The organism is Komarekiella delphini-convector SJRDD-AB1 (genome assembly GCF_014831675.1).
Taxonomy (GTDB): domain Bacteria; phylum Cyanobacteriota; class Cyanobacteriia; order Cyanobacteriales; family Nostocaceae; genus Komarekiella.
On sequence record NZ_VJXY01000005.1, the window covers coordinates 185,346 to 243,016 of the forward strand.

54 protein-coding genes and 2 pseudogenes (1 of these 56 only partly in view) are annotated in these 57,671 nt (G+C 40.5%); 42 read left to right on the forward strand and 14 right to left on the reverse strand.

Annotated elements, in window-relative coordinates; all coding sequences use genetic code 11:
• Window positions 1-208: 208 nt before the first annotated feature.
• On the reverse strand, window positions 209-826 hold the full coding sequence (locus FNW02_RS07185; RefSeq protein ID WP_191756868.1) for an exopolysaccharide biosynthesis protein: 618 nt from the start codon (window positions 824-826) through the stop codon (window positions 209-211).
• Window positions 827-1,063: 237 nt separating this feature from the next.
• Window positions 1,064-1,753, reverse strand: coding sequence for an HAD-IA family hydrolase (locus FNW02_RS07190; RefSeq protein WP_191756869.1), 690 nt, complete (start codon window positions 1,751-1,753; stop codon window positions 1,064-1,066).
• Between the two features lie 285 nt (window positions 1,754-2,038).
• Here FNW02_RS07190 and FNW02_RS07195 point away from each other — a divergent pair, with 285 nt between their 5' ends.
• The 3 genes from FNW02_RS07195 (at window position 2,039) to FNW02_RS07205 (ending at window position 3,666) form a co-directional block, all read left to right on the forward strand.
• Entirely contained in the window at window positions 2,039-2,911 is an 873-nt protein-coding gene (locus FNW02_RS07195) for a uroporphyrinogen-III synthase (RefSeq protein WP_191756870.1), read from the forward strand.
• Between the two features lie 88 nt (window positions 2,912-2,999).
• Window positions 3,000-3,260: a SemiSWEET family sugar transporter gene (locus FNW02_RS07200; protein ID WP_191756871.1), complete on the forward strand. Its 261-nt coding sequence runs from the start codon at window positions 3,000-3,002 to the stop codon at window positions 3,258-3,260.
• Window positions 3,261-3,366: 106 nt separating this feature from the next.
• Window positions 3,367-3,666, forward strand: a complete 300-nt coding sequence (locus tag FNW02_RS07205; protein WP_191756872.1) for a 2Fe-2S iron-sulfur cluster-binding protein — start codon at window positions 3,367-3,369, stop codon at window positions 3,664-3,666.
• A gap of 101 nt (window positions 3,667-3,767) precedes the next feature.
• Here the strand turns inward: FNW02_RS07205 and FNW02_RS07210 are convergent, their stop codons facing one another.
• Window positions 3,768-4,217 carry an Hsp20/alpha crystallin family protein gene (locus FNW02_RS07210; protein WP_191756873.1) on the reverse strand — a complete coding sequence of 150 codons (450 nt, stop codon included), beginning with the start codon at window positions 4,215-4,217 and terminating at the stop codon, window positions 3,768-3,770.
• A 470-nt stretch (window positions 4,218-4,687) separates the two neighbouring features.
• Here FNW02_RS07210 and FNW02_RS07215 point away from each other — a divergent pair, with 470 nt between their 5' ends.
• On the forward strand, window positions 4,688-5,008 hold the full coding sequence (locus tag FNW02_RS07215; protein WP_191756874.1) for a DMT family transporter: 321 nt from the start codon (window positions 4,688-4,690) through the stop codon (window positions 5,006-5,008).
• A 383-nt stretch (window positions 5,009-5,391) separates the two neighbouring features.
• Here FNW02_RS07215 and FNW02_RS07220 read toward each other — a convergent pair whose 3' ends face one another.
• On the reverse strand, window positions 5,392-7,329 hold the full coding sequence (locus FNW02_RS07220; protein WP_191756875.1) for an FAD-dependent oxidoreductase: 1,938 nt from the start codon (window positions 7,327-7,329) through the stop codon (window positions 5,392-5,394).
• A gap of 213 nt (window positions 7,330-7,542) precedes the next feature.
• Between FNW02_RS07220 and FNW02_RS07225 the strand changes: the two genes are divergently transcribed.
• The 24 genes and pseudogenes from FNW02_RS07225 (at window position 7,543) to FNW02_RS07345 (ending at window position 28,806) form a co-directional block, all read left to right on the forward strand.
• Window positions 7,543-8,145, forward strand: coding sequence for a TetR/AcrR family transcriptional regulator (locus FNW02_RS07225; protein WP_191756876.1), 603 nt, complete (start codon window positions 7,543-7,545; stop codon window positions 8,143-8,145).
• A 301-nt stretch (window positions 8,146-8,446) separates the two neighbouring features.
• Window positions 8,447-9,961, forward strand: coding sequence for a BamA/TamA family outer membrane protein (locus FNW02_RS07230; protein ID WP_191756877.1), 1,515 nt, complete (start codon window positions 8,447-8,449; stop codon window positions 9,959-9,961).
• Window positions 9,962-10,329: 368 nt separating this feature from the next.
• Window positions 10,330-11,103: an ABC transporter permease gene (locus FNW02_RS07235; protein ID WP_191756878.1), complete on the forward strand. Its 774-nt coding sequence runs from the start codon at window positions 10,330-10,332 to the stop codon at window positions 11,101-11,103.
• A 119-nt stretch (window positions 11,104-11,222) separates the two neighbouring features.
• Complete coding sequence (locus FNW02_RS07240; RefSeq protein ID WP_191756879.1) at window positions 11,223-11,528, forward strand: CRISPR-associated protein Csx3; 306 nt, start codon at window positions 11,223-11,225, stop codon at window positions 11,526-11,528.
• A 149-nt stretch (window positions 11,529-11,677) separates the two neighbouring features.
• The gene (locus tag FNW02_RS07245; RefSeq protein ID WP_191756880.1) at window positions 11,678-11,872 is read left to right on the forward strand and encodes a hypothetical protein; all 195 of its coding nucleotides are present in this window, start codon (window positions 11,678-11,680) and stop codon (window positions 11,870-11,872) included.
• A gap of 38 nt (window positions 11,873-11,910) precedes the next feature.
• Window positions 11,911-14,184 carry a type III-B CRISPR-associated protein Cas10/Cmr2 gene (gene cas10, locus FNW02_RS07250; RefSeq protein ID WP_191756881.1) on the forward strand — a complete coding sequence of 758 codons (2,274 nt, stop codon included), beginning with the start codon at window positions 11,911-11,913 and terminating at the stop codon, window positions 14,182-14,184.
• A complete protein-coding gene (locus FNW02_RS07255) occupies window positions 14,181-14,906 on the forward strand; it encodes an RAMP superfamily CRISPR-associated protein (RefSeq protein WP_191756882.1) in 726 nt (241 codons plus the stop codon). The genes cas10 and FNW02_RS07255 overlap by 4 nt, the downstream gene beginning before the upstream one ends.
• On the forward strand, window positions 14,903-16,297 hold the full coding sequence (gene csx10 / locus FNW02_RS07260) for a type III-D CRISPR-associated RAMP protein Csx10 (protein ID WP_191756883.1): 1,395 nt from the start codon (window positions 14,903-14,905) through the stop codon (window positions 16,295-16,297). The genes FNW02_RS07255 and csx10 overlap by 4 nt, the downstream gene beginning before the upstream one ends.
• Window positions 16,298-16,300: 3 nt before the next feature.
• The gene (locus FNW02_RS07265) at window positions 16,301-16,876 is read left to right on the forward strand and encodes a hypothetical protein (protein ID WP_191756884.1); all 576 of its coding nucleotides are present in this window, start codon (window positions 16,301-16,303) and stop codon (window positions 16,874-16,876) included.
• A 35-nt stretch (window positions 16,877-16,911) separates the two neighbouring features.
• Window positions 16,912-18,227, forward strand: a pseudogene (locus FNW02_RS07270) (TIGR02710 family CRISPR-associated CARF protein).
• 5 nt (window positions 18,228-18,232) lie between these two features.
• Complete coding sequence (gene csx7 / locus FNW02_RS07280) at window positions 18,233-19,150, forward strand: type III CRISPR-associated RAMP protein Csx7 (RefSeq protein ID WP_191756886.1); 918 nt, start codon at window positions 18,233-18,235, stop codon at window positions 19,148-19,150.
• A gap of 10 nt (window positions 19,151-19,160) precedes the next feature.
• Window positions 19,161-19,781 (forward strand): hypothetical protein, encoded by a 621-nt coding sequence (locus tag FNW02_RS07285; protein ID WP_191756887.1) that lies wholly within the window; start codon window positions 19,161-19,163, stop codon window positions 19,779-19,781.
• 31 nt (window positions 19,782-19,812) lie between these two features.
• The gene (locus FNW02_RS07290) at window positions 19,813-20,778 is read left to right on the forward strand and encodes an RAMP superfamily CRISPR-associated protein (protein ID WP_191756888.1); all 966 of its coding nucleotides are present in this window, start codon (window positions 19,813-19,815) and stop codon (window positions 20,776-20,778) included.
• Window positions 20,775-21,218 carry a hypothetical protein gene (locus tag FNW02_RS07295; protein ID WP_191756889.1) on the forward strand — a complete coding sequence of 148 codons (444 nt, stop codon included), beginning with the start codon at window positions 20,775-20,777 and terminating at the stop codon, window positions 21,216-21,218. The genes FNW02_RS07290 and FNW02_RS07295 overlap by 4 nt, the downstream gene beginning before the upstream one ends.
• Before the next feature lie 2 nt (window positions 21,219-21,220).
• A complete protein-coding gene (locus FNW02_RS07300; RefSeq protein WP_191756890.1) occupies window positions 21,221-22,300 on the forward strand; it encodes an RAMP superfamily CRISPR-associated protein in 1,080 nt (359 codons plus the stop codon).
• A 2-nt stretch (window positions 22,301-22,302) separates the two neighbouring features.
• Window positions 22,303-22,944, forward strand: a complete 642-nt coding sequence (locus FNW02_RS07305) for a hypothetical protein (RefSeq protein WP_191756891.1) — start codon at window positions 22,303-22,305, stop codon at window positions 22,942-22,944.
• 131 nt (window positions 22,945-23,075) lie between these two features.
• Window positions 23,076-23,969, forward strand: a complete 894-nt coding sequence (locus FNW02_RS07310; RefSeq protein ID WP_191756892.1) for an ABC transporter ATP-binding protein — start codon at window positions 23,076-23,078, stop codon at window positions 23,967-23,969.
• A 240-nt stretch (window positions 23,970-24,209) separates the two neighbouring features.
• Window positions 24,210-25,004 (forward strand): molybdate ABC transporter substrate-binding protein, encoded by a 795-nt coding sequence (modA, locus tag FNW02_RS07315; RefSeq protein WP_191756893.1) that lies wholly within the window; start codon window positions 24,210-24,212, stop codon window positions 25,002-25,004.
• Window positions 25,005-25,475: 471 nt separating this feature from the next.
• A complete protein-coding gene (locus FNW02_RS07320; RefSeq protein WP_191756894.1) occupies window positions 25,476-26,078 on the forward strand; it encodes a tRNA isopentenyl-2-thiomethyl-A-37 hydroxylase MiaE in 603 nt (200 codons plus the stop codon).
• A gap of 18 nt (window positions 26,079-26,096) precedes the next feature.
• Complete coding sequence (locus FNW02_RS07325) at window positions 26,097-26,501, forward strand: VOC family protein (RefSeq protein WP_191756895.1); 405 nt, start codon at window positions 26,097-26,099, stop codon at window positions 26,499-26,501.
• A 197-nt stretch (window positions 26,502-26,698) separates the two neighbouring features.
• On the forward strand, window positions 26,699-26,968 hold the full coding sequence (locus FNW02_RS07330; RefSeq protein WP_191756896.1) for a VOC family protein: 270 nt from the start codon (window positions 26,699-26,701) through the stop codon (window positions 26,966-26,968).
• Between the two features lie 25 nt (window positions 26,969-26,993).
• On the forward strand, window positions 26,994-27,485 hold the full coding sequence (locus FNW02_RS07335) for a GNAT family N-acetyltransferase (RefSeq protein ID WP_191756897.1): 492 nt from the start codon (window positions 26,994-26,996) through the stop codon (window positions 27,483-27,485).
• 106 nt (window positions 27,486-27,591) lie between these two features.
• A complete protein-coding gene (locus FNW02_RS07340; protein ID WP_191756898.1) occupies window positions 27,592-28,266 on the forward strand; it encodes a ComF family protein in 675 nt (224 codons plus the stop codon).
• An 84-nt stretch (window positions 28,267-28,350) separates the two neighbouring features.
• Complete coding sequence (locus tag FNW02_RS07345; RefSeq protein ID WP_191756899.1) at window positions 28,351-28,806, forward strand: PPC domain-containing protein; 456 nt, start codon at window positions 28,351-28,353, stop codon at window positions 28,804-28,806.
• A 40-nt stretch (window positions 28,807-28,846) separates the two neighbouring features.
• Here the strand turns inward: FNW02_RS07345 and cobS are convergent, their stop codons facing one another.
• Both cobS and FNW02_RS07355 read right to left on the reverse strand, forming a co-directional pair.
• On the reverse strand, window positions 28,847-29,617 hold the full coding sequence (gene cobS, locus FNW02_RS07350; RefSeq protein ID WP_191756900.1) for an adenosylcobinamide-GDP ribazoletransferase: 771 nt from the start codon (window positions 29,615-29,617) through the stop codon (window positions 28,847-28,849).
• A 74-nt stretch (window positions 29,618-29,691) separates the two neighbouring features.
• A complete protein-coding gene (locus FNW02_RS07355; protein WP_191756901.1) occupies window positions 29,692-29,877 on the reverse strand; it encodes a hypothetical protein in 186 nt (61 codons plus the stop codon).
• Between the two features lie 347 nt (window positions 29,878-30,224).
• Between FNW02_RS07355 and FNW02_RS07360 the strand changes: the two genes are divergently transcribed.
• The 6 genes from FNW02_RS07360 to dusB all read left to right on the forward strand — a co-directional run bounded on the left by FNW02_RS07360 (window position 30,225) and on the right by dusB (window position 34,171).
• Complete coding sequence (locus FNW02_RS07360; protein ID WP_191756902.1) at window positions 30,225-30,677, forward strand: hypothetical protein; 453 nt, start codon at window positions 30,225-30,227, stop codon at window positions 30,675-30,677.
• A gap of 131 nt (window positions 30,678-30,808) precedes the next feature.
• Window positions 30,809-31,966, forward strand: a complete 1,158-nt coding sequence (tgt, locus tag FNW02_RS07365) for a tRNA guanosine(34) transglycosylase Tgt (protein ID WP_191756903.1) — start codon at window positions 30,809-30,811, stop codon at window positions 31,964-31,966.
• Between the two features lie 130 nt (window positions 31,967-32,096).
• Window positions 32,097-32,234 carry a photosystem II reaction center protein K gene (locus FNW02_RS07370; RefSeq protein ID WP_006195022.1) on the forward strand — a complete coding sequence of 46 codons (138 nt, stop codon included), beginning with the start codon at window positions 32,097-32,099 and terminating at the stop codon, window positions 32,232-32,234.
• A gap of 188 nt (window positions 32,235-32,422) precedes the next feature.
• Entirely contained in the window at window positions 32,423-32,719 is a 297-nt protein-coding gene (locus tag FNW02_RS07375; RefSeq protein ID WP_191756904.1) for a 2Fe-2S iron-sulfur cluster-binding protein, read from the forward strand.
• A 117-nt stretch (window positions 32,720-32,836) separates the two neighbouring features.
• Entirely contained in the window at window positions 32,837-32,953 is a 117-nt protein-coding gene (psbM, locus tag FNW02_RS07380; RefSeq protein WP_191756905.1) for a photosystem II reaction center protein PsbM, read from the forward strand.
• Window positions 32,954-33,115: 162 nt separating this feature from the next.
• Window positions 33,116-34,171: a tRNA dihydrouridine synthase DusB gene (dusB, locus tag FNW02_RS07385; RefSeq protein ID WP_191756906.1), complete on the forward strand. Its 1,056-nt coding sequence runs from the start codon at window positions 33,116-33,118 to the stop codon at window positions 34,169-34,171.
• Window positions 34,172-34,343: 172 nt separating this feature from the next.
• On the opposite strand, the gene FNW02_RS07390 is transcribed toward dusB, so the two are convergent.
• A complete protein-coding gene (locus tag FNW02_RS07390) occupies window positions 34,344-34,538 on the reverse strand; it encodes a hypothetical protein (protein ID WP_191756907.1) in 195 nt (64 codons plus the stop codon).
• 539 nt (window positions 34,539-35,077) lie between these two features.
• Between FNW02_RS07390 and FNW02_RS07395 the strand changes: the two genes are divergently transcribed.
• Entirely contained in the window at window positions 35,078-37,006 is a 1,929-nt protein-coding gene (locus FNW02_RS07395; protein ID WP_225225486.1) for a caspase, EACC1-associated type, read from the forward strand.
• Between the two features lie 203 nt (window positions 37,007-37,209).
• Here FNW02_RS07395 and FNW02_RS07400 read toward each other — a convergent pair whose 3' ends face one another.
• The 3 genes from FNW02_RS07400 to FNW02_RS07410 all read right to left on the reverse strand — a co-directional run bounded on the left by FNW02_RS07400 (window position 37,210) and on the right by FNW02_RS07410 (window position 41,465).
• Window positions 37,210-37,710, reverse strand: a complete 501-nt coding sequence (locus FNW02_RS07400; RefSeq protein ID WP_191756909.1) for a DUF2059 domain-containing protein — start codon at window positions 37,708-37,710, stop codon at window positions 37,210-37,212.
• 24 nt (window positions 37,711-37,734) lie between these two features.
• Window positions 37,735-39,207, reverse strand: coding sequence for an aminotransferase class I/II-fold pyridoxal phosphate-dependent enzyme (locus FNW02_RS07405; RefSeq protein WP_191756910.1), 1,473 nt, complete (start codon window positions 39,205-39,207; stop codon window positions 37,735-37,737).
• A gap of 233 nt (window positions 39,208-39,440) precedes the next feature.
• Window positions 39,441-41,465 (reverse strand): ABC transporter ATP-binding protein/permease, encoded by a 2,025-nt coding sequence (locus tag FNW02_RS07410; RefSeq protein WP_191756911.1) that lies wholly within the window; start codon window positions 41,463-41,465, stop codon window positions 39,441-39,443.
• Between the two features lie 1,144 nt (window positions 41,466-42,609).
• Between FNW02_RS07410 and FNW02_RS07415 the strand changes: the two genes are divergently transcribed.
• From FNW02_RS07415 to FNW02_RS07435, 5 genes and pseudogenes are all read left to right on the forward strand, one after another.
• On the forward strand, window positions 42,610-44,178 hold the full coding sequence (locus FNW02_RS07415; RefSeq protein WP_191756912.1) for an alkaline phosphatase D family protein: 1,569 nt from the start codon (window positions 42,610-42,612) through the stop codon (window positions 44,176-44,178).
• Window positions 44,179-45,545: 1,367 nt separating this feature from the next.
• Complete coding sequence (locus tag FNW02_RS07420) at window positions 45,546-47,468, forward strand: choice-of-anchor Q domain-containing protein (RefSeq protein ID WP_191756913.1); 1,923 nt, start codon at window positions 45,546-45,548, stop codon at window positions 47,466-47,468.
• A gap of 269 nt (window positions 47,469-47,737) precedes the next feature.
• Window positions 47,738-47,836 (forward strand): annotated as a pseudogene (locus FNW02_RS39490) (hypothetical protein); the annotation flags it as partial.
• 47 nt (window positions 47,837-47,883) lie between these two features.
• Window positions 47,884-48,507: a Uma2 family endonuclease gene (locus FNW02_RS07430; RefSeq protein ID WP_191756914.1), complete on the forward strand. Its 624-nt coding sequence runs from the start codon at window positions 47,884-47,886 to the stop codon at window positions 48,505-48,507.
• 262 nt (window positions 48,508-48,769) lie between these two features.
• Window positions 48,770-50,812: a glycoside hydrolase family 10 protein gene (locus FNW02_RS07435; protein ID WP_191756915.1), complete on the forward strand. Its 2,043-nt coding sequence runs from the start codon at window positions 48,770-48,772 to the stop codon at window positions 50,810-50,812.
• A 505-nt stretch (window positions 50,813-51,317) separates the two neighbouring features.
• Here FNW02_RS07435 and FNW02_RS07440 read toward each other — a convergent pair.
• The 3 genes from FNW02_RS07440 to FNW02_RS07450 form a co-directional block, all read right to left on the reverse strand.
• A complete protein-coding gene (locus FNW02_RS07440; RefSeq protein ID WP_191756916.1) occupies window positions 51,318-52,160 on the reverse strand; it encodes an MBL fold metallo-hydrolase in 843 nt (280 codons plus the stop codon).
• A gap of 320 nt (window positions 52,161-52,480) precedes the next feature.
• Window positions 52,481-53,956: a phosphotransferase family protein gene (locus tag FNW02_RS39885; protein ID WP_348535371.1), complete on the reverse strand. Its 1,476-nt coding sequence runs from the start codon at window positions 53,954-53,956 to the stop codon at window positions 52,481-52,483.
• Between the two features lie 183 nt (window positions 53,957-54,139).
• Complete coding sequence (locus FNW02_RS07450; RefSeq protein WP_191756927.1) at window positions 54,140-54,982, reverse strand: phosphate/phosphite/phosphonate ABC transporter substrate-binding protein; 843 nt, start codon at window positions 54,980-54,982, stop codon at window positions 54,140-54,142.
• Between the two features lie 500 nt (window positions 54,983-55,482).
• Here FNW02_RS07450 and FNW02_RS07455 point away from each other — a divergent pair, with 500 nt between their 5' ends.
• Entirely contained in the window at window positions 55,483-55,737 is a 255-nt protein-coding gene (locus tag FNW02_RS07455; RefSeq protein WP_191756918.1) for a hypothetical protein, read from the forward strand.
• A gap of 3 nt (window positions 55,738-55,740) precedes the next feature.
• Window positions 55,741-56,988: a murein transglycosylase A gene (gene mltA, locus FNW02_RS07460; RefSeq protein ID WP_191756928.1), complete on the forward strand. Its 1,248-nt coding sequence runs from the start codon at window positions 55,741-55,743 to the stop codon at window positions 56,986-56,988.
• 83 nt (window positions 56,989-57,071) lie between these two features.
• Here the strand turns inward: mltA and FNW02_RS07465 are convergent, their stop codons facing one another.
• Window positions 57,072-57,671: the 3' portion of a DUF5895 domain-containing protein gene (locus tag FNW02_RS07465; RefSeq protein WP_191756919.1), read on the reverse strand. Its footprint extends 270 nt past the window's final position; only the last 600 of its 870 coding nucleotides appear in the window; its start codon lies off the right edge, out of view; it ends in the stop codon at window positions 57,072-57,074.

The following is a 57,671-nucleotide window of genomic DNA, read 5'->3' on the forward strand; positions in this document are numbered from 1 at the left end:
AGATTTCTTGGCAAACGTTCTTAGATGCTCATATCTTGCCGTTTTCTCCTTACAGTTGACATCAGAAAAATGGGCAGAATTCACCCTGGAAAAATAGCTAGGAAAGGCAGCAGGGGGAGCAGGGGGAGCAGGGGGAGTAGGGGGAGTAGGGGGAGCAAAAGAATAATTCTCTTTCCCATTCCCCATTCCCCAATCCCCATTCCCCAGCCTATTTGAATTGCCGTTGAATAGCTGTAAATCCTGCGGAGAATAACGCTGCAATTACACTTGCCATAATTACAAGAACTACACAAGCGCCTAAAGCTCCCAAAACTATCACTACCCCATCTTGCTCAATCATGCCTAGACTAATTACAACTATGGCAACAGCAGGCGGTAGATTACCAAAAGGTATCGGTAGTGCAATGACAATAGCAAGGATGAGAAACAATAATCCTAGGATGCGTTGCGCTAGAGGTGAAGCGACAAATTTCCAGCGGGGACGAACTATACTCTCGAATTTTTCTAGGATTAACAGAATTTTATTTATCAGTTTCTCAAAATCTTTGCGTTTCAACGAGCGATTAGCTATCCAACTTGGTAGCCGAGGTTTGGTAAAACCTAAGAGCAACTGTATTGAAACTATCATTAAAGGTAGACCGATAATTGCAGAAACTCCAGCGATAGGTAGTGGTAAAGCTTCTGGTAATGCACAAAAAAGCAAGACAGGAGCAAAAGCGCGATCGGCCATATCATCTAATAAATCTCTGAAGTATAGACGCTCTCCTGAATGGCGTTCTAAGAAGTCTCGCAGTAATTTGGAGGTCTGCAATTCTTGTTTTGACATGCTTTAATGGTCTGTATTGAAAAAGGTGCGATCGCTATTAAGGATTAAGAACAGAGTCAACTACTGAATTCTATATCCTGCGTTAAGGCTTCAATCCCAGCCCATAGTAAGACTTTTGATTCTCTTCCACTCCATTCCAGGGAGTAAAAAGTCACTGTAAGCAAAAAATAGCCAGTACACGACGGCATAAATAAACCACCCATTCCCCATTCCCCATGCCCTTGTAAGCGAAGTTTTCTATATCAGCTTCTCTTCAATTATTTCCTTAAATAGCTCGTCTAATAATTCGCCTGCTAGCTCTAAAGAAGTCAACACTCGATAAGCCAAACGTGCTATTTCAGGAGATGGAAATTCTATATCAGGAACCATAATTACACACATCCCAGCCGTAAAAGCAGCTTTTACTCCTACAGATGAATCTTCAAAAACCATACACTGCAAAGGAACAACATTAATTCTGCGACTAACTTCTAGAAAAATATCTGGAGCTGGCTTGCCCTCGGCAACATCTTCACTCGTTACAATAGTCGTGAAATATTGCTGAATACCTGCGTTGGTTAAACGTCGGATTGTTCTAATTCGAGATGTCCCAGTTGCCAATGCAATAGTTACTCCTAGGTTATTTAGTTTGTTGAGTACATCTAATACACCGGCTTTTACTGGCAGACCTTCTTGCATTTCTCGTTCATCGCCAATTTTAATCCGTTGTGCTGTCACTGACGCAAAAGGAAAGCTTTCACCATATCTTTTTTTTAGTATTTTTTCCCGCCATGATAAGTCTCGACCAACAAACTCATCATAAAAGTTGTCACTCATGACATAGCCATGATTTTCTAGGGCCTGCTTCCAAGCCCATCGAGCAATACTTTCCGTATCAAAAAGCAGACCATCCATGTCAAAAATTACGGCTCGGAAACTTGGTGACACATTAAGTCCTTTGATTACAGCTTGACAATATCGAACTATGTAATTATGCCCTTCTTGGTAGTCTGAAACTTAATTAGCTTAATAATTGTCAGTGAAACCCAACAAAGGTTTAAAAACGTTAAATTGATAAATAAAACCCGAAACCCTGTAGAGACGTTACATGTAACGTCTCTATATGTGATTCTTTAATTTGCGTACCTAGTGACATCAATCATCAAACTTCCTCTAACTGAAATGAGGAAAATAGAGCATAGCTTTTAAAATAAGAACAGGCTAACTAAAAATATGGTAAATATCCAAAAATCTGCCCTTAACTCCAAATCTGGAGAAATCAATCTGTTAACTCCATCTAGTAAATTACCTTTGTATGGCAAAAGGATTTTAGTTACAGCCCCAAGAAACTATGCTGCTAGATTCTCTGAACAAATCATTAAAAAAGGTGGACTTCCGGTGATCATGCCAACTATCGAAACCTGCCATCTATTAAACTACATTGAGTTAGATACTGCTCTCAAAAAAATAGATGCATTCGACTGGATTCTCTTTACTAGTAGAAACGGCATTACTGCATTTTTTGACCGGATGAATGATTTACAGATTTCCACGTCTGTGCTACAAAATTGTCAATTGTGTGCTTTAGGAAAAGACTCAGAAAGCTTATTATCTTTTTGTGGCCAGGTGGATTTGATACCGACAGAATCTAGTCCAGCCGGAATTGTGACAGAACTAGCAAAAATTCCTCAAATTAATCAGAAACAAGTGCTAATACCTGCTCCTGAAGTTGTTGGTTTGCCTGAGCCTAATGTCATACCGAACTTAATTTCAGAATTGCAGAAATTGGGTATACAAGCAACTCGCGTACCCACATATATTACGCAGAGTTTAGACAAAAATATATATAGTGTTGAATTAAACCTAATTCGTCAAGGAATGATAGATGTAATTGCTTTTAGTAGCACGGCAGAAGTGGAAAGTTTTTTGACAATGATCAACTCACAAAATGATTATGAACATTGTGTTGTTGCTTGTTTTGGCCCTTATACAACTGCCAATGCCCAAAAGTTAGGTGTAAATGTTTCTATCGTTTCAAAAGATTATAGTTCATTTGAGGGATTTGCTGAAGCGATCGCGGAATTTTTCACTCTGGCTTCCAGATAAAAAAGCCAGATTATGGTAGTTTTCAATCAGATATCTCTGTGCCCGTATAATCTGATCTTATCTGAAAAACATGAAGTAAGGAACAAAAATGGAATTTGATTTTACAACCACTCTTGGGCTAGTAGCAGGAGTACTGACTACTATCGCCTATGTGCCTCAACTCATTAAAACTTGGCAGTCAAAGTCAGCCCATGACCTTTCTTGGAGTATGTTAATTATTCTGTGTACAGGTATTATTTTATGGTTAGTTTATGGTACTTCTGTTCATGATGTACCCATTATTGCGGCTAATGTCGTCACTTTAGTTCTGGCTACTGTGATTTTGGTGCTGAAGATCAAGTACAGGTAAACTATCTCTACTAACCGTTTCTGAATGTGGAGCAGTAAAGTCTAGACTAGTAGCACGTAAACCCGTAGTATCGAAAATGGAGTTTATGTAAGAGCGGGATTGTTGCATGGCAACTTATAAGGTCAGATTATTTAACAAAGCTGAAGGGATAGATGAAACAATTGAAGTTGCTGACGATGAGTACATTCTAGACGCTGCCGAAGAACAAGGTTTAGACTTACCCTACTCGTGTCGTTCTGGTTCTTGTTCTAGCTGCAACGGTAAGCTAATTTCAGGTTCAGTTGATCAGTCAGATCAAAACTTCTTAGATGACGATCAAATTGCCGACGGAAATGTCCTAACCTGTTATGCCTATCCCACTTCAGACTGCACCATCGAAACCCATCGAGAGGATGCGCTAAACTAACAAGTCTGTACAAGCGTAATAATTCTCACTAAAAAGCGCTCTCCTTTTGGAGAGCGCTGTTAATTTAGTTCAACGGCATTGATTACATATCAAAGTGCAAATTAGCCAGCTGATGCCAAATTAACTTTGACAACCTTGTTCTTTTCTTCTTCAGCTTTAGGTAGCGTTAGATTCAAGATGCCATCTTTATATTCTGCGGTGACATTGGTATTTTGAATCCGCACAGATAAAGGAATTACACGTTGGAATTTACCATAGTGAAATTCGCTCTTGATTACACCTTTATCTTCAGTTTTAGCTTCAGACTTCCGCTCACCACTCAGGTATACGGCATTTTGTGTAACTTGTAAATCCAGGTCTTTGGCTTCAATTCCTGGAAGTTCTAGTTTCAGATGAATTGCGTCTTCAGTCTCTTTTAACTCAGCAGCGGGAACTCTGGAGAAGCCTCTTTCAACAAATGCGGATGGTAAGGTATCTTCATCAAATAAGCGATTGATTTGACGTTGCATTGTGTTAAATTCTTGCCAAGGGTTCCAACGTACTAGTGTCATATTTTTACCTCGTATAATTTGATGAGTATTTTTGTGACCAACCAATTCAGGATTTAATTCCTTGCTTTGTTCTCATAGTATTAATAAATAATAGTGGTGTAAATTCGGTTTTTATCACTTCGTTGATGATGATTTCCGAACATCAATGAAGGTACGGTAATCTGAAATCTTTTTGGTTCGGTAAACTCGACAAAAGTAGACTTGAAATATTAATGTTGTTTTTAGATATGGTGAATAAACCCAGATAACCTATGCCTCAAGCTGTGGCTCAGAAAGGCTTTCCGACAATGCCCACTCTAACGAGCGTAATTTAGTACCATTTTCTGTGAAACAATATAAAGTATCCCAATTTGGTATTATGAGCAAAATATTAAGAGATATACGCAGGTAATAGTAATAGCTGGACTTATTGCTTTTTTTTATTTTGATAGAGATAATAAAAGACTCATAAGCAACCGTTCATAATATATATGTCAATAAGTTGGGTTTACTTAATTGCAGCGATCCTCTTTGAAGTTTCAGGCACAACTTGCATGAAATTATCGCAAGGATTTACTAGAATAGTCCCTTCAGTATTAATATTTGTCTTCTATGGACTTTGTTTTACTTTTTTGACGTTTTCCCTCAAAAGACTAGAAGTAAGCGTAGCTTATTCTGTCTGGGCTGGATTGGGAACTATTCTAATTGCTACCATTGGTATTATTTGGTTTCGTGAATCTGCTACACTCATAAAACTTGTATCAATCGCCTTGATAATCATGGGTGTAATCGGCATAAATTCAGGCAAATAAAAAATACCTCGCCTTTGTCAACATAGGCGAGGTAAATAAACCAAAACTGATCATTTTACTTGTTGCTGCTGTAATAAATACACCAGCAATTTACGTTGTTCCGCTAGCCTAGCAAAATGAGCAGACTTTGCTAAATGCTTTTGAAAATATAGTAAACCTCGGTATATATAGCCCACAAGTAATTGACTTTTAATACTTTAACAGAGACAGTCAAAGACATGTAGCCAATTTGGCTGGTTTCTTTATACACTGAACGAGGAAAAATATTGGTAGGGATCATTCGTAGAGACGTTGCATTGCAACGTCTCTACAGTCGTTTTACCGAAAATAAATCGGGTTTTTGCGATTACCGAATCAATGCTCTAGTCCCCAGCCCCCCTACTTTAAATTTGTAACAACCCCTCTGGATTCACTGATAAAAGCGATCGCCTCTGCAAACCTTCACGGGATAAAATTTCATTGGCTGCTAATAAGCCACTACTAACCGCTCGTTCCATCAAGCCGCAAGGGAAAGGCATTTTTACCCAATCTCCTGCAAACAATAAGTTAGAAACACTAGTACTAGTTTCTGGACGTTCTGCATAACTATTTGGTGGATAACCCGAAAAGTTATTTTGATTCACTAATTCCTGATGCAGTACATTTGCTTGCTGTAACTCTGGAACAATTTCGTAGAGTTCCTGCTCAAATTTCGTTAACAAAGCTTCCTGGGTAGGGAATTCTTTTGCTTTGTAGCAGTAAGCGTGTAACTCAACCACGCTACCACCAGTACGTTTCGCCCAATCGATGAATTGTTCTTGAATGCGGTGATAAAGGGTAATACTGTCTGTGAGTTGATAACCAGATAAAGATGTAAAATTACTCTGTTCCCACTCAAAATCGCGGTCAAACCAGAAACGACAAACAGCAAACGGATCAGCGATACTCAAGTTTTCTACTTGCGATCGCACTTTTTGATCTACATCTCCACTCACTCGCTTCCATAATTGTTGCACTCCAGGGACATCGGTAGCTAAAACATAATAATCTGCTTGAATTGTCTCTGGTGACGGCGATTTAGAATTTGTCGCTACCAGTTGCAAGTTCTCATCCTGCTGTTGCACTACTTGAAACTTAGCTAAATCTCGTTGTGCAGGGCCTTTTACAACTTTACCATCAGCAGTAAAAACTGCTCCATGACAAGGACAATGAAACTTGCCATCTGCTGCTGTTTGCACAGTACAACCTTGATGAGTACAGGTAAGAGAAATCGCCTCTTTACCCCCAGATTTTACAGCAAATACTTCATCAGCTGCACCAAAATATTCTATTTCTTTGTCAGCAACAACTGAATTCCGTTTTACCCAAAAAGGCACATTATTTTGATTACTACCAAGGTAATATTTGAGTGCATCAATCTTACCTTGTACAGCAGGAATTTCGCTTACAGTTGCACCTGTGATAATTTTGCCACCATGACGTTGAATTTCTCTAGCGATAGGTTGTACTAAACTTGTTCCCATGTCATCTTTAGTACCATTAAAAGCTAGTCCTTCAGGGTTGCCAAAAAAATAAAAGTGGAAGAACTGCATGAGTTCTCCGACACTCATCACATCTGGTGCATTCAAGCTAGATTTAGCAAAAGGTAGAAAATACAAATCGTATAAACCTTGAGGAAATTCTGTTTTTACCCAGTCAGCAACAGATATATTATCGAACCGTTGATAGTTCTTTTCTCTTTGAAAACCAGTAATTGCTTGAAAGACTTGTAAATGTTTGAATTTAGTCAGATTAATCCCCCATCGGAAGCGGTTGGGAGAAGCGATCGCTAAATCTATAATATTCCAAGGAAAGGCAGAACTACTGGGGCGAAATACCTCTGGTTTATATTTTGAATCGCGGTAGACAACAGAATAAAAGTTTAATGATTGAAAATTATCAACAATTCCCAATTCGCTTACGATACTATTCAGGTTATAATACTGCGGAAAAAAGCCATGAAAGCCATGTTCCATCTTAAAAGTTTCACCAGCGGCTTCTATTTGCCAACTAGCAATTTTGCCACCGAGTTGCGGGGATTTTTCTAGAAGTGTTACTAAAAATCCTCTTTGACTCAACTCATAAGCACAAGCTAAACCTGCTAATCCACCCCCAATCACTACAACACTTTTACCTTGATTTAACATCCGTGGTAAGCTAAGGATATCTTTTTGAAAAACTGTTGGCTTTGGCTTAGTAAACCGGGAGTATCCTGTTAATCCGGCAATTGCACTAATGCCGAATAATTTGAGTAATGTCCGACGAGAGATAGATGATTCCAGTGAATTAAATAGTTGGCTCATTGGTGACAAAATTAACTCTTCACAATGAATTACTGGCGTGAAATAATAGCTGTGAGTTAGCAGGTTTTTTGCAGGATTTTCCCCATTTATGTCTTAATCCTAAACGGATTTATTTTGGCAGCATGGGAGAAAGTGTCAAAAATTTAGGTTAACAATTTGACAGTGTAATATAATATCTAATAATTGACTACTAAGCGTTAGGTAGGTTTAGGAATGTCAAGCGATCGCTCCTCTCCTAAACAAGAGTCTTCTAGTGGACACAATCGCGTTCTTGATGAGGCTGAACGACTTTTTCGTATGCGAGGCTACAATGCAGTGACGATGAGGGATATAGCTTGTGAAGTGGGAATTCGTCAGGCATCATTGTACTATCACTTTGCCAGCAAAGAGCAACTTTTTGTAGCTGTCACCGAGCGGATGTTTGAGCGTCACCGCATTGGATTACAACAGGCAATAGGCGAAAATAGTCATGATTTGCGATCGCAACTTCACGCAGCATCGGTATGGTTTCTCTCTCAACCTCCCGTCCATTTTTTGAGCATGGTACACACAGATATGCCCTTGTTGGCTGAGGAGAATGTCAAAAAGCTTTCGGCTTGTTCCTACCAATCTATCTTTGAGCCGCTTCGACAGACATTTATCCAAGCGCAAGAACGAGGCGAGATTCGAGATATTCGTCCCAATTGGCTAGCTGGATTCTTTTTATCTGTGATGGAAAGTATACCTTATGCCACAACCTTTCCGGGTGCTGCACCCAAAGAAGTAATGGTGAACGAAATGATTGGCGTTTTGTTGGATGGGTTGAAACCGGAATAATTAACAGTAAACAGTAAACAGTAAACAGTAAACGGTAAACATAATTGGGTTTAAGGGGAACCACTAAGGGGGCGCTCACTTCCAACTGAAAACTAATAACCCAAAGCCGATAAGTGGCAGGCGCTATCTGGCGGGTTTAAATCCCCCATCATCCGCCGTTAGGACTGATAACAGTTTACTGTTTACTGTTCACTAAGATGTTGTCCTTGGACGACTTTCTTAATTACGAATACGAATTGGTATAAGTTGGTGCTTACATATATCTATAGCGTAAACTTGGTAACACTAACGGATTACCAATATGCGTGTTCAAGTAGTTGTAGTTTTGATAGTGGCGATGTTAGTGGGTGGGGAAAATCCAGAGGCGCTTGCAGACTCTCAATCTTCTACTCAGAATGGGCTTGGTGGCATTCTGACGGAACCTCAACGGGGATATGCTAAATACGGTGATTATGTAGGCTCGACTTCAGTAGAAAACCCAAAAGCGGAAACTGCTCAAAATATTGAGTTTTCTCAGAGAGTTGTTAAAGATATCCAGATACGTTTTGTTAATGATAAAGGTCAGTTGGTCGATGACAAGGGTCAGCCCATTCAGGGGCGTACCCAGAGAGATTTTATCATTGGTCTTTTGAGACTCAAACCCGGTCAGGTTTTCCGCAAGGATGTACTTCAAGCAGACTTACAACGACTTAGAAGATTGGAATCATTTGCTCAAGTCAATGTTTTTCAACAAGAAGATGCTTCTGGCGTTAACATCATCTATAACATTAAAGAGCGTCGCTATCCTGCTCTAAAATTCGGTGGCGGCGAAAGCGATGATATTGGCCTTTTCGGTCAGGTAGGTTATGAAGATGCAAACATCAGTGGTCTTAACGATGAACTAGATACAACTCTTCAGATAAGTAGTAAAGATGTGCAGTTTTATGGTCAGTTCACAAGCCCTTATCGTCCTGGAGAACCAAACCGTTTAGGCTATAGCATCAGAGGTTTTCGTACGCGAGATTTATCTTCAAGCTTCAACGAAGATATCAGACTCTCCAACGGTGACAAAGTGCGCGAGGGACGATTTGGCGGTTCTGTAGCACTTTTAAAATCTTTCGATGATTGGGATACATCTGTAGCTCTTAACTATACCAGAATCAGCCTGCGCGATCGCGATTACAATGTGACACAAGTCGATAGATTAGGGAGTCCCCTTTCCTTAAGCGGTACTGGCATTGATGACCTGTTTACAGTATCATTTGCAGTATCCAGAGATCAACGCGATCGCCGTGAAGATCCAACTCAAGGATCAATCCTCACCCTCAGCACTGAACAGGCGATTCCCATTGGACTCGGCAATATTTCCAGCAACCGACTCCGGGGAGACTATATCCAATACTTACCAGTCAGCTGGATAGGTAATAATCAGTCAACTGACAATCCAGAAATGTTGGCGATTAATCTACAAATTGGGACAATCATTGGAGATTTTCCACCAGCCAACGCCTTTGATATCGGCGGACTAGATTCTGTAAGGGGTTACGGTTATGGTAAAGTTGCCAGTGGTCGAACTTATGGCTTAGCTTCTGTGGAATATCGTTTCCCAATTTTCCAGTCAATAGGAGGCGTTATCTTTACTGACTTCGGCTCAGATTTCGGCTCTGGTAAAACAGTCCTAGGAGAACCAGGCGTACTACGAGGTAAACCTGGGAGCGGCTTTGGTTACGGCTTAGGATTGCGAGTCAAGTCACCCTTTGGACTAATTCGGGGCGACTTAGGAATTAGCGACCAAGGAGAAGTTAGATTTGAAGTCACCACAGGTCAGCGATTTTAATAATTACAGCAATTTTTATGTTTTTAGACCACACTCTTGATTTCTCTGTGTGGCTCTGTCTTTAAAAGTTTCCTAGGTTGGGAAACCCCGAAGTTCTGATCGCTATGCGGGTCTTACTGCCCAACCGTTCTTTCAGAACGGTTGCCTTGTGTCCAAAGGACACAAGGGAGAGGCGCAAGGCTTTGCGCCTCTCGGCAGTGATACAGACCATCGCCGGACGTCGGCGCTCAGACTTCTCTCCGCCTATAGAACTTTTCGCTGCGCCTCTGCGTGAGATCAAAAAAACGTGGTACATTTACCTAAAAATAGCTGTAATTTTTACTCCGCGCTCCTCTGCGTTTAAATCTTCTCTTCCAACCCCTTACAAAATGAAGTATTGGCGTGAAACCATAGCTATAACTCAGCGCATCTTAATTGAACTCTTGCGCCGTAGACGCAGCCTAATCTTTTGGAGTATTTTCCCCGTTTCATTGTTAATCCTTAGCGGATTTATTTTATCAGAACGGGCAAACCTATCATTAGCTGTTGCTTTTGAATATGCTGCACCCTCAACTTTGGTAGGTGCGGCATTATTTTTTAGCTGCTTGGGTGGAAGCGTAGCAACCGTAGTTGCAGAAAGAGAACAGCAAACCCTCAAACGCCTGTTTATTTCTCCCTTGAGTGGTACATCCTATTTTTTAGGAATTTTTCTCGCTCATACCTGCATTGGAATTGGACAGACAATCTTGGTTTACACTGTCGCCGCCTTTTGGGGTGCTACCTTCAAAGGTTCGATATTCTTGGGACTCGTAATTATTTTATTAAGTATCGTTTCTTACGTTGGCTTAGGCTTTATTTTAGGTACACAATTGGCACGCCGTACCGAAGATGTTAACGCGCTGGTAGCAGCTTTTGGAGTGCCTTTATTAATATTAGGTGGAGCATTTTTACCGAGTTCATTGTTTCCAAAAACACTCATTAATATTGCCAAATATGACCCAATTTATCACATGAATGAAGCTCTAGTAGGAGTTTCAGCTAAGGGTGAAGAAATTAGTAGTATTACATCACACTTTGTGTTTCTCTTAGTTTTTGCTGCGGTGATGGTTTTAGGTGGATGGTTATCTTATCGGCGGATGTTGATAGTTGAAAGGAAACTGTGATTTAGTCGTTGCAGTCCTTTTGGAAGGAGCAGTTAGGTATAACACCAGCATAAAGCAACCTGGAATTAGCCTCTTCCAGTAGCATGTATGATGTAGCCATTAGTTGAAAGACTGAAGCAATGACTACCTACAAAATCGATTTAAAAGACGAGATTTTGCGGATTAATTTTGGCGAACCTGCTCAAAATGATCAAATTGTTCGTGATGCAGCAGCGCGGCTGGAAGAGATGGTTGAATCTGGAGAACTTACAGGAGGGCAACTACTGAAGATTAATGGGCCAGTATCAGTGCCAGTGGCGTTTGTATTAGCGCATAAACTTGCTCATATTTACGGTGCAATTGCTTGCTTTGATCCTAAGTTAGGTAAATATGTAATTTCTATCACACATGATCCAGCATATAAACTGGGAGACTTAATCGATTAAAGTACTTCACTAGAAACTCAGATGAAAAATTACTCTGAACCTCTAGCTTTGGTGGAGGTTAGTAGTACAATCACGCGCAAAACTAAGTTAGTAATGCAACATATAGATTATGCAGTTATACTGACTGAGGATATATCGAAATTTCTCATATGGCAGGGCTGAAAATTATTGCGATTATTCATAGTGATTATTATGGCGTGAGCGATATCCAAGGACAAGCCGCTGCACGTTTACGCATTGAGTCATCATCCATGCTCACAGGTAGCGTTCATCGCTTACAACGAAGCGAGGATGTATCTCAGCGTCCGATGGTGCAGGCGTTGGTGGGGTTGAGTAATGGGTAGGGGTAATTGCAGAATTATCTACAAAGAAAACAAGTAATATGGAAAATACAAATTTTATTACGACTGCGATCGCTTGGTGTTTAGCTTGGGGTGAGCAACGATCGCCTAAGTATAATTTAGAAATATTACAGCAAATGCGCCAAGCTTTGAAGGAGGGAACAGAAGTACCTCAAGAAGTACAGGCGTTAGCTAAACAAGTTCAAGAATTACAGAATTTGCCATTCCCAAATACAGTAGAAGAACTAAAACAGTATACAGAGAAATATGCTCATTTGTGGGATTCTCAAATTGGCTTAGTTTATGGTGGTGCGACTAAGATTAAACAGTATGTGTTTGAAGTAGCTAAACTTTCAGATATTCGTGGTGCTTCGGCACTACTTGATAAAATTAATCTAATTGATTTACCTGCTTTTTTTGGTGAATATGGAAATGTACCTAAATCAATCTCAATATCTCAATGGCTAAAAAAGCACTTCTCGGATTTAGAAGCAGCTTTGATTCCTGAATTAATTATCTATTCTACTGGCGGTAATATTTTAGCTTTTTGTCCAGCATATTTTGCAGATGATTTAGCGAATGCAATTGAAAGGCGCTACACTGAAGAAACTTTAACTGCTAATCCTTGTGCAGTATGTGCTAAATTTAAAGCCCTAGAAATTCGTTTTGGCTTATTACAAAATCAGATTGATAAAACATTCTGGTTGCAAGAATATAATAATAATCTTAAACATGAATTGATAGAAGCCTATTTTTCTCAATCTGATGCAAATGATTCAGAGCAAGCATTTAAGGAACGCAAAAGTTTTAATGAATTGACTGGAAAATTAGTTTCCCTATTCAACCAGCGACGTAACGGTAATGATTTTCTAAATCGTCCCAGTCGCCGTTATCCACCAATGTTTGAAACACACCCTTATTTAAAGAGAGATGAGGGCGATCGCAGATCATCTGTGATGAAAGCTGAAGGTCTTCCTAATGAACCTTACTTCTCAGAGGCTTTAGCTCGTAAGCGCATTGTTGGACAAATATCTAAACAAGATGATAGCCCTACAGATTGGTACTATCAAGCAGGTTTTGATTGGAAACCTAATCAAATTTCTATCCCCAGTTGGGTTAAAAAATTTGAGGATTTTTTAGTTAAAAATAAATTAGCTGATCAATATTATAACGGAATTAAGTCTTCTGAAGAAGCACGTTCTTTAATAGAAATTGGTAATACCAGTACACCGAATGCTTTTGTTGCCTATATCTATGCTGACGGCAATAATATGGGTGGCTATATTCAGAAGATTCAAACTCCACAAGAATATCAACAGTTCAGTAATGATATCTTCAAAGCCACTGAACAGTCAGTTTATAAGGCACTAGCTAAACATCTACATCCTCATCTACTTAATAACATCAAGGATCAAGATAAAGTACACCGCAATGGTCACTGGATTCATCCATTTGAAGTTTTGACTATTGGCGGGGATGATGTGATGCTGATTGTACCAGCAGATAAAGCATTAGATATTGCCAAAACCATCGGTGAAGAATTTGAAAATTATCTTGTAACTCAAGCAGACGGCTATAAATCAGATAAAAATTATCAATCTCTATTAGTACATCGATATAAAGGAGAACAGCAAATTTCTGGAAAAAACCAATGTCGATTAAGTATGTCAACTGGAGTGTTAATCACGGCTGAAGATACACCAATATACTATGCAGAAAAACTTACTAATCAGCTACTAAAATCTGCAAAAAAACTGGCGAAAGACTTGAAAAAGCATGGTTACAATGGTGGGACAGTAGACTTTTTGGTGATGAAATCTGTAACAATGATTTCTTCCAATATTAATGAGTTTCGCACTCAAGGATTAATCAAATCTGGAACCAGACAGCAAAAACTCAAGTTGTATGCTGCACCCTATACCCTGCACGAACTTGGTGGACTTTTAGAAACGGCGAAAGCTTTGAAAGATGCAGAATTTCCGCGATCGCAACTTTATCAAATTCGCAGTTTACTAGAACGGAGTAAACAGACAGCCATACTCAATTATCGTTATTTCCGAGTGCGATTGAGTGACAAAAAAGCTCAAGATTTATTGAAACAACAGTTTGAAGACGCATGGTGTAAACCTAAAAATCCAGCTAATAATGGCAACCTTGCACCTTGGATGTCTTTGAAAGAGGAGAAAGAAGGAACTGATGAAAAAGTTACTTACGAAACTATCTGGCGAGATCTAGTAGATTTATACCCTTTTATCGCCAAATCACAGGAAAATTATTCTCTCACAAAATCAAAGCAACAAACATTGCAACCATGATTTATTTACATAACTTACCCACAAATCAAGTAACAAAGATTAAACTTACAGCAATAATTGATACTGCTTTGTGTGTTGGTGCTGGTGGTTCTGATGGTTCCCTTTCCGATAAACCCATCGTTCGCAACGCACAAGGACAATTGATTATCCCCGCTTCCCAACTCAAAGGTAGACTCCGCCATGAATGCGAAAAAATAGCTAGGGGGCTAGGATGGGAAATCTTTGAATCGCCAAAAGCTGAAACACTTTGTCCAACGGAAGAACAACTAAGAGAACGAGTAAATATCGAATCTTTGAATTTTTATCAATTAGATGGTTACAGAGGTTATCACTGCTTAATTTCTCAGATATTTGGTAATCCCATATTGCCATCACGAGTTGTGGTGGATGATTTGATTTGTGAGATACCAAGAGAGGATTTCTCAGAAGTAATACGTCCAGGTGTGACGATAAATCGCCGTCGTGGTACAGCAGAAGAGAAAAAACTATACTTCCTAGAAACTTCCCCAGCTAATAATCAATTGGAATTTATAGGGGAAATTCATTTACTACCAGACTGTCCAGCATACGCTAAGGCTCTAATTTTAGCAGGCTTGCGGCATATCCACGCTCTCGGTGGAAGTAAATCTGCGGGGTTGGGTTGGTTGAGTTGGAAAGAACTAGAAACACTACCACAAGATGATCCAGCGTGGGAGATGCTAATACCGGAGGCGAAATCATGAAGCGGATTAAATTAAAGATTACAGCTTTATCGCCACTAGCGATCGCAGCTAACAAATCTGGTTCTATAAGTCAAGCCGAAGACTATATTCCAGGTTCAGTAATTCGGGGTGCGATCGCATCTCAAATCTTACAACTATCCAACCAGCAAACACCAGGTATAGCAGAGCAAAATTTAGTAGCAGATAGTGGCGACTTTGCAGCCTTATTTTTAAGTGATGAACCTGCGATTTTTCATAATGCTTATCCAGCAGTAGCTAAAATTGCAAATAAATCATTTTTAATTGACAAAGAAAAGACTGAAAAAGAAAAGTATGACGTCATTTCTAGAGTTGTAAATGATGAAATCTTGGTCTTACCAGTGACAGCCGTAAGTTCCAAAACAGACTCAGGCTTTAAGCCGAAAGCCAACGGGGTTTTTGACACTTTAATTGATCGCTTCTGTGCAGACGCATATAATTATCCTTACGATCCTAGTGATCTAAAATCTCTAGAAGAAAAGACTGATGCGCGGGTTGAAGCTTACGGTAGTGGATTTTATAGCAAAACTAACGATAGCGAAACTAAATATCAGTATCGCAGTCATTCTGTTAGCACACGCTTTCTTACACGCGTAGGAATTAATCGCCAACGAGCTACGTCTCAGGATGATATATTTTACAGTATTGAAGTTTTAAATGAGTCATTTGTAGAAAATCCCCAAGAACAAAATTGGCATTCTGTGGTTTACCGCAGTGATATTCTAGTTAACGATGCAGATTTAGCCAAATCTCTTACAGATTTTATCAATCAAAATTTCCAGATATTTCGTTTAGGTAGTGCAACTTCGCGGGGTCTGGGTAAGGTTGAAATCACAGCCACAATTAGCGATACTTTGACAGATGTTGAAAGTAGGATAACTGAATTTAACAGACAACTTAAAAACCGTTGGCAACTCTGGTCAGTATTTAGCACACCAGAAAACAATCTATTAGAGAATCGTACCTATTTTACTTTAGACCTGCAAGCTGAAGCTATCTTCACTGAGAATTGGCAACGTACCACAGTAATTTCTCCAAAAATGTTATGTAAATTTGTAAATTTAAATGATGAATTTGCACAACTGAATGATACAGAAGAAAAAGAAAATTTTATAAAATTAGAAGTAGTCTATAGCAGCTATAACTATCGTTCTGGCTGGAATTCTGCTTGGGGATTGATGAAAGATATAGAATTAGTCACAAATAGAGGTGCTGTGTATTTATTTAGTACAAAGAAAGAAAACGAAAAAAAATGGACTGATAAACTTAAAGATTTGGAACTGAACGGAGTAGGCGATCGCACTTGTGAAGGTTTTGGACAAGTACAAATTTGCAATGAATTTCATAGTGTATTTAGAGAAGAGGCGGTTTAAACAATGTCACAAATTTCTGTAATCGATTTAGAGCAACAATTAACTCTACGCATTAATAATGAATTGAGTAAACAATTGGATGATATCATAGAAAAAATGCAGGCGATAGCGAAAAAATTTGATATCAAGCAAGTAAAAGAACGTTCGCCTATCAAAAATGTTTTAACTACAGCCACAGATCCAACATCTTCTTTAGAAGTCATCAAAAATTTTATTCGCTATCAAGCTAGTCGTAAGGATGCTAGTCAAATATGGAAGTTAGAAATTAATGAAAATCAGCAAAAAGAAAGATTTCCAAATGCAGTAATTAAGCAAATCGACGATTTAACAATTAATATCAATAATATTTTTAAATCTATAAATATGAGTATAGATAAAGAGCTTAAACCATTTTTATCTGAGGATGGTAAAAACTCTATGAATCCGAATCTTAGTCAAAATCAACGTGAAAAACTAGAGGCGCTTAAGCTATATATAGAAAATAATAAATCTCTGCTTGCCAAGAGTATTCATCTCAAACTAGCTCAACTCTACCTTGGTTATCTTAGTCGTGAACATACAGCTTTAATAGGTTCATAAATTAAAAATAATTCAATAATTGGGAGAGGATTTTTATGCACAAAATTTTGTTTATCACGGTTGGTGGTTCTCATCAACCTATTATTACCGCTATCCGTACTTTAGAACCCGATCGCGTTGTCTTTATTTGTTCTGATGGGAGTAAAGGTAGTAAATCGCAAGTAATAGGACAAGGAACGCCATGTGAAGTTAGACGTAGCACAGAAGTAATTGAAAGATTACCCAATATTCCTACACAGTTAGAATTAGGTAATCGCTTTCAAGCTGATAGAGATTTGATTCTAATTCAAGAACCAGATGATTTATCAGAATGTTATGAAGAAATAAAATTATGTATTCAGAAAATTCAACAAGATTCGCCAAATTCTCAAATGATGGCTGATTATACAGGCGGTACTAAATCCATGTCTGTAGGATTAGCAATGGCATCTGTTGATTATCAAATTACACTATATGTGACTACAACTGTCAGAACAAATATTATTAAGATTGAAAGAGGAGAATTAACAGGAAAAGCCAGTGTAGTGCCTGTAGTTGTACAGCGAACTATTGAACAATTTTTACCAATTTTCTTACAACAGTACAACTATCCTGCTGCGATCGCACAACTCAAGCGACTCCTCTCTTCAATGTCATTACCGCCTGAAACTAGACGCAAAATTCAAACTTTATATGCCTGTTGTTCTGGTTTAGATGCTTGGGATAGATTTGAACATAGGGAAGCTTTAGAGTTACTAGAGCCTCAAATGAAACATTCTGAAATTAGACAACTAGCAGTATTTCTCAAGCGTGTAATTAACAGCCGAGGACAAATAGATAAAAACTTTGATTCCAGTAGCGGTACAGAAGGACATGGCTACGAGATTGTACAAGACTTATTAAATAATGCTGAAAGACGTGCTGCTCAAGAAGTTATGATGATGCTGTTGGCAGACTTTATCGAGCTTTAGAACTATTAGCTCAGATTCGTCTTAAGAAAACTTACGGGATTAGAACTGGAGATGTTGATCTTCAGCAATTACCAGAGTCTTTACGCAATGAATATGAACAAAAACGCTCTCCTATTAAGGGAGTGATTCAACTAGCTTTGAGAAGTAGCTATGAACTTTTAAGTAAACTTCCTGATGATCCTGTAGGAAAGGTTTACCAGGAAAGTGCAAACAAAATTATTAATGCTCTAGAAGTTCGTAATAACTCACTATTTGCTCATGGATTTCAACCCATTAATAGTAGTGACTATCAGAAAGTAAGCGAGGTATTTTTCAACTTTATCCAATCTGCTATTACATCTGTTATCCCACAAAAATCACAAGTCCAGCCTTCACAGTTTCCTAATAATTTGGAAATTTAAATACTATGTTCGACAAATTCAAAAATCGCCTAGAAATCACAGGTATACTCACCACAATCACAGCACTACGAATTAGTGCAGGTCGCTCAAGTGAGCCAATTGGTTCTGACTTACCTGTAATTAAAGATGCTTTGGGTAATCCATTAATACCAGGTTCTAGCTTTAAAGGAGCATTGCGATCGCGTTTAGAAAGTTTTCTCCGGGGTATCAATCCAAATTTTGCTGCTAACCCCGCTATAGAAGCAGAATGGTCAATCACAAACGAACGTCTCAATGGTAGAAACGGTATCAAAGAAGAAGTCGAAGAGGAACTAAAGCAATACCCAGATAATGAACGTAATCGTATAAGAGATCAGCTACTCACAGACAAAATTATCGATGAAACTGACTTAATTTCTCGCCTGTTTGGTTCTCCCTGGATTGCTAGCAAATTCCAAGTCCGGGATTTAACAGTAGTGTCTGATAGTTGGTTTGGACAATACCAAGAAAGAGACGGTGTAGCAATTGATCGAGATACCGAAACAGCCGCAGATGGCAAACTATACGATTTCCAAGTAGTTCCGGCTAGTACACAGTTTGAGTTTAAGGCTGTAGTCGAGAATGCTAAACCTTGGGAACTGGGTTTGTTGATGATTGGCTTACACCAGTTTGAAACAGAACAAATACCACTAGGAGGCGGGCGATCGCGTGGCTTGGGTGTCGTTAAACTAGAAATTGGCAAAATGCGCTGGTTTGATGTCAACAACGACCCAGAAAAGTTACTGACATACCTACAAGAATTAGTCAGCAGTAATACAACTGATGACATATCGAGCTATGAAGATGGTCAGCAGTTAAAGCAGGATTGGACTCATGCTCTCATCAATCATTTAAGAGACAATATAACTAACAGTTCCACAGTTAAAGCAATACACAATTCTTGAGGAGTTTAATATGGCTTTTAGTAGTTACAAAACTATCGGTGAAGTCCTCAAAGCATTTCAGGTTATTTATACAGAAGCTAATTTCATAGGTGAAACCAAGTTTAATATCCCCGACTACTTCCGAGAAGATTTAGAATTTACGATGCGAGAAGGAGCCGTTGACTGTTCTGAGTTTGCTATATGCGAAAACTTGATATCCCCAGTTTTAAAGCAAGTTTGGAAGAAATATAGTAGCAAGTTTACTTTGTGGAGTCATTATTCTCTAAATTATGACGATAAATTATCAGGGTTCCCCAAATATATTTTGGCTAAACGTTCTCCTCTAGGCAAAGTTGTTTTTGATAAGCCATACTTCATTTTAGTAGAAGCAAAGCAAGATAACTTTGAGGCTGGATGGGCGCAATGTCTAGCAGAAATGATTGCTGCTCAAAGACTAAACAATGAATTTTCAATAATTATCTTCGGTATTGTTTCTAATGGTGGAGTATGGCAAGTTAGCAAGTTAGAAAGAGAAGCATTTACTAGAAATATTCTACCTTACACAATTTATGAGCTAGATAAACTCTTTGCTGCTGTAAATTATGTATTTCAACAATGTGAATTGCAGCTAAATAATTTAGTAGTGGCTTAATAATTAAAATTTTTATCAATAAAATTTAGTTATGCACAAACGATTTGTTAATCACTGCACGATTGATTTAACTTTAATTCCCGACGGGCCAATTCTGATTAAATCTGGTAACGAAGGAGCCGATCCTACTAAGCCTAATATGGAATTTGTAGAAACTTACCATGCTGGTGGACGTTCTATATATTTACCAGGAAGCAGTTTAAAGGGAGCAATCCGCGCCCATGCAGAATGCATTGTGAGAACGGTGGGTAAAGACGAACGCGATCCAAATAACTCGAATTTGCTTTGGGCTAATGATCCTTTAAATGATAAATATGATTATTTTAAAGATAAGGATGGCAAAGACTTACCTGCACCAGAGATTTACAAACTCTCTAGTTTTACAGACAAAATGTTTGGCAATACTTCCATTGCTAGCCAAGTCAGAATCGAAGATGCATATCCTGATAAATCTCAGCCTCTCAAACTTGAAGAACGTAATGGCGTAGCAATTGATAGAGTGTTTGGTTCTGTAGCAGTTGGCCCTTTTAATTATCAAGTCTGCACTGCCGGAGAATTTCATACCAAAATTCATTTGAAAAACTTCACTTTGGCACAATTAGGTTTAATTGGTTTAGTGTTGCGAGATTTAGATGATGGCTGGTTTGGTTTGGGTTTTGCCAAATCTCGCGGATTAGGTACTGTGCAGGTGAAATTAAATCAAGCCGTCGTACAATACCCTGGTTGCATTTTGTCGGAAGATAAACGAGAAATTCACGCCCTTGGTAGTCAAAAGCAATGGAATAATACTTTCCTCTTAGGTGCTGGAGAGTTCTTAGAACCAGAAGAAGCAAAATTATATAGTTTCCCCAAACCAGATAGTCAAGATACACCTGTTGCTGCACAAAAAATGGATTTAGGTTTTGGAGTGCAGCTCACTTGGCGAGAAGGTACAGTTAATGATTTATTTGAGCGAGGTGTTAGGTCTTGGAGTAGTCTACTTATGAGGTCAAGATGAATCCTTTTATTGGTGTAAGCAAAAAACTTTTATCAGTATGTGAATTGCTAGAGTTAATTGCAAAATTTACAACTGAACCTAGCTACTACTTCTTACGCTGGACTCATGAAGTTAGTAAACATTGGGAGATAGCACCCTCAGAAAATAACTTTCCGATGATTGAGGGGCAGATGTTTAATCGAGAGTGTGAACTGAGGTGGAAGCAAAAACGAAAGGATAGTTATGAAGTGCTGCTTTTGAGCATAGCTGGAGAGTATCCAGATTTTCTCAAAGTAGGTGAAGAGTGGCAGACTCAAGACCGAGATGCTTATTTATATTCTTCTACTGAAACCCGTTTTCCTAAAGGTTTTCCCTCTAAAAGATTGGACATCGGCCAGCGCTATTTTATTGATAAAAAAACGGCAACGGTACACTTTGTTGCTCTCACAGTTGGAAAATAAATATGACTGCTAACCGTCCTCAAAGACCTCAGCCACCTAATAAATCCAACCGTCCTAGTGATGGAGATTCATTGCCTGAACTTGCACCGAAACCTTATGAGTTTGTATCTTTTCCCAAAGAAAAACCTAATTTACAGCATCCTGCTGGACATCATCAATATTTGAGCGATCGCCTGCATGGTGCTCTATATCTTACCCTAAAAGTGCAGACATCCCTCCACGTCTCCACCGGAGTAGTTGTCATGGGTAGCGATATTGGCAATAACCGCATTCCCTTAATCAAAACAATGATACAAGGTGTTGACCAAAAGCTCTCAATTCAAGGCAGTTCTCTCAAAGGGTGCATCAGGTCTGTGTATGAAGCGATTACTAAAAGTTGTGTTTGTAAAACTAAAGCAGATTTCAGAACAATTCCTGATGGATATAATAGAGTATGTAAAGTAGATGTCCGAAAAGACAGCAATTTAGTATGTGATGCTTGTCGAATATTTGGAGCATTAAATTTACAAGGATTACTCGATTTTAACGATGCTAGTTGTTTAAATCTAGGCTTCTCAAATGGATTTATGCCTCCTCTACATCGCCCACGTCCAGATAAACGCGATCAATACTTTATCAATGGTAAGGTAGCAGGTCGCAAATTTTACTACAATATGTCCAAGGCGATTGATAAAGGGCAAAGAGAAGGCATTCCTGTACAGCAAGCGGGAAGAGAATACATCTTCAAAACTAAATTAAACTTCAAGAATTTGCTACCAGAAGAGTTAGGAACTTTGTTGATTGTCTTAGGACAAGATTCTAAGTGTCCCATAGCCTTAAAGGTGGGTGGTGGTAAGCCGATTGGTATGGGAACGATGACAGTAATTGTAAACAGAATTGCACGAACACAAAGCCTGCAACAGCGATATTCTGACTATAAAATCAATGATTCTGATGAGTTAATAGGGGATGCTTTGCAACAGTTTATGCAAACACAAATCCAAGCGGCTTACTCGCGTCTGATTCAGCAACCCCAATTAGATCAACTTACAGCAGTGCTGCGCTACCCAACCGATCGCGAACCCCCATCTGGAATGTACTAATTATGACCATAGTTGAATTTATCTCGGAACCCCTGACAGATGCACAGTGGGAAATTGCCCATGCTATCGCTCAAACTTTGGTAAAAGAAAATACAGATGTCAACGAGTTAGGAAAAACAATTGCTTACCTCCGTGCATCCATTCACCAACCAGATGCTACTTCCAGGTTTTTCAAATATCTGAAAACCCTAGTTAATAATGGTAGACAAATTAGTCACAGTGATAGAACTTTAGATTATTACCGCAATATTGATAAAGCTTGCAGTGATTATCTCAAAAATGTTCAAGATGCTTACACAATAATGCAAATTTTAGGCTGGGTATCTCGTTTGATGCGTTACTACAAAGACGCAGGCCCAATTGGGGAAATTTCAACTCCTAGCACACATACTTTTGAGTCACCCCGCCAAGCGGAAATTAGTAAAGTAGCTCAATCTCAATACTTTACAGTTGACCAGATATTAGAGGCAACAGTCACCAAAATCAATGGTAACAAGGTTACTTATGAGATTTTGGGAGCAATTAAGTTAACTGAGAGAGAACCTAAGAAAGCTAGTTTTCTCCAAGTAGGGCAGACAGTTAAAGTAAAAATCGTATCTCTTAAGGACGATGGTAGTATTAAAACTGTAAAGTGTTCAAACTAAAAAAGTTAAGTATAATTTTTTATTCAGCAAGTTAATATTCTCGCGGGCTTACTAGTGTTTCAATTAATAGAAGAAGATAATATCAATTCATCTTAATCCTAGTTGATTTAAGTACTAAATTAATTACAACTATGTTGAAAATTCAAAATTTAAATAAGTCTTATAAGCTCAGAAAAGTTATACAAAACTTGAATTTACATATTGATTCAGGAGAAGTTTACGGCTTAATAGGAGCAAATGGAGCCGGGAAAACGACGACAATTAATATTATTTGTAATTTACTCAAAGCTGATAGTGGTAATATTACAATCAATAATCAGCCTGTTTCTGATGCAACAAAAAGCATAATTGGGATTGCACCCCAAGAAAATTTACTATATAAAACTCTATCTTGCGAGGAAAATCTCAAATTCTTTGCCGACATTTACGGATTAAACCGAGAAACACGCCAGAAACAGATAAAAGAAACTCTAGCGGCTGTCAACTTATTAGATAGGGCTAAAAGTCCGGTAGAAACTCTCAGTGGAGGAATGCAGCGGCGATTGAATATTGCAGTAGCTTTGGTACATCAGCCGAAGTTAGTAATTCTTGATGAACCAACTACAGGGTTAGATATTGAGGCGCGATACGAAATTTGGGAGTTAATTCGGCAATTAAAAAATCAGGGAATTACGATTTTGCTGACGACTCATTTATTAGATGAAGCGGAGCGTCTGTGTGACAGAATTGGTATTTTGAAAAATGGTCGAATTTTGGCTGAGGGTAGTTTAGCACAGTTACGCACTTTGATTCCAGCAGCAGAAATTATAGTGGTGAAAACTGCACAGGAAGAACAAGCGATCGCCTGCGCCAAAAAGCATGGTTTCACACCGCGATTTTATGGTAATGAACTAACTTTTTGGTTATCAAAATCTCTAGAATTAAAAGAAATTATTTCTCGGTTTGATGGGATAAAAATTGATTCGATTGCACGTCACCCTGTGGGGTTAGAGCATATTTATGTGGAAGTGACACAACAAGATTAGAACAACTCCAAAATGTTCTCCGTGGCGGCGGTGTCACTTATGTGCTGTGCCAAATTCATATCTGCAATCTCAATTGCTTCCTTGTCTGTACTAATAAATAGACCACAGTAAGGTGGGCATTGAAATGCCCACCCTACAAACTAGATACAAATTTACCGATTTAATTGGTATTATTTTGGTATTATTGATTCTACCAAGAGTCAATTTTATGAAATAAATCTCTGTCAGCGCGGTTTTTCTATGAATAGAAGACAAATTTTTGCCTTTATTGGTGTAGCAGTTGCTAGCTTGCTCTTAGCAATTGGCTTACCGTTGGTTAATCCCTCGCCTGTGATAGCACAGTCAAATACCAGCCTACTCGTGTCTGCTGCTGCAAGTATGAAAGATGCACTGGAAGAAATTAAGCCTATTTACCAACAAAGTAAGCCGAATGTCAATATTAGTTACAATTTTGGGGCTTCTGGAGCCTTGCAGCAACAGATTGAACAGGGTGCGCCAGCAGATATCTTTATCTCTGCGGCCAAAAAACAAGTGGATGCCTTAGAACAAAAAGGGCTCTTGGTTCCGGGTACTCGTGCAAATCTTGCAAATAACCGTCTGGTCTTGATTGTACCTAATGATGTTATGGGCATCACCAGCTTTTATAATCTTACAGATACCAAGATTAACAAAATTGCGATCGGAGAACCTAGAAGTGTCCCCGCTGGGCAATATGCGGAGCAAGTCTTAAAGAAGTTGGGTATTTTTGAGAAGGTCAAGCCCAAATTTGTTTTTGTTAACAATGTGCGTCAAGCTTTGGCAGCAGTGGAAAGTGGTAATGCTCAAGCGGGTTTGGTTTACACTACTGATGCAAAAATTTCTAACAAGGTAAAAATTGTAGTCGCTGCTGATGACAAATTTCACTCCCCGATTGTCTATCCAATGGCAGTGCTCAAAAGTAGTAAAAATGTCGATGCTGCCAAGGAGTTTGTCCAGTTTTTATCTAGCAATCAAGCTAAGATTGTACTCAAAAAATACGGGTTTGTTGTACGTTAATAGTTAACAGTAAACAAGAGGAAAAAAACACCAAAATCTAGGGCAAAAATGTATGCATTTATACAATAAATTAAAATTAGCTGTTATATGCTAACAAAGCCCTTTACTTTTACACTTTTGGCAAAATTTTACTGCCAAAAAAGCACCAGAGCGATAGGGAATTATTTGTGCTCAAGTGCGATTGATGCCCATCAAACGCAATGCTTGTAAAATAGCATAGGTGACTTCCTACGCCCTGCTTATTTAATTATTATGAATTTATCCGCGCATAGATGAAGTTTCTGAGGCTTCATTTGAGAGGTTGCCTTGTTCCTAAATTTTATCTGACATTTAATTATATTTACTATTTACAGCAGACGCTAAACAAATTTCCATTAATTTCGATAGGAGATGTCCGATCGCTACATCCACTATTAAAATCAATTTGCTGGGGTACTCAGCTAAATTAAAATTGTGGAGTTTTGTTACTCTGTGCTTACTACTTCTGTGTTGCCGACTATTAACGCCCTAAAACAAGCTACAAGTCCTGCTTGGATCGAACAAGCGATCGCAAACTTAGACATCATTTTACTCGACCACTCCCACTGTGAACGCAAAGCAGCAGGTGTAGCTTTAAACTTCATGTTTCGTTACCCTTCCAATACTAGAATGGTACGGGAGTTAACAGCGATCGCCCGTGAAGAACTAGAACACTTTGAGCTAGTTAATCAATGGCTAGAACGCCGGAATATTCCTCTGGCTCCCCTGCCGCCACCTCCCTACGGTGCGGGTTTGAAAGCTACTGTGCGTCCTAAAGAACCTGATAGATTTTTAGATTCCCTACTAGTCACTGGCTTAATAGAAGCTCGCAGTCACGAACGCTTAGGATTACTAGCTAATCACTGTCCTGAGCCAGAATTAGCAAAATTTTATCGTGGCTTAATGGCATCTGAAGCGCGACACTACGGTATATACTGGGTTTTAGCTGCTACTTATTTTAACCGTGAGATTGTCATGGAACGGCTCGATGAATTGGCAATTGTCGAGAGTGAGTTGCTAGCAACTTTGCACCCAGAACCTAGAATTCATAGTTAGTAGACTAACGCAACAGATATGAAGCTTCAGTTATCACACCTGAGACTGCTTGTAGCCAACTACAAAGATTCTTTTCTGTTTTACCGGGATTTGCTGAGATTTGATGTCGATTGGGGCGATGAAAATAGTGGGTACGCTGAGTTTAATACCGGATATGTCAAGCTGGGTTTATTCAAAAAGGAATTAATGGCCCAAGTCGTCCCCAGTGTTGAACAGCCTTCGTACGTCGCCAATCGAGACAAAATTGCTTTAATTTTCGCAGTAGATAATGTAGATGAAGTCTATCAGCAAGTAAAAGATCATCATGCGATCGTTGTGACTCCACCTCAAGATCGTCCAGATTGGGGAATCCGTACAGCTCATTTTCGCGATCCTGATGGTAATTTGATCGAAATTTACAACAATTTAGGCATCGTAAATTAGAAGTTTGCTACCAGCAATTATCTAATATCTAAACTACGTTTTGCTGGCTAAGTGGTGTTTGTGCAAAGATAGAATTTCGATAGTCTATTTTGTTATCAAGTCTATTTATTTCTTAAAAATGGGTCAGATTCCCGACTTATTGAAGAAGCCAGGAATCTTGCTGTTCGTGCAAACTTAGCCAAGTTAACAAAATTAAGATGATGATTACTAAGATTAATCACACCAGAGAATCTCAGTTAAAAAAGTATACTTACATCGCTTTTAGCGTTTCTGAACAATACTTTGAAAAAATCAGTGAACGTATTAGAACATCAGCCAAAATTTGGCAGGAAAATACCAGTGAAGGTGCATCTCTCTACTTTACAGATCCCAATCATCACAAACTAGAGATTCACGCCTCAGATTTAGCAACACGAATTAAGATAACAAAAGAACATCTCTATGAGGGGATGGTATTTTTTGTTTAGCGTTTTTGAAGCTATAGTAATTAAAATGAGAAATCATTATCGCGATTTTTTAATTCGTAATTGGGAAGAAAGCGATCGCACCAGAGCCGCCGAAGTCATCAGTTATGTACTATCAGAATATGGTCTGGGTTGGGAACCCAACGGCGCAGACCGAGATGTAGTGCAAGTGGAGGAATATTACTTAGCAACTGGTGGTGAGTTTTGGGTAATTGAACACCAAAGCCAGTTAGTAGGTACTGGGGCATACTACCCTATACATCGTGGCGAAAAAGCTGTAGAAATCCGTAAAATGTATCTTTTGTCAAGCGTTAGGGGTTTGGGATTGGGGAAATATTTGTTACAACAGCTAGAAGCAGCGATCAAAGAGCGTGGTTTTCAGCAAATTTGGATTGAAACTGCCAGTGTGATGGTAGAAGCAGTCAAACTGTATGAAAGCAATGGATACAACCTGACAACAGGTGTAGAAACAACACGGTGCGATCGCGTCTATTTTAAGTTACTACACTCAGGTCATTAGTCATTAATTCTTCGACAAATGACCAATGATAAATACTTCTCTACGAGAGGCTGCGCGTAGCTTGCTTAAGCGTAGGGGTACGCTCAGTACAAGTAACAAATGACAAATGCACACTTGGACTAAAAATTTTACAGGCTTACTCAATCTTTTTCTTCAATCTCATTGCCCTCTTTGCCAACGCGCAACTTCCCAGGAATTTTGTCAAAACTGTACCAAACAACTACAAAACTGTCACCACAAAAACCCTAGTTTTTTGTGGCGAGAGCCAGTACCAGTATTTGGCTGGGGAATGTACGGCGGTTCCCTCAAAAGAGCGATCGCCGTGATGAAATACGAAAACCAGCCCCAAATTGCTCGCCCTTTGGGTCAATGGTTAGCGGAAGCATGGTTATTAAATTTACCAAAAGGCTATCAACGACCTGTGGTAGTTCCTATCCCACTCCACGCCACCAAGCAAAAGCAACGGAACTACAATCAGGCTGCATTAATAGCACAAAGTTTCTGCCAAACAACTGGGTTAAAATTGAAACTAAATTATTTAGTCAGGGTGCGAGAGACTGAAGCGCAGTTTGGTTTGTCGGCGTCTGAGCGAGAAAAAAACTTGACTGAAGCTTTTGCTGTTGGGCAAGAATTTCGTCGCCTCTCAGATGTTCCAGTGCTGTTAGTGGATGACATTTACACAACTGGTGCTACTGCCAGATCTGCTGTGCAAACACTTCGTCAGTGTGGAATTGTAGTCTTAGGTTTGGCAGCTGTAGCCACTGCCGTAAAAGACAGATAAATCAAGAATTCCTAGGCAAACTATGCTTAAGAACTCTATAATCGACCAAATTACTTGTTTGTGTGTAAATATTGCTTGAAATTTATGAATAAAGGTTTTGCGGCGGGTTTGAGAAAAGTCATCATCGTTCCTGCCACCTTGTTGGCAATAAGTATAAATACAAGAGCAGCTGTTGCTCAAAATAAGTTGTATAGTCCAATCCCATTAATTAATACTACTGAACTTTCCGATACACTCTCTGACAAAGATATACCCACAGGTCAAGGTGGGTTTGCTCGTGATTACACTGTGAAGTTGGAAAAAGGCGATAATCTAGCAGTTGATCTATCATCTGAGAGCTTTGACAGCATCATTACACTACTAGCACCTGATGGCTCGACACTAGCGGAAAATGATGACGGCCCCGATGGCAGCAGCAATTCCCTGCTGTTTACCCGGATCAATGAGACAGGGACGTATATCGTTCGCGTTCGGTCTTTTGGAGAAACTGGGGTTGGGATTTTTAAACTCAAGGTGACAAAGCTGCAACCGATTAAATGAGGTTGTCATTTGTCCCTCTGCTCCCCCACTTACCCATTTATTAAAAAGTGGTCAGTACGCAGAGAAATAAGGCTTCAGTCCACTCAACAACTGCGCCGTAGGTATCTCCAGTATGTCCACCTAATTTGTGATTGAACCACGCACCAGTCAGAGTGGCGATCGCACTCCCTGCAACAATCATGCTTAGCGCCAAAAATAGGCGCTTTTTATCTATCAGCAAAAGTAAACTGCTCAAACCTATTAGTAATAACAGTCCTGGTAACACATCTTTGTAAGAACGAATGGCTTGTTTGTGAAACGCACCTTTACCCATTGGTTTGAGATAAGGATAGCGGGCGATCGCCAATTGTTGTCCCCAGCGTCCCCACCCGCAAGCAGCCATCAACACCAGCCAACGGTTTTCTGGCATATCCGTTAAGGCAGTTGTTTTTAGTAGTAGTATGGCGATCGCTGCCATTGCCCCAAACGCACCTGTGGCACTATCTGCCATCACCTCCAGGCGTCTGTCTGCGCCCACTGCTAACCCATCGGCAGTATCCATTGCCCCATCTAAGTGCAGCCCTCCTGTAATAGCAACCCAAACACCTACTACCAAGGCACTACGAGTTAATACTGGCATACCTAGATAATTCATTCCCGCATCCAATAACCCTAAAATTCCCCCAATCAGCAGCCCTACAGACGGAGCAAAACGCGCCACTGATCGAAAGTCCAAGTCATGCAAATTTGGCAATGGAATAGCAGTATAAAATAAAACGCTAGCTGCCATATTTAACAGTATTTTTTTGTACCACTGTTGCTGTTTAGTCATAATTAGCATCCCTGTAACACTGAGTAGCACAGATGTTAAAAGGGACTGGGAATTGGGGATTAGGGATTGGGTAATCAAGGCGAAAAATGATGTCCAGGGTCAAAATAATTCGTAATTATTTGATCAAAGCCCCGAACATATTTTAGAATGCTTTCCCATTCCCATTCCCATTCCCATTCCCAGTCCCCAGTCCCCAGTCCCCAATCCCCAGTCCCCAGTCCCCAATCCCCAGTCCCCAATCCCCAGTCCCCATTCCCCATTCCCTACGCCTTTAACCAAAAGGTATTGGGTAATTACCACATACTTCAGTTAAAGCTTTAGATAAGATTTACTTGTATTAGAGATTCTTTCTCAAAATTTTGTTATGCTGTTCTCAGTGATATCTAAAAAATTTTGAGTATAAATTTTGACAAAATTTAAATGACTCAAAAAACCACAATTCCATCAGTGATCTTTTTGTTCTATATTCTTTAACTAAGAACTTGCTCAGGCTGTTAGACGATCGCCCTACAAAATTGATATTTTTTTAGATGTAGGGATTCAACAAGCTGTTCAATTGACTGTTTAGCTGTGTTGTCGCGCTCCTTTGCTCAATTGCTATTTCCTTATGAGTCACCATCTACCCGACACCAGGATACCAGCTCCGTGCATCGTTAACACGGGCATCATTGTGAATAAGCTCGACATGCGGCGGTTGCTAGCTGATTTAGGTCGAGTCCACTACATCTACACCCACGGAGATAAGCTACTGAGCGAGGGTGAAGGGGATGTGATGGAAGTTTTTGCTAATCCGCAAAGGTCTACCCTAGTCGCTAACAATGCACTTTATCTGAATGTTTTTAGTTTTGATTATCTGGAACTCAAACAATCCCCACAACAAGAAACCTACCTTGATTTGATGCAAGAAGGCGTCTGTCTGCGGCTGATTCCTCACTCTACCCCCTTGCAAGAGCGACGAGACAGGAGCTTGAATGTCAGCGCCATAGAAGCAATGATGGAGCAAGTACTCTCAGCCCGATGGGATGCGGAAATTGACGACGATAGTTCTGATTCTTTCTAAATAGCGACTGATAGAGCATATACTTTGAAAGCTGGTAATAGGTTAGTAGTGAATATTTAAGTTTTCACTAAATAGGCAATTACCAATTTGGATGTTTGTCCGTAATTTAGCGAAATAGCATTAATTTTGCCTTGAGTGCCAATTTTTCTTTTCAACGTCTTGCTCAATGTAGCCAGACAAAAGCTAGAGCCGGGGTGTTTTTCACTCCTCACGGTCTTGTAGAAACCCCTAGATTTATGCCAGTGGGGACGCTGGCGAATGTCAAAACTATCACCCCATCTCAGCTACGGGAAACTGGAGCACAGATGATATTGTCCAATACTTATCATCTTCATCTGCAACCAGGAGAAGCAATTGTAGCTGGTGGTGGTGGGCTGCACAAATTTATGGGGTGGAATGGGCCGATGCTCACTGATTCCGGTGGGTTTCAGGTCTTCAGCTTGAGCGAAATGCGAAAAATTTCTGAAGAAGGTGTGACGTTTCGCTCACCCCATGATGGACAAATTATTAACTTGACACCAGAGCGCTCCATCGAGATTCAGAATACTTTAGGAGCTGATGTGATCATGGCATTTGATGAGTGTCCACCCTATCCAGCTAGTCGTCAAGAGGTAGAAACCGCAACTGAGCGCACTTACCGCTGGCTAGAACGCTGCATAGTGGCTCATCAAAATAGTAGTGAACAGGCATTGTTTGGGATTGTGCAAGGAGGCGTTTATTTAGATTTGCGCTCCCGTGCGGCTGAAGCCTTGGCTAAGTTGGATTTGCCTGGTTATGCCATTGGTGGCGTGAGTGTGGGAGAACCGCCAGAATTGATGGCTCAGATTGTGCAAGTCACAGCACCGCTTCTACCACCCGAAAAGCCGCGTTATTTGATGGGCGTGGGTACTTATCGGGAAATGGCGATCGCGATCGCATCTGGTATAGATTTATTTGATTGCGTCATTCCTACTCGTTGGGCCAGACATGGCACAGCAATAGTCCAGGGCGATCGCTGGAACTTAAAAAATGCTAAGTTTCGTGAAGATTTTACGCCATTAGATGAAACTTGTCCCTGCTATACTTGTCAAAATTTCAGCCGCGCCTACATATCTCATTTAGTGCGATCGCAAGAAATCTTAGCTTACACATTGTTGAGTATTCACAACATCACCGAACTAATTCGCTTTACCCAAAAGATCCGAGAAGCAATCTTAAGCGATCGTTTTATTGCAGAATTTGGACATTGGCTGTCAGGGGGAGATGAGGGAGCAGGGGAAGCAGGGGAAGCAGGGGAAGAGAATAATTAATCACCTTTGACCTTTAACAAATGCCAAATGACCAATGACAAATGCCAAATGCCAAATGACCAATACCCAAACCGTGTTAAGATATTTCTCAATTATGAAAGCTGTGTTGGATAGGTGGATTTAAACGAACATGGAAGCAGCACTTTTATTAGCAAAATTGCCTGAAGCTTACCAAATCTTCGACCCCTTGGTGGACGTTCTCCCAGTCATTCCCGTATTCTTTTTGTTGCTTGCATTCGTTTGGCAGGCAGCCGTAGGGTTTAGGTAAGTTAATCTCTTACCAATTTTTGGGACAGGTAACATAACCTGTCCTATTTTTTTGTGGCATCATTTTTAAAAGTTCATATTTATTAATATTTTGCAATAAATTAACATATTTAAGTAAGATGTGAATCAAGTCATGTTAATACAAAGCTTTGAAAGTTAAGCTTACATAACAGTAAAGAGGAATCGGGTATGGGTAATATCAAATTTGTTAAAGAAAATAAAGAAGTAATAGCGGCGGATGGTGCTAATCTGCGGCTGAAAGCAATGCAAAATGGCATTGATATTTATACCTTGATTGGCAAAATGACAAATTGCGGTGGCTACGGTCAGTGTGGCACTTGCATTGTTGAGATAGTCGAAGGATTAGAAAATCTTTCTCCCCGCACAGATGTAGAAAACCGAAAATTCAAGAAAAAGCCAGAAAATTACCGCCTTGCCTGTCAAACCTTAGTTAACGGTTCTGTCAGTGTAGTTACGAAGCCTTAAGTTTTGCAGAGCATGTGTAGTTAGTGTTTGAAGAAGTAGAAAATTTGGGCTTAACTCTGTCATTGATGATGCTATCCTAAAGTTGTTGACTGGAAATCTAAGAGAGGCTTTCTTGCCATGCAAGTTAATGACCTAGGGTTCGTAGCGAGCATTTTGTTCGTATTAGTTCCCGCTGTGTTTTTACTAATTCTGTACATCCAAACAGCTAGCCGCGAAGGTGGAAAAGATAGTTAATAGTTTGTGTATAAAATAAAAAGCCTCTACACCATTGGTGCAGGGGTTTTTGTTTATTAACCGCTAAATATATTTTGACCTTAAGAGGATGTTTGAAAAGTCGGATAATAGTAAATACAGACTCAAATATCCTGAACGTCATTAAATTTAATTATTGTTTGTATGATTTCTCTGTCTCCTAATCTAAAAAATAAACTATCCCAACCCTTAAAAATTGGCTCATTCGAGGTAAAAAGCCGAGTTCTCCAATCGCCTTTATCTGGGGTTACAGATATGGTGTTCCGTCGGCTTGTGCGTCGTTATGCACCAGATTCGATGATGTATACAGAAATGGTGAATGCTACAGGGTTGCACTATGTCAAGCAGTTACCCAAAATTATGGAGGTAGACCCCAACGAACGCCCAATTAGTATTCAGTTGTTTGATTGTCGTCCAGATTTCCTAGCTGAAGCAGCAATAAAAGCGGTTGCAGAAGGCGCTGATACTGTTGATATCAATATGGGATGTCCGGTAAATAAAATTACCAAAAATGGTGGTGGTTCTTCGTTGTTGCGACAACCAGAAGTAGCTGAGGCTATTGTGCGGGAAGTGGTGAAAGCTGTTGATGTTCCAGTGACAGTGAAAACCCGTATTGGCTGGAATGACAAAGAAATCACAATTCTCGATTTTGCCAAACGCATGGAGAATGCAGGAGCAAAAATGATTACGGTGCATGGACGCACCCGCGCTCAGGGGTACAATGGCAATGCCCGTTGGGAATGGATTACCCGCGTTAAGGAAGTGCTTTCTATCCCAGTGATTGGTAATGGGGATATTTTCACTGTTGAGGCTGCGGTAAAATGTTTAGAGCAAACTGGCGCTGATGGCGTAATGTGTTCCCGTGGAACTTTAGGTTATCCGTTTTTGGTGGGAGAAATTGATCATTTCTTGAAAACTGGGGAAACATTACCACCGCCAACCCCAATTCAGCGCTTGGAATGTGCTAGAGAACATTTGCAAGCTTTGTGGGAATATAAAGGCGATCGCGGTGTACGTCAAGCCCGCAAGCACATGACATGGTATGCTAAAGGCTTCGTTGGTGCTGCTGATTTACGCGGACAGCTAAGTTTGGTAGAAACGGTAGATCAGGGTTTGCAGTTGATTGATCGGGCGATCGCACAACTAGCTAATGGTTATGAGCTAGAGGAAGAGATAGAATCTAACCTAGCGCTGGTGTAACAAAGATTTTAAAATTTTACGCCAAGGCTTAGCACTGGGTAGCGTAACTGTGCCTAAACCAGTGCGCTGAAATATTCAAGTTTCCAGAACTTACGCACTCAGATCCCCCAACCCCCTTAAAAAGGGGGCTTTATAAATTCCCCCTTTTGAAGGGGAGCCAGCGCGGTCTTCTCTACTTTGAGGCTGCGCCAAGGGGGTTTCCACGCCACTCCCCACAACGGATAGCGCAGCGTAAAGCCTTCTCTTCGAGAGGCTTGTCTGCGACACGCTGCGCGATCGCCAACGGCATGGCTTCTCTACTTTGAGGCTGCGCCAACGCTGAGAGCGAGTCTTGTCTGCGACACGCTGCGCGAACAAGCGTCGGCAACCTCCGCCTTGGGGTGGCTCCCCATGAGCGACTGGCGTGGGCTAGGGGGGATCTAGGTTTCAGCCTTCAGTGCGTAAGTCCTAGTTTCTATGTCAGAGTAGAGCAAGAGCGTTGGGTTTTCAAATTCAATCCTTCTCAACGTTTGCGTCAATTAGCAAGGCTAGTTGTCTACTTATAAGCTTTAACAGTAGTGAGTTAAAAAGTCTATGCCAACAAAAGCTGTTCTGGCAAGTATTGTTTCTCTCACATTTGAAATTATTTTGACAGATCCGATTTTAAATGGCTGCAAATACATTCGATAGTAATAGAACTGCTTCATAGCTTTTGGTTATTCCGCTTTTATCACTTTGGTAGAACCAATCGCTCTCAAGCCTTTTGGAGCTTTAATTTCTAGGTTTTGGCTATAAATTTTAGTTTTTATTAGGAAATAAAAGCTCAAAGCTTGATTCTATTAAAGGTTGAGAATTTCGCTTCAATTATTGTTTTGCGAAAGTGACAAAACACGGTTATTTCGATATAGGAGGTCAAGAATGGCTAAGATGTCACTAGTGATCGGAGTCAGCGATTACGAACCTGGTTTGACCCCCCTGCCTGGATCTGCCAGAGACGTAGAGGCAATGCAGCGAGTACTACAGCAGCCTGACGTGGGTGGCTTTGATGAAGTTAAAATGTTGTTAAATCCTACGCCTCAGGAGATGCAGGAAGCGATTGAAACCTTGTTTTCGGGTCGCAAGAAAGACGATCTAGTATTGCTGTTTTTCTCTGGTCATGGTGTCAAAGACGACAACGGTAAGCTGCACCTAGCTACTCGCATCACTCGTAAAACCCCACAGGGAGAACTGATTCGAGCAACAGCAGTTCCAGCAAGTTTTGTACAAGATATTATGAGCAATAGTCGCTCCAAGCGACAAGTTGTAATTCTAGATTGTTGCTTTAGTGGAGCATTTGCTGAAGGTTGGTTAGCTAAGGATAACGGTTCTGTAGATGTTAAAAGCCAACTAGGAGGAGAAGGACGAGCTGTCCTTACGTCTTCGACTTCTACCCAGTATTCCTTCGAGCAGGAGGGATCAGACCTTTCGACTTACACTCGTTATTTAGTTGAGGGAATTGCAACTGGAGCAGCAGATCTCGATAGCGATGGTGTAGTTTCAATTGATGAGTTGCATGAGTATGCCAAAGCGAAAGTTCAAGAAGCTGCGCCAGCAATGAAACCAGAAATTTATGCCGTTAAAGAAGGCTACAAGATCCGTCTTTTTCAAGCACCCATCGAAGATCCAAAGCTAAGGTATCGCAAAGAAGTTGAGCATTTTGCCATTCGTGGCATGATTTCTGTCGTAGGGCGTAATACCTTAGATGCCCTACGAGATGGGCTAGGAGTGCTACCTGAAGTTGCTGCAGCAATTGAAGATGAGGTGCTTAAACCTTACCAAGAGTACCAAAAAAGATTGCAGCGCTATGAGCAAGTTTTAGTTGAGGCGATTGGGCGTGAGCATTCTCTCAGCAGCCACACTCAAAACGAGTTAAAACACTTACAACGAGTTTTACAACTCAGAGATGAAGACATTGCCCTCATTGAAGCTCAAATTACTTCCCACCAAAAAGCAATCCAACCTTCAAGTGAACCGGAGGAAGTGATTCAGGCTCAAACTTCCTTGCACAGTGAAGATGTGACACCTGTTAACCCGTCAAACCAAGCCCTAGCTGCAAGCCAAGCTGAAATTCCTACGCCACCGAGAATTAGGCCTCCAAGAATGCAGGCTATTTCTGTTACCTTTCTGAGAAACCCTAAACTCCTGATTGGGGCAAGCATTGCTACTTCTCTAGCTGTAGTAGCTTATTTCGGGGTAAGATCATTGCGCGATCAACCAATTGAATCACCTGTATCAATTGCCAGTCCTACTTCATCTGACTCAAACAATATTAGTTCATTGAACTTGTATAATCAGGCGTTCAACAAACAAAACCAAGGAAATAACCAGGGGGCGATCGCAGATTACACTCAAGCAATTCAAATTAACAAAAACTGGGGGACAGACAATCCTGATACTAACTACTATGGTATTGCCTCTGCCTACTTCAATAGAGGTTTTATTCACTATTCGTTGGGCGAATTTCGACCTGCTTTTGAAGATTTCAAGCAGGCAATCAATCTTAAGTCTGACCTAGCTATTGGTTACTACTACCGGGGACTTGCCCGCTACTTTTCAGATGCCGATCGCAAAGGAGCGCTCAGGGATTTTATGCAGGGAATTGCTATCAACAAGAACTGGGGAGATGTCAATCCTGCGGCCAACTATTTTGGTAAAGCCTCTGCCCACTTCAGCTTGGGAGATCTCAACTCTGAACTAGGCAATAGACCGGAAGCCATCAAAAATTACCAGGATGCAATCTCTCTGTTTCAGAAAAAGGGAGAGATATTCAATGCTCAAAAAGCGCAGGACAGAATTAAGGAACTCCAGCAGCAATAAGTAACATCTTTCTGCTGTGTGAAATTGAACTTATGCAAAAAAGATCATTTTGGGTGTTGCACCTTCTGGAGGTAAAAAGACCTCATCAATGCGAAAGGCGGTTTCTTTTACCTATCCAGTTAGCATCTTGACGCAGAATAATTCAATCTAAAAAGTACCGAGCCAATCTATATAAAAATTGCAAATTCTGCGTCAAATCTTTTTTAGGGACGACGACGTAAATATCCTTCCGCTTCTAACTTTTGCAAAGCTCTTTTAGCCGCTGCTATTCCATACTTTTGACCAATTTCTGTTGATTCCTGCGAAATTTGAGGAAGAACACTAATTGTTTTTTTGCCTAAAGGTGTTTCGTAAAATGCAATCATTTGTTTTATCTCTTCATTGGTGAAATATTTCGCATATACAGGAATTAATTCATTGATCATCTCATTTGGCTTGAGTTCTGCCAGAAAAGTATCCCAAGCTTTTTGGGGTACTTGGGGATATTGAGGCTTTATGCTATCTACTAATTGAAGCATTATTTGCCGAGAAAGATTTTCTGCACCAGTTATCTTGAGTAATTGTCTGATATTATTAGTTTTTTCTATTTCTTGAGTATTAGTAGTGGGTGCGATCGGACTCTTTGGAGTCTGAGCAAAAGCAACTCCATTAAAAATAGTTACTATTGAAAGTAATATTGCTGGAACTAAAAGCTTTATCTTCATCTATTTTAAACCTATTAGTATTACTCATTCTTTCACTACCTTTAACGAACGTAGGCTAGAGTCTGCACAACCGCTGATAAATCCTCCCATCGCCTGGATTTGTTGCAGGTAGTCAAGAACAGGTTTGGTAATGATTTCTCCTGGCATTAAAACGGGAATTCCTGGAGGATAGGGACAGACCGTTTCAGTACAGATGCGATCGCTTGTTTTTGCCAAAGGTAATGTTTCACTAACAGCAAAAAAAGCTTCACGAGGAGAAAAACGCCAAGAATATCCCATCGTACTTACAAGATTTTGACAAATCGGGGTTCTTAAAGTCAAGTTTTGGCGATACTCTTGGGCAAGAGTGGTGAAACCTTGGACTAATTGCTCAATATCGGCATGGGTGTTACCCAAACTAATGATAAAAGTGAGATGTTGCATTGATGAGAATTCAGCGGTAACACCCAATTTTTCATCCAGAATTTCATCTGCCTCAAATCCAGTTAAACCTAAATTAGAAACTGTGACAGTTAGTCGCGTTTGATCTAAAGCAACAAAACCAGATGATCTTATCTCCTCTTTAAAGACAAGGGGGGTAGATAATCCCGGAATTTGGCTGATTCTCGTTCTAGCTTCTTGTGCAAGTTGCAAAGTGCGAGACATCAGCATGTTTCCGTGCAATGCCATTTGCTGACGTGCTGCATCCAGAGAAGCTAAAAGTAAATAACTAGGACTAGTAGATTGTACGAGTTGCAAAGCTTTACTGATGCGATCGCTATCTATCCTATGACCTTGGATATGCAACATTGATGCTTGTGTCAAAGCACCAAGTACCTTGTGAATGGATTGTACAGTTAAATCAGCGCCACAGGCTAAAGCTGGGGTGGGTAATTCTGGATGAAAAGCGAAGTGTGCGCCGTGGGCCTCGTCTACGAGTAAAGGGATATTGTATTGATGGGTAATGTGAGCGATCGCGCTCAAATCGCCGCAAACACCGTAATATGTTGGATAAACTGCCAAGACAGCCTTGGCATCAGGATGTTGTTGGAGCGCAGATTGTACAGCACTAGGCGTAATGCTGTGGGCAATATCTAAAACTGGATCATATTCAGGATTTACAAAAATTGGGATAGCACCAGAGAGAATTAAACCGGCGATCGCAGAAGAATGCACATTTCGAGGCAGAATGATTTTATCGCCGACGCCACAGGTAGCGAGAATTGCCGCCTCCACTCCACAAGTAGAACCATTGACTAAAAACCATGTTTGTGAAGCACCAAAAGCCTCAGCCGCCAGTTGTTGTGATTCTTGGATAACGCCCTGGGGTGCAAACAGATTATCTAAATCAGCTAATTCGGTCAAATCAGCGCAAAACACAGCTTTACCCAGTAAATCAACTAATGGTTGAGAAATGCCCTTGCCTTGCTTATGTCCTGGGGTGTAAAAAGGAGCGTGGGGACGTGCTGCATTAGCTTTTAAGGCGTTTAATAAGGGTGTTTGGTTTTGATTTAGCATTAGTTTATAGCAAAAGCCAAATTTTTATTTTCCTAACTCAACCTGATTAGCTATTACGCTTTTAAATTGCACAGTCACTCATGAGGTTCGTTAACTGCTGACGGTTAACTATCAACCCTCAACAGTCAACAGCCAACACGAAAAGATGTGCAAATTATATGCGCGACAGCTTTTCTACTTTTACTCTGCTTAAAGTCACAAAACAAAGTTAATAACCAAAGTATGAGTAGCCCTTAAATTTTTACCCATTTCAACACCTTTGGGTCTTTATCATAGTGGTAGGTTTCGCCATCCTTAGTAGTGATGGATCTTCCTTGGCTTGCCCTACTTCTGATAGTGGTAAGAGAATAGTCTGTTAATGTTTTCATCTCTTTATGAGAAAGCCCGACAATTGTGGCTGTTGCCGCTGATATTTCTGGTTTTATTTGAAGTTCATTGTTAGAGAAAGTATCTATTATTATTTGAGCCTTTTCCGGTGGATTAATGACAATTGCTTTTTGCAGTTGATAATCCTCTATGGAAATCAGTTGCCAATTAGAATCTTCTGAAAGCTCTAAAACCCATTGATGGTAATTAAACAAACTTTCTCTATGTCCAACACTAATAAAAGTTGTTTGCGTTTCTTGTAATTGTTTGTATAAATTTCCTTCGTTATTCAAATCCAAAGCACTCGTTGCTTCATCTAATATGGTGAAGCTAGGATGTGTAATTAATAGTCGTGCGAAAGCGAGGCGTTGTTGTTCTCCCAAGGATAATATATTTTCCCAAGGAACCTCTGTGTCAAAGCCATCCACGCGGGTAAGCAAGTTTTGCAGATTCACTTGTTGTAAAACTTCTTCGAGTTCGCGATCGCTCATTTTTCGGTCTGTATGCGGATAGAGTAATTGTTCGCGCAAAGTTCCCAAAATTATATAAGGACGTTGGGGTAAAAATAAGACTTCTTCTAGAGGAGGTCGTACCAGACGACCAGTTCCCGCATTCCACAAACCAGCGATCGCGCGTAATAAAGAACTTTTACCTCGACCACTAGGCCCAACAATCAATAAACCTTCTCCTGGCTGAACAGAAAGTGACAAATCTTCAACAATCACTTGTTCATAGTTAGGCGTTTGTAAGGTGACATCCTCAAAAGCCAGACGATTTTCTTCTATTGTTTTAATCGTACTTACATTTTCGGGTTGTTTGGTAACAGCTTCTAACGCATCAGAAAATTCAGCTAAACGCTCAACGTAACTTGAAAATCGCCCTGAAGTTCCAAATTCATTAATTAGTGTTGCCAGCGCACTTGCAAATAGATTTGCAGCCATATTAGCTTGGCTAACTTGGCCAAAATCAATTTCATCCTTCATATATAAAGGTGCAAGTACTAAAAAAGGAAATATTTGGATAAGGGCCTGATACCCTCGGTTAAAAATTTCCTCATTTCTTTCCCAATTAATCTTGCGTTGAACATTTTTAATAACCTGACTAAATCTCCGACCAATTATATTTGATTCTTGATTTTCTCCTTGGAAAAAAGCTATTGATTCGGCATGATTACGAACATGAGTTAGAGAATAATTATAGTCAGCTTCAACTTGAAGTTTCTCTTGATTAATCTTATTTAATTCTTGAGTTAAGTAAAGAGCAATTAAATTTCCTATGATTGTATAAACAAGTAAAACAGATGCAACAAATTTAGAAATTGACCAAAGAATTGCTAAAAAAATCATCATTTCCAACACTTTTTCTAAAAGAGTAGTTGAAAAACTAAAAAAAGTTCTGGTAACAGGTTCGATTTCTTGAGCTAGACGTTGGTCTGGGTTATCAATATCAGATTTGAAGTTGATTTTATAATAAGCGCGATTCCGCAAATATTTTTCTAAAATGTGATTATTTAACCATTGATACCAATCAAGAGCAATTTTCTTTCTGACAAATTTAGAAAATCCTACCAATAATGTCACGCAGAAAAGACCAACGGCGAAAAGCGATATTGTTTGAAGAAAGCTAGAATAATCTTTCTTTTCAATAATATCGATTAGATCACGAGTAATGAAAGTATTAAAGGCAGTTACGCCCACAAGCGCCATTACTAGTAATAGCAAGAGAGCTAGCATCCCCCATGCACTAATCACGTCTGAAAATGCTCTTTTCTCTGCCTTTGTTGGATACCAGTAAGGCCCTGCGAGCCTTTTTACATCTTCCCAAAATTGATTAAAAGCCGAAAGATAAGAAGTATTTTTTGAAGGTTGATTAGGAAAAACTTGAGTTTGCATATAGATTAAATTGTTTCACACAAAGCCGTTTTAGAGTTAATATCCGGTGAATTAAATTGCTTAGTAATGTTATTTTATCTGTGCTAAAAATAGAATTAGATGTAGCTAGCTTTAATAGCTGACAAAAATTTTAAGCAATAGTATTATTTTAAGTTCTATATACTCTTTTAGGTTTACCTGTAGAACCACAGGAATATTGATAAAGCACATTCACTGTAAAAGTAGAGGAGCTTTCTGTAATTATTGAGTTATCTAATTATTTAGTAGGTAAATAAATATTATTAATTTTCTTATGGTCTGGCAAAAAAGGAAAAGCATGTATTTAAAACCTTTATTCTTTACCTTTTAACCAAACCGTATCGCGAGTCTGATAGACAATTTTTAGTAAATTAGAATGTATTTCCTAGATTTAAATATTAAGAACATTACATCAACTATATATTATTATTTCGTAGTGTTTTTCAAAAATAAAATCTGATTCTTATCATCTCAGCTTTATCCAGAAAATGCAATAGCAGATTAAGACAGCTAAATAAACAATTCAGTGGACAGTTAAGACAGTTAAGACAGTTAAGACAGTTAAGGGGATAATTAAAACATTTAAAACAGTTAATCAAGCAGAATTGCCAACTGTAATTTCTTTACAGCTAGACAACCACATACAGTTAGGAGAGCTAGGAGAGCGATTTTTTTCGGAGGAGATGGGTGACAATTAAGCAAGGGTTTTAAACATTCATTATCCCAAAGCCTCTAAAAGTTGGTAAATACAAGTTTGGCATAACGAACAGTATGCTTAATATTGTTATGCCCCAAGTAATACCGTTGCCATCTTTTAAGGAATGCGTTGAAAAACAACTTCATGCACTTTAACCAAACAATTCAAAGCATTGACCAAAGCAGGAGCGCTTTGACGAGTTAGCGATCGCCGCAACTGGTTGAGTGGTGTGTACCAAGTTTTCTGATCAGGATTTACCAGTCAAACTTAACATTACCTTAATCCTTACTTGATCCTAGATTGGTAGGTTCCTTTTGTTTAGTTGAGCAAGCTGGAGACGAGTCAAAACAAGCCACTAAAAGTCTTTGTGCTACTCGTAACTGACGCTCCTAAATGCCAACAGTATCGACATCAAAAGTAAGGGTGAATATGGAACTTAAAAATTGCGGCCTGTTATCCAATCAATACAGACGGCGGAGTTTTTTGCTGGGTGCAGCGTTCTTAACCGGGTTAGCGGTTACTAGCCAAGGACTTCCAGCATTGGCAAAATCGAGGTTTTCTGACTATCCGTTCAGTCTTGGTGTTGCCTCTGGTGATCCTTTGCCAGATGGTGTTGTATTATGGACACGACTGGCTCCCGCTCCACTCTTCGGCGGTGGAATGCCACTCAGAAACGTTGTAGTCCAGTGGCAAATTGCGCTTGATGAGAATATGAAGAAAGTCGTACAACGCGGGAAAACGCTGGCGACTCCAGAATTAGCCCACTCGGTACACGTTGATGTACGTGGGCTAGAGCCTGACCGATGGTATTGGTATCAGTTTAAAGTAGGTAATGAAGTTAGCCCCATCGGGCGAACTCGTACAGCTAGCACATTCCATAGTTCTATCAAACAACTAAACTTTGCCTTTGTTTCTTGTCAAGACTGGCAAAACGGCTACTACACAGCTTATCAGCATTTAATTGATGAGGAACTTGATTTAGTTGTTCATCTTGGGGACTACATTTACGAGTACGGGCCGCAATCGGGTGGCCCACGCCAACATAACAGCCCAGAAATAGTCACCCTTGCTGATTATCGCAACCGCCACGCTTTGTACAAGACTGACCCGAATCTACAAGCTGCTCATGCAGCCTTTCCCTGGATAGTCACTTGGGACGATCACGAAGTTGACAACAACTATGCAAACTTGATACCTGAAGATGACCAAAGCCAGCAAGCATTTGTGGCGCGGCGAGCTAATGCTTACCAAGCTTACTACGAACACATGCCACTGCGTCAATCTTCGCTGCCCCAAGGAGCAAACATGCAGCTGTATCGACGGTTTACTTATGGTGATTTAGCTGAGTTTAGCGTGCTAGATACCCGCCAGTATCGCACTGATCAACCTTGTGATGACGGACTCAAGCCCCGTTGTGACCAAGCCTCTGATGTAAATGCTACTATGACAGGCTCAGAGCAAGAGCAGTGGTTATTTAAAGGATTAGATAAGTCGCGATCGCGTTGGAATGTGATTGCTCAACAGACCATGTTAGCAGAATACGATTTTAGTGCTAGCCCAGACATCGGAGTGTTCAACGTGGATCAGTGGGACGGTTACGTAGCTGCACGTAATCGCCTCCTGAGTTTCTTGAACCAACGACAACCATCAAACCCTGTGGTCATTACTGGAGATATCCACTCTAGTTGGGTACACGACCTCAAGATTGATTTTAGCAAACCGACTTCCGCAACAGTTGGCACGGAGTTTGTGGGAACCTCAATTTCTTCTGACTTTCCGTCCCAGTTCATCCCTCCAGTTGAAGCTGCTCTGAGCGACAATCCCCACACCAAGTTTTTCGACGGTGCATTCCGGGGTTATGTCCGCTGTCACCTCACCACAGAACGCTGGCAAAGCGACTATCGTGTTGTATCCAGCATTACTGACTCAAATGCTTCTATCAGAACTCTAGCTTCGTTTGCAGTCCAAAATGGGCAACCGGGTGCATATCGGATGTAACCACATCTCAAACAAAAGGAATGAAAAACTACGCTCACAAGGGGTATGGGGTATAGAACATAGGGCATAGGGCATAGAGTACGAGGAAGAAGTAGAGAAGCAAGAAAGAAGAGTTTTTCCCTCAGCCTCTTATCAATATTCACTGCCTACTGCCCATTGCCCATTAATTGAGAATGATAAAATTTCCCAGCGTGTAGCTATTATTGCCATATATGCATTGTGTAATTTTGCAAATGATTAGGTTCAATTGAAATTACTATTAGTGGCATTGCAGGGATAGCATCGCAACATTAACATAACTTAGCACGCTTAGGTGTGCAGTCAATAATTGGATAATTGCTCGCAGGTTTGATCATCGGTTGCATTGCTGGAGTATCGATATAAAAGATGGCAAACAAGCTAAATGCAAATAAAGGTAGAAACCAGCATAAATCAGGCTAATCACAAGCACTCTTTCTAGATGAAAGTTCGATCAGAATATTTCGCATGTCGTAACCTCAAAGAGTATATGTAAATCAATACCTCGGATAATAAATTTATCCAAATTGAGTTGAAATACATTGATGTCAGCTTTTTGCCATTCAGATTGAAAATGGCTTTAACGGTTGCTCTCTAAAGACTATAAACCTCACATAACAAAGCTGTCCATTTTTTTCTATGGTGGACTGCTGATTACTAGTTATCAATATAAGCATTAATTTAAAAAATATGCAAGACCTCACCTGTATCCCAAACACTGCCTACATTTTAAGGAAAATCTGGAGATGAATTAATCAAAAAGGTTGCTTTGATGGTTCTGCTTCCTCTACAACATCTTGCTATTTAATTAATTTTTCTTATTTCATTGTTTCATCGTTATATGCAGAAGTATTAGCATTCACTGTAATGGATATGTGTAATGGAATTTTGGACTGCTGACTTTTACCGCTAAGTCTTGAAACGTCAAAAAAGTCATAATTTTAAAATATTTTATTCTCAATTATTTTTATTTAATGATAATAAGACAACGAAATAGCAACACTTTGAGGCTATGTTTTAGAAAGTGATCCCAGCATTGAAAAAAATAGCGAAAAAAGTCATGTATGATGATTAAGTTGAATTTGACTCTCCTAAATGAAAAATAGCTCAACTGACAATTAAGACTCAGATAGATGAGGACAAGTATCAGAAGGGCAAAAAACTCACTGGCAAAGAACTGTCAAGCGTTTAACCAGACAAGTCTGATTTTCATGGGGACTCTAATTACTAGATTTCACCTCGAAATGGTTTGAATCTTTCTTCCCCTCCAGCACACAGGTAAGTTAATTCTGTGCGATGCCTGAGTAGCAAGAAATAGTTAACCAAGCATAATTTAGAGGAATTCTTGAATGCCTACTATCATCGTCCAAAACGCCAACGATCAGGGTGCAGGTTCGTTGAGAAATGCACTCGCCCAAGCTAAAGATGGAGATGTGATTGCATTTGCATCTGGGCTGGCGAATAAAACGATTAAGCTCACCAGTGGTGAATTATCAGTTAAAAGTGATGTCACTATTAATGGTGCTGCGGCTAATAACTTAACCATCAGTGGCAATGACAAAAGCCGAATATTCTTCACTGCATACGGAACTGATGTCACTCTGAAAAACTTGACCATTACCGATGGATATGACAGAGGAAGAGGCGGTGCAGTTAGAGTTAGTTCCAACAGTGAACTAACGGTGGACAATGTTCAGTTCAAAAATAATGTTGGTGGTCAAGGTGGGGCAATTCACGTTGGTTTCCGTAGTAATGCCACAGTGATTAACAGTACCTTTGACAACAACGATGGTACTATTACCAAAAATGGTTTTAGTGCAGGTGCGATCGCTAACGACAATAATGGCTCACTAACTGTTAAAGGTAGTCGATTCACGAATAACAGTGGTCAAACGGGTGGTGCGATTTACACCCAACTAGGCCCCCTGACTGTAGAAAATTCCGTTTTCCTCAACAACCGCTCAAAAGATGGAGCTGCGGGAATTTTCGCAGATGGCGCAAGTATTGGCGGCCCAAGGGCGAGCGCATCATCTCCAGGTGGCACAATTAAGGTCAGTGGCAGCCATTTTGAAGGAAATGAGGGTTTTGGCGCAGGCGGAGCACTTTATCTGTATGGTTACGGCAAAGACAAGACAATTGTTGAAAACACCAAGATTATCGACAATAAGTCCAAGTCTAACTACAAAGGCATTGCTCAAGGAGGGGGGGCACGACTCAATGGTAATGTGACGGTTCGCAATGTTACCTTTGCCAACAACACTTCCGAAGGACAAGGCGGTGGGTTGTGGTTAGATGGGGATACAACCTCAAAAAATGCGGTCATCAACCTCGAAAACGTTACCTTTTCTGGAAACAGAGCAACTACCGATAAAGGATTGGGTGGCGCAATAGCCATTAATCCCAGCGCAGATGCCAAACTCAACGTCAAAAACTCGACTTTTTTCAAAAACTACGCCCAAAAGAACGGCGGAGCGTTTTGGGTTGTTGGTGGGCAACCCGTAACACTCACCAATTCAATTGTTGCCAACAATACAGCAAACAATCTTTCTGGAACTGGTCAGCAGACCTCGTTCCAATTGCGTGATGGTGGTGGGAATGTTGAGTTTCCAGCTCCAGCAAATAGCAGAAACTCCAGAGTAACTGCCAATTCCCGAATTGCTGACCCCAAACTGGGTTCCCTGCAAAACGTCAACGGTGATCTAGTTCATCCGCTACTGGCTGGTAGCCCCGCCATTGGTGCAGCTGTTGGGGGCGTACCAACAAACGACCAACGCGGTTTTAAACGTGATGGCGACCCTGACAGTGGGGCGTATGAATTTAGCGGTGCGAATAATGCTACATCTACATTGGCTAGTACTTCTGCTCAAAGTACATCTGCACTGACTGGTAGTTCAGCTAATGATACCTTAACTGGAACTTCCGATGGCGATCGCTTCCTCAGCTCATCAGGTGCCGATAAACTCACGGGTAAAGGCGGCAATGACCAATTTGTCTACACTGATATTAATCATCGCGGTGATACAATCACTGACTTCCAAATCGGCGCAGACAAAATCGTTCTCACTGAGTTGCTCGACGACCTATTGAATAAAAATTACACTGGCAACGCAATAACCGATGGCTATGTGAAAGTTGTGCAAGGTAGTAGTAACAAAAATTTCACAGTGCAAATTGATCCTGATGGCCGCAATGGCGATAGCAGTTTCAGATCTTTCCTCACGGTGAACACAACAAATACAGGCAGCTTAAATAGCGAAAGTTTCGTGTTTTAAGGCTTGACCCTTTTAACTAGCGATCAGTTTTTCAGTTGTGGGCTAGATCCCCGATTTCTTAAAGAAGTCGGGGATCTAGCCACCGCCAATGCATCGATCTGCAATGCGATTGTCATCGACCTGCAAAAATTAACGCATCCTTTGTTTAACCTTACCTTAGTACCTCTTCCTACTTGAGAATATGGTATCGTTTGGCGATCGCTTTGCATTTAGGTATTCGTTGTCACTATCTATAATGAGCAACTGCAAGCGAAAATGCAACTGAGCTTCGCACTATCGGCCAACTTTGGGTAAAATGCAGCAATGGGCGCTTTGAATTTAGTATGCAAAAACGTATATTAAGATGGCGTCAGCCCTCAATCAAGTAATTTTGGCTCATCTGCATATATTCAGTTTTGCTTTGAGGAACTAAATTATGACTCAGGCTTTACATAAAATAGTTACGTTTGAAGAATTTGTTGCTTGGTATCCAGAAAACGCGCAACGCCGATATGAACTGTATGACGGAGTAATTGTTGAAATGCCCCCACCAACAGGCGACCATGAAAGCATTATTGGATTTCTAATTGGAGAAATTGTTATGGAATACAAGCGTTTAAAGCTGCCTTATTTCATACCAAAAACAGCATTTGTTAAACCATTGGAGGGCGAATCAGCTTACTCGCCAGATGTGCTGTTGTTAAATCGTCCCAATTTAGTAAATGAACCTCTGTGGAAAAAAGCATCTACAGTTAGCCAAGCAGCATCGATTGCGTTGGTTGTTGAGGTGGTAAGTACCAACTGGAGAGATGATTATTTAAAAAAAGCCGCTGACTATGAGGCAGTCGGCATTCCAGAATACTGGATTATAGATTATGCAGCTTTAGGCGGTAGACGATTCATTGGCAACCCCAAACAAGCAACTATATCGATTTATAGTTTGGTAGAAGATGAGTATCAAGTCAGCCAGTTTCGAGGCGACGATGGCATCAAATCACCCATTTTTGCAGAATTGAACTTAACCGCAGAACAAATTTTTCAAGCTGGTATCTCAACTTAGAACGACTGTGCAATCAGACTAAGCAGCAAAGGAAAGAATTTTTGGTGTTGTTGATTGAGAATATGAATTTGTCTCACGCAGAGACGCAGAGAGTAAGAGATTAGAATATGTTGTTTAACGTAACGCGAAAGTCCCCAGCCTCAATGTACTCATAGGGTGGGGATGAATAGTGAAAGTTTACAGGATATTTCAGCAGCGATCGCCTCATGTTGCTAGATTATCATTGGAAATCAAAATTAAGGGCAGCTAGCTGCAATCGACAATGGTATCTACTTCTACTTCTTTCTCGGATATTCAAAACCATTGGACACGCCGATTCATTGAAGCCTTAGCAGGGCGTCGCATTGTGAATGGTTATCCTGATGGGACTTTTCGTCCAAATAACTCACTCACCCGCGCTGAGTTTGCTGCCATCATCACCAAAGCATTTCCTACAGTTACTCAAAAGCGAGAGTATATTGCCTTTGTCGATGTACCTACCAATCATTGGGCTGCTGCTGCAATTCAAACAGCTTACGAAAAAGGATTTATTAGCGGATTCCCTGATAAAACTTTCCGTCCAAATAACCGAATTACGAGGGTAGAAGTTTTAGTTTCTCTAGTATCAGGGTTGGAAATTGCCGCGAAGATAAAACCTGACCTCTTGTCAGCACTCCCACAAATTTATCAAGATGCTGTGCAGATTCCTGCTTATGCTAGAAATCAGATAGCTATTGCAACTAGTGCTGGGCTAGTACCTAATTTCCCAAATATTAAATTACTTAATCCTAATCTGGCAGCCACCCGTAGTGATGTGGCAGTGATTATTTATCAAGCTTTAGTTTATTTGGGTCAGGCAGAAAAGATTGTCTCTGTTTATTTAGTAGTGCCGCCAACATCCACACCCACAACACCAACGCCAACACCAACACCCCCTGGGAGCCTGAAGCTAAATCACAGCCGGGAATTCCGAGGGGCGTGGGTAGCAGCTGTGTGGAATGGTGATTGGCCTTCTAAAGCAGGACTAACCGCTGTCCAACAAAAAGCTGAACTAACTGAAATTATCAATAAATTACAAACACTAAACTTTAATGCCCTCATCTTCCAGGTAAGACCAGAGGGAGACGCTTTGTATGCTTCTCAATTAGAGCCTTGGAGTGCTTGGATAACAGGAACTCAAGGTAAAGCACCAGAACCATTTTATGATCCATTAGAGTTTGCGATCGCTGAATGTCACAAGCGCAATATTGAAGTTCATGCTTGGTTTAACCCCTACCGCGCCAAGACTAGCATTAAAGGTTCGCCCAATGTCCGCCCTCACATAGCTGTGACTAATCCAGAAGTTGTCTACCAATGGGGTAATCAGTTGTGGATGGAACCAGGAGCAAAAATTGTTCAAGACAGAGCATACAACGTAATTCTGGACGTAGTGAAGCGCTACGATATTGATGGCATTCACTTAGATGACTATTTTTATCCATATCCCATCGAGGGACAATCTTTTCCCGATGACAAAACCTACGCTGCATATAAAGCAGCTGGTGGTACACTCAACATCGGCGACTGGCGACGGGACAATGTTAATAAAATGGTACAGCGCCTCTGGCAAGGGATTAAAGTAACCAAACCCCACGTTAAATTTGGTATTAGTCCCTTTGGGATTTATCGCCCCGGACAACCCCCTGGAATTACTGGTTTAGATGCTTACAATGTGCTCTATGCCGACGCCAAAAAATGGTTAGAACAAGGCTGGATTGATTATATCGCTCCTCAACTTTACTGGCGCACTGACCAAACACAACAAAGTTACTCTGCATTACTCAAGTGGTGGACACAGGTAAATACAAAACAAAGGCACGTTTATGCTGGTAACAATCTGACAGAACCAAGCAACAAGAGTCGGGAGAGTGATGAGATTGAAAAGCAAGTGAAAATTAGTCGTAGCCAAGCTGGACAGTTCTCACTGGGAAATATTTTCTTTAATCTCGGTGTTTTGACAGAAAATAGTCAAGGCATTGCTGATAAATTCCAAAGTCTACTTTATAACAAACCTGCGCTACCTCCAACTTTGTCTTGGCAGAACACAACACCGCCATCCCCTCCCACAGGACTGCAAGTCAACAACCGCAAACTCAGTTGGCAACCTGGTGATACTCAACCGATTCGTTCTTGGACACTTTATCGCCAAAGTGGAGATACTTGGACACTTCAACGAATTTTATCTGCTGGCACAACCTTTGCTACAGTCCAACCGGGAACTTATGCTGTGTGCGCGGTGGATAGATTGGCGAATGAAAGTGTGGGCGTGGTGATTTCAGTGAGTTGAGAGAATATATTTTGTACGTACTGTTATTTACTGGGCGTATAATCTTGACCGCAAAAACCTGAATAGTCAGCAGGAGCACAAACCACGGCAAAGACCAGCCATTTTCGTTAGCTAGCGTTAACACTTGCGGCTTGGTTCTGTGGAGAATAATGCTGTAATAGTCGAAATGGAAATCTGCAAAATGAACTATAACCGCTAGACTCATAACTGGTTTCCTCTTTTATCAATTCGCTGGCATTAATTGGCATAAAAGAAACCTCGCAACCCCAAAAAATTTGTCACTCAGTTGCACAAAACTACATCAGACAGGTGCTTTCCTTGTCTGTTGCAACTAGTAAAGGGGTTACGAGACTTTGCTAGCGAATCTTATACATAGAGACTTAGTTACGAGCATGAGTATTTCTGCGTTGAGTTTCAGTATATGGCACTGAAGGCTCAGCAGCATGAATAAGTTCTGGTTCCAGCATTGATTTGACTGGCATAACCTTCGTAAATGATGAAATTTCTAGTTTTGAAAGCCGCTAGATTGGTCAGCGAACGCTTTAAACTCCATAGCGTCGTGACTACAGAAGAGGCGCACATCCTGACTGCGATCGCGCGATAATGCACGTAGCCGGTCTTGATTGAGCAACCTAGCCTTGCGGTCTACCTCCATCATCCATTGGTAAGCACGTAGACCAGGTGTACAGTGCGGTTTGGCAGATCCCATCTCATGTCGGTAAAAGTAAGCATCGCCAGCATGTAGAAGCCAGCCTTCCGGCGTCTCGATGGCGATACCTGCATGACCACGCGTGTGACCGGCAAGCGGGATGAGAAGAATCTCTGGCGGTAGTCCGGCGAGGTCACGTACTGCCTCAAAGCCAAACCAAGGTTCACCTCCTTTTGAATAGTGCTTCCAGTGCTTAACCTCGTCCCACTGTTCTGGACGATAGCGCCCTCTGGCGATGAAGCCGTGTCGGTCTTGTGCAGTTTCAATTTCAGTCTGCATTACATGCACGGTTGCTTCAGGAAAATCCTCTAGACCACCAGCGTGATCAAAATCGAGATGAGTTAGTACAATATGACGCACGTCTTGCGGGGAAAATCCGAGCTGCTCAATTTGAGCGAGTGCCGTGTATTTCTGATCAAACTGAATGCGATTGAAATGAATGAAGAACGGGCTGAGTCGGGAGTAAGGCAAGTTGATATCGCGCAGTCCAAAGCCAGTATCGATCAGAACAAGTCCTTGGTTTGTCTCGACTAGCAGACAGTGGCAGACAAGGTGAGCCGCTGGGCCGCGACTGAAGCCATCGAAGAGTGCCCCGCCAATCGGGCACATGCAACCACAATTGAGATGATGAATTTGCATGAATCCTCCGTTACGACTCCAAACCAAATAATTCCCGTTGTGCGCTTTCAACCCTTAAAATCTTAGGGAAGCAAAAGTTTAATTGCGTCTTTCCAAAGAAATATGGCTGTTATGTCTTTAAGCTACACATGTAGGTTGGGGAGCCAGTGCGTTGCGGAGGTTCCCTCCGTTGTAGCACCTGGCGTTTGAGTAATGAAACCCAACACCTCAAAGTCTTGTATATCTTTGGTTTCACTCTGTTCAACCCAACCTACGCGTCTATTACACTGGGCGTATATACTTAGTACGCGGTGCGCCCAATATGGCAAGCTTGTCTGTGACTATATAGTTAAGTTAATTTGTGTTAGTAAGATTCTCAGCCAATAAGGAACCGCTTCTTTCATTTCCCATTTATGAGAAACTTCAATATTTTGAGTGATTTCGTAACTGATAATGGCATGGTAGAGAGCAGCGACAGGTTGCGTTTTTTCAAACACAGAAATTAATTGCTCCATTGGCATATAAACTGTCCAAGGTTCTAGATAAGAATTACGTAAACGTACTTGCACATCAATTACATCGGGAAGTTGCTGTGTAATATCTTGTAAAAAGAAAATCGCATCGAAAAAGGGATGAGATACTGCACCATCAGACCAGTCAAAATAAATAAATTTTTCATCAGTAACAATCACATTGTCACAATGAAAATCACCATGTATCAAGGTTTGGGGTATGCCGTAAGTAGATAGTTCATAGCACATTCTCATCAGTTGAAGTGTTAAACAGGGTAATGTCGTGATTTCAGTTTCGGAAAGACGTGGCTCGTTTTGTGGCACTAGTAGCGCAGAGTTGTCTGCCAATAGCGGCTCAATCTGACTAACGAGTTTATCAATTCTTCGGTCAGGAAAGCCAATATCCAACAATTTATCGACCTGAGCAACAGCCTGAATTTGCATCTTAGCAAACAAACTTAGTGCTTCTTCCCATTGAGTAACATCCGTGAGTTTTCCCAGATTATTGCTACCAAAATCTACCATTAATATCCAGTTATTTTGTGTATCTGTAGCTAATAAGTTAGGCAAGCTTTCGGGATAAAATTGAGTTATAAAATTGGTAATTATGGGTTCATCTGCAAATTTCCCAAATGTCGCTTTGAAGTAAATTTTTCCAGCTGTTGTACTAACTTTTAAAACGCATGAACGAGTTTGGGATCTCACTTGTTCGATTTGAGTAGTTGCACTCACTCCTAATGAATTAATTTGTGAATTAATCCAGGCTGTAGCTTGATCAAACCAGCCTATTTTTGCCCAAGGAACTCGCTTTTCGGAGATGTTATTGCTGCTAATTTCAGAAAACCAAGACTCAAGGATTTGACGAATTTTGGCAATAGCAAATTTGACGCTATCCAATTCCTCGAACTCAAACCAACGTGCATTTTTAGGCGGTTTCCATTGAAGAGAGTGATTTTCCATTGCGTACACCCTGCACCCAGCTTTGGTTTCTAGACTGTAATCTTCATAGAAACAGCGCAGTACAGTTACATCCAATCCTAATTGTGCTTTAATTGCTCGATTTATATGGTTCACAACCCCAAAGTGATGCTCGTAAGGCACAAACCACGGCAAAGACCAGCCATTTTCGTTAGTTAGCATTAACACTTGCGGCTTGGTTCTGTGGAGAATAATGCTGTAATAGTCGAAATGGAAATCTGGAAAGTGAACTACTGCCACTTGACTCATAACTGGGTTCCTCAATTCGCTAGCATTAATTGGCATAAAGGAAGCCTCGTAACCAAATAATTTGTTACCTAATTGCACAAAACTTCTTCAGACAGGTGCTTGTCTTGTCTGTTGCAAGTGGTAAAGGGGTTACGAGAAGTTACTAGCGAATACGAATAAACATAGATACTGAGTTATAAGAAAAAGGTATTTTCACAGATTCAATTTTAGTATATAACATTCCTGGAAGTTGAATGTAAGTGAGGAATGTTATAAGTCAACTCAAAATAAACGTGCAGGCTTGTTTTGTAACTGGGAAGCAATTAATTTCACTCGCTCAACCACAGTAATCATGTACCGATAATCCGGGACTTTCCCATTAGGTATATACCCTATTTCTTCAGCCAAAACTGAAGGAAATTCGCTCATAACTTGGCGGATGTACTCTTGGCGGTTGCGTTCGATATTAGGCCCAATCAAAACCACACCAGATGGAACATAGTGAGGGTCTGTATAGAGTGTGCGTAAATTGGTCTGGCCTGCTTCATTAAATTCTGCGATCGAAACAGCCCCAGCAGTTGCCTTTCCTTGAGTCACAAATTCTAATACTGTTTTGGGTGTGGGTGCAAACAGTACTTCAGCTAATGTCAAACCATAAAGATTATAAAGAGGTAGATAATATCCGGTTGCTGAACCTGGTTGACCTAAAGCAACTATTTGACCCTGTAATTGTTTTAAATCCTGAATCGGATTGTCTTTACGAACAACCAAGATTGAGCGTAAATTACTCACACCCAGTAAAGGAAAAAGTGGAATATATTGATATCGAGCGATCGCAATAGCCGCTAACCCTGGTGGCGCAAATACCAATGACCAAGCACGAGCCTCAAGACTCTCAATCGCCTTATTTTCGTTGAAAACAGGCTCTAGCTGAATGTATGCCTTTGTTTTTTCACCTAAATAACGATTAAATTTAGCATATTGGTTAATAATCTCTTCGCTGCCATCATAGTTGATAACACCAATAGTTAACACGCCTTCAAAAGATGGTGTTGATTGGCATCCAGCTAATGTCAAACCTAATAGTTGTAAAAGAAATAAACGACGTGAAAATCGCAAAGGCATCACTAAATTTATAGTCAAGGAAGTAATTGTACTCTCAGAAATAATCTAAATAAGCTTGGGTAGTACCTAAACAGGTTATGTTGCAACAAAAAATTAATATTTGTTTAACTGTTAATTAGCTGTTTTCCTACAGATATAAATGATATTGCACAAGCTTAAATACCAGCTTTATTTGTAAAGTGGCATTACACAACATTATGTTAAAAAACTTAAAAAATAAACACTAAGTTTAACTTGCCAAAACAGTGCTGATACTGTTTCTCTATGAAGATGCCACTCAATCTGGCCCTTTTGTAATCCTTCTTGAAAAAATCGCTGGGAACTGGTTAAAGCATTGACCGTCTAAAGTGAAGGTAAAAGTTAAGAGTTAGAGTGATGGATGACTAATTTCAAATCACGCTTCTAGTGAAAAGCTTTCACTGCTCCCGTATGCTTACCCTTTTCATTCGGGGGTTACGTGGTTAACAATGGGTTGGATGTTTTTCAAATGATTCAACCTTATGCCTAGAACTCCTAATGAATATGCCGTACACCTCCTACTGGAAAGCGGTCACAGGGAAGAAGTACGTTTTTCGACTATTCAAGAATTTCAGAAGTGGTATAGTAGCGAACTTGTTCCCAAGTCTGCTTCTCATGATTTTATTAGCGTGCCGATTAAGAATATTCAAGGGGAGTATATGGTAGTACGCCCATCTCGGATTGTAGCAATCCGAGTAGAACCCGTTTTTAGTTCAAGTGTTGAAAGATTCAACTAAATGATGAGAAAAACCCTTGCTTTGCTTTCCTTAATGGGAATTGCCCTTATAAATCCACTCTGGTCAGCTGTTGCTCAGGTTCCTAACTTACCACTGCCAGTACCAACGGCTCCTGATATCCTGCTACCGCCAATCCCAACTACTCCTCAAATACCGCCACTAGAACCAGTTGCTCTGGGAAGTTGTACGCCTCAGTACGCTTGTTTGGGTTGGGATGAGCAAATTTTGGGTCAAAGAGGTAAAGCAGGCGATCGCAAAGCGCTATTGGCTTCCATTGACAATAGTCTGCGTTATTTGGCAAAAAAAGAGGCGATCGCAGCGTATCAAAATTATCCCATTAAGGAGATTACCCTTGATCGCGTCCGTCGGAGTTTGCTACGTTTTCGCCAACTAGTTGTTAGTTCTAAGTCAACAGCACAACTACAAGCCGCTGTCCGTCGGGAGTTTGTTTTTTACAAATCCGTGGGCAACGATGGCAAGGGTACTGTTAAATTCACTGCATATTACGAGCCTGTTTATACTGCTAGCCGAGTCAAAACCTCAGCATATAAGTATCCCCTTTATCGCCTGCCACCAGACTTTAACCAATGGGCTAAACCCCATCCCAAACGTATTGATTTGGAAGGGAAAGATGGTTTGCTAGGGAATAAAAGCCAATTGCGTGGTTTAGAAATGCTTTGGTTTCGCGATCGCCTTGATGCATATATGGTACACATCCAAGGTTCTGCTCAAATTAAGTTAACTAATGGTACAAAAACATCAATCGGCTATGCAGGTGGAACAGATTACCCCTGGACTAGTATCGGCAAAGAACTGGCAAAAGATGGCAAACTTCCTCTAGAAGGATTGACATTACCGCGACTGATTACTTACTTCCAAAGACAGCCACAGGAGTTGAATAATTATCTGCCACGCTGGGAACGGTTTGTCTTTTTCCAGGAAACAGCCGGTAGGCCAGCTACGGGCAGTATTCATGTACCAGTGACAGCAGAGCGTTCTATTGCTACAGATAAGTCTCTCATGCCTCCGGGAGCACTAGCGCTGATTTACAACTCATTTCCCTACCCTACCAGTGTTGGCAAACTAGAGCGTCGGACTGTGAGCCGTTTTGTACTAGATCAGGATACAGGAAGCGCTATTAAAGGGCCAGGAAGAGTAGATTACTTCATGGGATCTGGTAAACTAGCAGGCGATCGCGCTGGTATCACAGGCGGTAATGGTTCACTATATTATTTGCTATTGCGGCAATAGAACATTGGGTATGGGACATGGGGCATTGATTAGTTATTAACCTTGTCCCCAGTCCCCAGTCCCCAGTCCCCAGTCCCCAGTCCCTAATACGGCGGATAAGCAAAATCATCTTCATCAGCGTAAACGTAAGAGTTGGAAACCCCTGCCATCGCCATCTTGGGTGTTTCTAGTTTTACAGTTTCCTTACCAAAATCTTTGTGTTCTTCAAAAGTCTTGCAGATCATTGCAGACTCAAGCGAATCCGAGGCAATCAAGTATTGTGTTAACGTCCCAACTGTAGGATGTTTGTAGTCTACAGTTGAAGCAACTAGAACCGTATTTGGTTCAATGCCTCTTTCTTCACACTCAATTATGGGGGAAAAAATCCCGTGAGCGTGGAATAGCGGGCCTTTTGGCGTTAAAGGTTGCTTGCGATATATAGCATAAGCCTTTTCTAGTTCAGCTACGAACCCACTGACGACTTTGCCTTGTTGAAATTCACAATAGGTTTTGCTGAAACTTGCTCCTGCTGCGCCATTAAGAGTTAATTGTAGTGGTGACTCATGTAAAAACTTTTTATTTTCACCTACTAAAAAAATTAAATAGCGAGTAAAAGTTTTAAATTTAAGTTTATCTGCTAAAAAAGCATCATAATTCTCTTTCAGCGTACCTAGTTTTAGACCAGTTTCCCGGTCTTTGACAGA

Bases quoted from the DNA above. Each gene is read 5' to 3' on its own strand.
- FNW02_RS07245 (WP_191756880.1), top strand. From the start codon at position 11,678: ATGGCAGGGCTGAAAATTATTGCGATTATTCATAGTGATTATTATGGC.
- FNW02_RS07410 (WP_191756911.1), bottom strand. From the start codon at position 41,465: ATGCAAACTCAAGTTTTTCCTAATCAACCTTCAAAAAATACTTCTTAT.
- mltA (WP_191756928.1), top strand. From the start codon at position 55,741: ATGAGAAAAACCCTTGCTTTGCTTTCCTTAATGGGAATTGCCCTTATA.
- FNW02_RS07395 (WP_225225486.1), top strand. From the start codon at position 35,078: ATGTCACTAGTGATCGGAGTCAGCGATTACGAACCTGGTTTGACCCCC.
- FNW02_RS07440 (WP_191756916.1), bottom strand. From the start codon at position 52,160: ATGCAAATTCATCATCTCAATTGTGGTTGCATGTGCCCGATTGGCGGG.
- FNW02_RS07220 (WP_191756875.1), bottom strand. From the start codon at position 7,329: ATGAGCCAACTATTTAATTCACTGGAATCATCTATCTCTCGTCGGACA.
- FNW02_RS07370 (WP_006195022.1), top strand. From the start codon at position 32,097: ATGGAAGCAGCACTTTTATTAGCAAAATTGCCTGAAGCTTACCAAATC.
- FNW02_RS07290 (WP_191756888.1), top strand. From the start codon at position 19,813: ATGCACAAACGATTTGTTAATCACTGCACGATTGATTTAACTTTAATT.
- FNW02_RS07455 (WP_191756918.1), top strand. From the start codon at position 55,483: ATGCCTAGAACTCCTAATGAATATGCCGTACACCTCCTACTGGAAAGC.
- FNW02_RS07360 (WP_191756902.1), top strand. From the start codon at position 30,225: ATGAGTCACCATCTACCCGACACCAGGATACCAGCTCCGTGCATCGTT.
- FNW02_RS07240 (WP_191756879.1), top strand. From the start codon at position 11,223: ATGACTACCTACAAAATCGATTTAAAAGACGAGATTTTGCGGATTAAT.
- FNW02_RS07430 (WP_191756914.1), top strand. From the start codon at position 47,884: ATGACTCAGGCTTTACATAAAATAGTTACGTTTGAAGAATTTGTTGCT.
- FNW02_RS07265 (WP_191756884.1), top strand. From the start codon at position 16,301: ATGTCACAAATTTCTGTAATCGATTTAGAGCAACAATTAACTCTACGC.
- FNW02_RS07200 (WP_191756871.1), top strand. From the start codon at position 3,000: ATGGAATTTGATTTTACAACCACTCTTGGGCTAGTAGCAGGAGTACTG.
- FNW02_RS07210 (WP_191756873.1), bottom strand. From the start codon at position 4,217: ATGACACTAGTACGTTGGAACCCTTGGCAAGAATTTAACACAATGCAA.
- dusB (WP_191756906.1), top strand. From the start codon at position 33,116: ATGATTTCTCTGTCTCCTAATCTAAAAAATAAACTATCCCAACCCTTA.
- psbM (WP_191756905.1), top strand. From the start codon at position 32,837: ATGCAAGTTAATGACCTAGGGTTCGTAGCGAGCATTTTGTTCGTATTA.
- FNW02_RS07295 (WP_191756889.1), top strand. From the start codon at position 20,775: ATGAATCCTTTTATTGGTGTAAGCAAAAAACTTTTATCAGTATGTGAA.
- FNW02_RS07225 (WP_191756876.1), top strand. From the start codon at position 7,543: ATGTCAAGCGATCGCTCCTCTCCTAAACAAGAGTCTTCTAGTGGACAC.
- FNW02_RS07255 (WP_191756882.1), top strand. From the start codon at position 14,181: ATGATTTATTTACATAACTTACCCACAAATCAAGTAACAAAGATTAAA.
- FNW02_RS07400 (WP_191756909.1), bottom strand. From the start codon at position 37,710: ATGAAGATAAAGCTTTTAGTTCCAGCAATATTACTTTCAATAGTAACT.
- FNW02_RS07185 (WP_191756868.1), bottom strand. From the start codon at position 826: ATGTCAAAACAAGAATTGCAGACCTCCAAATTACTGCGAGACTTCTTA.
- cas10 (WP_191756881.1), top strand. From the start codon at position 11,911: ATGGAAAATACAAATTTTATTACGACTGCGATCGCTTGGTGTTTAGCT.
- cobS (WP_191756900.1), bottom strand. From the start codon at position 29,617: ATGACTAAACAGCAACAGTGGTACAAAAAAATACTGTTAAATATGGCA.
- FNW02_RS07215 (WP_191756874.1), top strand. From the start codon at position 4,688: ATGTCAATAAGTTGGGTTTACTTAATTGCAGCGATCCTCTTTGAAGTT.
- FNW02_RS07450 (WP_191756927.1), bottom strand. From the start codon at position 54,982: ATGCCTTTGCGATTTTCACGTCGTTTATTTCTTTTACAACTATTAGGT.
- FNW02_RS07305 (WP_191756891.1), top strand. From the start codon at position 22,303: ATGACCATAGTTGAATTTATCTCGGAACCCCTGACAGATGCACAGTGG.
- FNW02_RS07340 (WP_191756898.1), top strand. From the start codon at position 27,592: ATGCACACTTGGACTAAAAATTTTACAGGCTTACTCAATCTTTTTCTT.
- FNW02_RS07300 (WP_191756890.1), top strand. From the start codon at position 21,221: ATGACTGCTAACCGTCCTCAAAGACCTCAGCCACCTAATAAATCCAAC.
- FNW02_RS07335 (WP_191756897.1), top strand. From the start codon at position 26,994: ATGAGAAATCATTATCGCGATTTTTTAATTCGTAATTGGGAAGAAAGC.
- FNW02_RS07375 (WP_191756904.1), top strand. From the start codon at position 32,423: ATGGGTAATATCAAATTTGTTAAAGAAAATAAAGAAGTAATAGCGGCG.
- FNW02_RS07420 (WP_191756913.1), top strand. From the start codon at position 45,546: ATGCCTACTATCATCGTCCAAAACGCCAACGATCAGGGTGCAGGTTCG.
- FNW02_RS07195 (WP_191756870.1), top strand. From the start codon at position 2,039: ATGGTAAATATCCAAAAATCTGCCCTTAACTCCAAATCTGGAGAAATC.
- FNW02_RS07285 (WP_191756887.1), top strand. From the start codon at position 19,161: ATGGCTTTTAGTAGTTACAAAACTATCGGTGAAGTCCTCAAAGCATTT.
- FNW02_RS07310 (WP_191756892.1), top strand. From the start codon at position 23,076: ATGTTGAAAATTCAAAATTTAAATAAGTCTTATAAGCTCAGAAAAGTT.
- csx10 (WP_191756883.1), top strand. From the start codon at position 14,903: ATGAAGCGGATTAAATTAAAGATTACAGCTTTATCGCCACTAGCGATC.
- FNW02_RS07205 (WP_191756872.1), top strand. From the start codon at position 3,367: ATGGCAACTTATAAGGTCAGATTATTTAACAAAGCTGAAGGGATAGAT.
- FNW02_RS07230 (WP_191756877.1), top strand. From the start codon at position 8,447: ATGCGTGTTCAAGTAGTTGTAGTTTTGATAGTGGCGATGTTAGTGGGT.
- FNW02_RS07355 (WP_191756901.1), bottom strand. From the start codon at position 29,877: ATGGGGAATGGGGACTGGGGATTGGGGACTGGGGATTGGGGACTGGGG.
- FNW02_RS07330 (WP_191756896.1), top strand. From the start codon at position 26,699: ATGATGATTACTAAGATTAATCACACCAGAGAATCTCAGTTAAAAAAG.
- FNW02_RS07345 (WP_191756899.1), top strand. From the start codon at position 28,351: ATGAATAAAGGTTTTGCGGCGGGTTTGAGAAAAGTCATCATCGTTCCT.
- FNW02_RS07435 (WP_191756915.1), top strand. From the start codon at position 48,770: ATGGTATCTACTTCTACTTCTTTCTCGGATATTCAAAACCATTGGACA.
- FNW02_RS07325 (WP_191756895.1), top strand. From the start codon at position 26,097: ATGAAGCTTCAGTTATCACACCTGAGACTGCTTGTAGCCAACTACAAA.
- FNW02_RS07235 (WP_191756878.1), top strand. From the start codon at position 10,330: ATGAAGTATTGGCGTGAAACCATAGCTATAACTCAGCGCATCTTAATT.
- modA (WP_191756893.1), top strand. From the start codon at position 24,210: ATGAATAGAAGACAAATTTTTGCCTTTATTGGTGTAGCAGTTGCTAGC.
- FNW02_RS07405 (WP_191756910.1), bottom strand. From the start codon at position 39,207: ATGCTAAATCAAAACCAAACACCCTTATTAAACGCCTTAAAAGCTAAT.
- csx7 (WP_191756886.1), top strand. From the start codon at position 18,233: ATGTTCGACAAATTCAAAAATCGCCTAGAAATCACAGGTATACTCACC.
- FNW02_RS07415 (WP_191756912.1), top strand. From the start codon at position 42,610: ATGGAACTTAAAAATTGCGGCCTGTTATCCAATCAATACAGACGGCGG.